Annotated in this window: 52 protein-coding genes (2 of these 52 running past the window's edge); 22 read left to right on the forward strand and 30 right to left on the reverse strand. The window is 57.2% G+C overall.

Going from position 1 to position 57,671, the window contains the following annotated elements; translation table 11 throughout:
* Positions 1-499, reverse strand: the 5' portion of a protein-coding gene (cbiB, locus tag N7578_RS22225) for an adenosylcobinamide-phosphate synthase CbiB (protein WP_311112380.1). It extends 467 nt beyond the left edge of the window; the window shows 499 of its 966 coding nt (coding positions 1-499); the start codon lies at positions 497-499; the stop codon falls past the left edge of the window.
* On the opposite strand from cbiB, the gene cobD reads away from it, so the two are divergent.
* Positions 498-1,544, forward strand: coding sequence for a threonine-phosphate decarboxylase CobD (gene cobD / locus N7578_RS22230; protein WP_311112381.1), 1,047 nt, complete (start codon positions 498-500; stop codon positions 1,542-1,544). The genes cbiB and cobD overlap by 2 nt on opposite strands.
* Here cobD and N7578_RS22235 read toward each other — a convergent pair.
* The 9 genes from N7578_RS22235 to N7578_RS22275 form a co-directional block, all read right to left on the reverse strand.
* Positions 1,526-2,803 (reverse strand): L-fuconate dehydratase, encoded by a 1,278-nt coding sequence (locus N7578_RS22235; protein ID WP_311112382.1) that lies wholly within the window; start codon positions 2,801-2,803, stop codon positions 1,526-1,528. The two genes, cobD and N7578_RS22235, sit on opposite strands and share 19 nt — an antisense overlap.
* A gap of 34 nt (positions 2,804-2,837) precedes the next feature.
* A complete protein-coding gene (locus tag N7578_RS22240; protein ID WP_311112383.1) occupies positions 2,838-3,167 on the reverse strand; it encodes an L-rhamnose mutarotase in 330 nt (109 codons plus the stop codon).
* A gap of 12 nt (positions 3,168-3,179) precedes the next feature.
* Positions 3,180-4,310, reverse strand: a complete 1,131-nt coding sequence (locus tag N7578_RS22245) for a mannitol dehydrogenase family protein (RefSeq protein WP_311112384.1) — start codon at positions 4,308-4,310, stop codon at positions 3,180-3,182.
* The gene (locus tag N7578_RS22250) at positions 4,307-5,317 is read right to left on the reverse strand and encodes a zinc-binding alcohol dehydrogenase family protein (protein WP_311112385.1); all 1,011 of its coding nucleotides are present in this window, start codon (positions 5,315-5,317) and stop codon (positions 4,307-4,309) included. Before N7578_RS22250 ends, N7578_RS22245 begins: the two co-directional genes overlap by 4 nt.
* A 3-nt stretch (positions 5,318-5,320) precedes the next feature.
* Positions 5,321-6,142, reverse strand: a complete 822-nt coding sequence (locus tag N7578_RS22255) for an amidohydrolase (protein WP_311112386.1) — start codon at positions 6,140-6,142, stop codon at positions 5,321-5,323.
* 4 nt (positions 6,143-6,146) lie between these two features.
* Positions 6,147-7,160, reverse strand: coding sequence for an aldo/keto reductase (locus N7578_RS22260; protein ID WP_311112387.1), 1,014 nt, complete (start codon positions 7,158-7,160; stop codon positions 6,147-6,149).
* An 81-nt stretch (positions 7,161-7,241) separates the two neighbouring features.
* Complete coding sequence (locus N7578_RS22265) at positions 7,242-8,183, reverse strand: ABC transporter substrate-binding protein (RefSeq protein ID WP_311112388.1); 942 nt, start codon at positions 8,181-8,183, stop codon at positions 7,242-7,244.
* A 77-nt stretch (positions 8,184-8,260) separates the two neighbouring features.
* Positions 8,261-9,283, reverse strand: coding sequence for an ABC transporter permease (locus tag N7578_RS22270; RefSeq protein WP_311112389.1), 1,023 nt, complete (start codon positions 9,281-9,283; stop codon positions 8,261-8,263).
* Positions 9,284-9,291: 8 nt separating this feature from the next.
* Entirely contained in the window at positions 9,292-10,857 is a 1,566-nt protein-coding gene (locus tag N7578_RS22275) for an ATP-binding cassette domain-containing protein (protein WP_311112390.1), read from the reverse strand.
* A gap of 255 nt (positions 10,858-11,112) precedes the next feature.
* Between N7578_RS22275 and N7578_RS22280 the strand changes: the two genes are divergently transcribed.
* Together N7578_RS22280 and N7578_RS22285 are read left to right on the forward strand one after the other, a co-directional pair.
* Positions 11,113-11,805 carry a FadR/GntR family transcriptional regulator gene (locus N7578_RS22280; protein WP_311112391.1) on the forward strand — a complete coding sequence of 231 codons (693 nt, stop codon included), beginning with the start codon at positions 11,113-11,115 and terminating at the stop codon, positions 11,803-11,805.
* Positions 11,806-11,851: 46 nt separating this feature from the next.
* Complete coding sequence (locus N7578_RS22285; RefSeq protein WP_311112392.1) at positions 11,852-13,384, forward strand: altronate dehydratase family protein; 1,533 nt, start codon at positions 11,852-11,854, stop codon at positions 13,382-13,384.
* Positions 13,385-13,467: 83 nt separating this feature from the next.
* Here N7578_RS22285 and purH read toward each other — a convergent pair whose 3' ends face one another.
* The 4 genes from purH to htpX all read right to left on the reverse strand — a co-directional run bounded on the left by purH (position 13,468) and on the right by htpX (position 19,320).
* Entirely contained in the window at positions 13,468-15,084 is a 1,617-nt protein-coding gene (purH, locus tag N7578_RS22290; protein WP_311112393.1) for a bifunctional phosphoribosylaminoimidazolecarboxamide formyltransferase/IMP cyclohydrolase, read from the reverse strand.
* Between the two features lie 96 nt (positions 15,085-15,180).
* Positions 15,181-16,818 (reverse strand): heparinase II/III domain-containing protein, encoded by a 1,638-nt coding sequence (locus tag N7578_RS22295; protein WP_311112587.1) that lies wholly within the window; start codon positions 16,816-16,818, stop codon positions 15,181-15,183.
* Between the two features lie 154 nt (positions 16,819-16,972).
* Positions 16,973-18,358 carry an RsmB/NOP family class I SAM-dependent RNA methyltransferase gene (locus N7578_RS22300; RefSeq protein WP_311112394.1) on the reverse strand — a complete coding sequence of 462 codons (1,386 nt, stop codon included), beginning with the start codon at positions 18,356-18,358 and terminating at the stop codon, positions 16,973-16,975.
* Complete coding sequence (gene htpX, locus N7578_RS22305) at positions 18,355-19,320, reverse strand: zinc metalloprotease HtpX (protein WP_311112395.1); 966 nt, start codon at positions 19,318-19,320, stop codon at positions 18,355-18,357. The genes N7578_RS22300 and htpX overlap by 4 nt, the downstream gene beginning before the upstream one ends.
* A gap of 119 nt (positions 19,321-19,439) precedes the next feature.
* Between htpX and N7578_RS22310 the strand changes: the two genes are divergently transcribed.
* Positions 19,440-19,640 (forward strand): DUF1674 domain-containing protein, encoded by a 201-nt coding sequence (locus N7578_RS22310; protein WP_311112396.1) that lies wholly within the window; start codon positions 19,440-19,442, stop codon positions 19,638-19,640.
* A gap of 69 nt (positions 19,641-19,709) precedes the next feature.
* Here the strand turns inward: N7578_RS22310 and N7578_RS22315 are convergent, their stop codons facing one another.
* The 8 genes from N7578_RS22315 to hemE form a co-directional block, all read right to left on the reverse strand.
* Complete coding sequence (locus N7578_RS22315) at positions 19,710-20,591, reverse strand: ParB/RepB/Spo0J family partition protein (protein WP_311112397.1); 882 nt, start codon at positions 20,589-20,591, stop codon at positions 19,710-19,712.
* Between the two features lie 31 nt (positions 20,592-20,622).
* Complete coding sequence (locus tag N7578_RS22320) at positions 20,623-21,417, reverse strand: ParA family protein (RefSeq protein ID WP_311112398.1); 795 nt, start codon at positions 21,415-21,417, stop codon at positions 20,623-20,625.
* 19 nt (positions 21,418-21,436) lie between these two features.
* Positions 21,437-22,054: a 16S rRNA (guanine(527)-N(7))-methyltransferase RsmG gene (gene rsmG, locus N7578_RS22325; RefSeq protein ID WP_311112399.1), complete on the reverse strand. Its 618-nt coding sequence runs from the start codon at positions 22,052-22,054 to the stop codon at positions 21,437-21,439.
* A gap of 11 nt (positions 22,055-22,065) precedes the next feature.
* Positions 22,066-23,949, reverse strand: a complete 1,884-nt coding sequence (mnmG, locus tag N7578_RS22330; protein WP_311112400.1) for a tRNA uridine-5-carboxymethylaminomethyl(34) synthesis enzyme MnmG — start codon at positions 23,947-23,949, stop codon at positions 22,066-22,068.
* Positions 23,950-24,010: 61 nt separating this feature from the next.
* Positions 24,011-25,339 carry a tRNA uridine-5-carboxymethylaminomethyl(34) synthesis GTPase MnmE gene (gene mnmE, locus N7578_RS22335; protein ID WP_311112401.1) on the reverse strand — a complete coding sequence of 443 codons (1,329 nt, stop codon included), beginning with the start codon at positions 25,337-25,339 and terminating at the stop codon, positions 24,011-24,013.
* 84 nt (positions 25,340-25,423) lie between these two features.
* On the reverse strand, positions 25,424-26,689 hold the full coding sequence (gene rho, locus N7578_RS22340; RefSeq protein ID WP_004444236.1) for a transcription termination factor Rho: 1,266 nt from the start codon (positions 26,687-26,689) through the stop codon (positions 25,424-25,426).
* Between the two features lie 186 nt (positions 26,690-26,875).
* A complete protein-coding gene (gene hemJ, locus N7578_RS22345; protein ID WP_311112402.1) occupies positions 26,876-27,421 on the reverse strand; it encodes a protoporphyrinogen oxidase HemJ in 546 nt (181 codons plus the stop codon).
* Entirely contained in the window at positions 27,421-28,452 is a 1,032-nt protein-coding gene (gene hemE / locus N7578_RS22350; RefSeq protein WP_311112403.1) for a uroporphyrinogen decarboxylase, read from the reverse strand. The genes hemJ and hemE overlap by 1 nt, the downstream gene beginning before the upstream one ends.
* A gap of 409 nt (positions 28,453-28,861) precedes the next feature.
* Here hemE and N7578_RS22355 point away from each other — a divergent pair, with 409 nt between their 5' ends.
* The 5 genes from N7578_RS22355 to dnaQ are packed head-to-tail and all read left to right on the forward strand — an operon-like array spanning position 28,862 to position 32,466.
* On the forward strand, positions 28,862-29,683 hold the full coding sequence (locus N7578_RS22355; protein WP_311112404.1) for a pyruvate, water dikinase regulatory protein: 822 nt from the start codon (positions 28,862-28,864) through the stop codon (positions 29,681-29,683).
* A 31-nt stretch (positions 29,684-29,714) separates the two neighbouring features.
* Positions 29,715-30,314 carry a Maf-like protein gene (locus N7578_RS22360; protein WP_311112405.1) on the forward strand — a complete coding sequence of 200 codons (600 nt, stop codon included), beginning with the start codon at positions 29,715-29,717 and terminating at the stop codon, positions 30,312-30,314.
* Positions 30,307-31,167 (forward strand): shikimate dehydrogenase, encoded by an 861-nt coding sequence (locus tag N7578_RS22365; protein WP_311112406.1) that lies wholly within the window; start codon positions 30,307-30,309, stop codon positions 31,165-31,167. The genes N7578_RS22360 and N7578_RS22365 overlap by 8 nt, the downstream gene beginning before the upstream one ends.
* The gene (gene coaE / locus N7578_RS22370) at positions 31,167-31,775 is read left to right on the forward strand and encodes a dephospho-CoA kinase (protein ID WP_311112407.1); all 609 of its coding nucleotides are present in this window, start codon (positions 31,167-31,169) and stop codon (positions 31,773-31,775) included. Before N7578_RS22365 ends, coaE begins: the two co-directional genes overlap by 1 nt.
* The gene (gene dnaQ, locus N7578_RS22375; protein WP_311112408.1) at positions 31,768-32,466 is read left to right on the forward strand and encodes a DNA polymerase III subunit epsilon; all 699 of its coding nucleotides are present in this window, start codon (positions 31,768-31,770) and stop codon (positions 32,464-32,466) included. The genes coaE and dnaQ overlap by 8 nt, the downstream gene beginning before the upstream one ends.
* Positions 32,467-32,554: 88 nt before the next feature.
* Here the strand turns inward: dnaQ and secB are convergent, their stop codons facing one another.
* Together secB and N7578_RS22385 are read right to left on the reverse strand one after the other, a co-directional pair.
* A complete protein-coding gene (gene secB / locus N7578_RS22380; RefSeq protein ID WP_311112409.1) occupies positions 32,555-33,037 on the reverse strand; it encodes a protein-export chaperone SecB in 483 nt (160 codons plus the stop codon).
* Between the two features lie 84 nt (positions 33,038-33,121).
* Entirely contained in the window at positions 33,122-33,658 is a 537-nt protein-coding gene (locus N7578_RS22385; RefSeq protein WP_311112410.1) for an FxsA family protein, read from the reverse strand.
* A 140-nt stretch (positions 33,659-33,798) separates the two neighbouring features.
* Between N7578_RS22385 and N7578_RS22390 the strand changes: the two genes are divergently transcribed.
* From N7578_RS22390 to gyrB, 5 genes are all read left to right on the forward strand, one after another.
* The gene (locus tag N7578_RS22390) at positions 33,799-34,497 is read left to right on the forward strand and encodes a Tim44/TimA family putative adaptor protein (protein WP_311112411.1); all 699 of its coding nucleotides are present in this window, start codon (positions 33,799-33,801) and stop codon (positions 34,495-34,497) included.
* Positions 34,497-35,615, forward strand: coding sequence for a murein transglycosylase A (locus N7578_RS22395; protein WP_311112588.1), 1,119 nt, complete (start codon positions 34,497-34,499; stop codon positions 35,613-35,615). Before N7578_RS22390 ends, N7578_RS22395 begins: the two co-directional genes overlap by 1 nt.
* A complete protein-coding gene (locus tag N7578_RS22400) occupies positions 35,612-36,181 on the forward strand; it encodes a Smr/MutS family protein (protein WP_311112412.1) in 570 nt (189 codons plus the stop codon). The genes N7578_RS22395 and N7578_RS22400 overlap by 4 nt, the downstream gene beginning before the upstream one ends.
* Complete coding sequence (locus tag N7578_RS22405) at positions 36,178-36,543, forward strand: helix-turn-helix domain-containing protein (protein ID WP_311112413.1); 366 nt, start codon at positions 36,178-36,180, stop codon at positions 36,541-36,543. Before N7578_RS22400 ends, N7578_RS22405 begins: the two co-directional genes overlap by 4 nt.
* A 154-nt stretch (positions 36,544-36,697) precedes the next feature.
* Positions 36,698-39,133 (forward strand): DNA topoisomerase (ATP-hydrolyzing) subunit B, encoded by a 2,436-nt coding sequence (gene gyrB, locus N7578_RS22410; protein WP_311112414.1) that lies wholly within the window; start codon positions 36,698-36,700, stop codon positions 39,131-39,133.
* A 92-nt stretch (positions 39,134-39,225) separates the two neighbouring features.
* Here the strand turns inward: gyrB and N7578_RS22415 are convergent, their stop codons facing one another.
* Positions 39,226-39,828, reverse strand: a complete 603-nt coding sequence (locus N7578_RS22415) for a nitroreductase family protein (protein WP_311112415.1) — start codon at positions 39,826-39,828, stop codon at positions 39,226-39,228.
* Positions 39,829-39,955: 127 nt separating this feature from the next.
* On the opposite strand from N7578_RS22415, the gene N7578_RS22420 reads away from it, so the two are divergent.
* The 8 genes from N7578_RS22420 (at position 39,956) to N7578_RS22455 (ending at position 48,263) form a co-directional block, all read left to right on the forward strand.
* Positions 39,956-40,798 carry a fumarylacetoacetate hydrolase family protein gene (locus N7578_RS22420; protein WP_311112416.1) on the forward strand — a complete coding sequence of 281 codons (843 nt, stop codon included), beginning with the start codon at positions 39,956-39,958 and terminating at the stop codon, positions 40,796-40,798.
* 124 nt (positions 40,799-40,922) lie between these two features.
* The gene (locus N7578_RS22425) at positions 40,923-42,155 is read left to right on the forward strand and encodes a polyhydroxyalkanoate depolymerase (protein ID WP_311112417.1); all 1,233 of its coding nucleotides are present in this window, start codon (positions 40,923-40,925) and stop codon (positions 42,153-42,155) included.
* A 55-nt stretch (positions 42,156-42,210) separates the two neighbouring features.
* A complete protein-coding gene (locus tag N7578_RS22430; protein WP_311112418.1) occupies positions 42,211-42,978 on the forward strand; it encodes a M48 family metallopeptidase in 768 nt (255 codons plus the stop codon).
* A gap of 146 nt (positions 42,979-43,124) precedes the next feature.
* Positions 43,125-43,787 carry a phosphoribosylanthranilate isomerase gene (locus tag N7578_RS22435; RefSeq protein ID WP_311112419.1) on the forward strand — a complete coding sequence of 221 codons (663 nt, stop codon included), beginning with the start codon at positions 43,125-43,127 and terminating at the stop codon, positions 43,785-43,787.
* 1 nt (position 43,788) lies between these two features.
* Positions 43,789-45,009, forward strand: coding sequence for a tryptophan synthase subunit beta (gene trpB, locus N7578_RS22440; protein ID WP_311112420.1), 1,221 nt, complete (start codon positions 43,789-43,791; stop codon positions 45,007-45,009).
* Between the two features lie 4 nt (positions 45,010-45,013).
* Complete coding sequence (trpA, locus tag N7578_RS22445) at positions 45,014-45,853, forward strand: tryptophan synthase subunit alpha (protein ID WP_311112421.1); 840 nt, start codon at positions 45,014-45,016, stop codon at positions 45,851-45,853.
* A 40-nt stretch (positions 45,854-45,893) separates the two neighbouring features.
* Positions 45,894-46,793: an acetyl-CoA carboxylase, carboxyltransferase subunit beta gene (gene accD, locus N7578_RS22450; protein WP_311112422.1), complete on the forward strand. Its 900-nt coding sequence runs from the start codon at positions 45,894-45,896 to the stop codon at positions 46,791-46,793.
* Between the two features lie 90 nt (positions 46,794-46,883).
* Positions 46,884-48,263 carry a bifunctional folylpolyglutamate synthase/dihydrofolate synthase gene (locus tag N7578_RS22455; protein ID WP_422646720.1) on the forward strand — a complete coding sequence of 460 codons (1,380 nt, stop codon included), beginning with the start codon at positions 46,884-46,886 and terminating at the stop codon, positions 48,261-48,263.
* 49 nt (positions 48,264-48,312) lie between these two features.
* On the opposite strand, the gene trxA is transcribed toward N7578_RS22455, so the two are convergent.
* The 5 genes from trxA to tsaE all read right to left on the reverse strand — a co-directional run.
* Positions 48,313-48,633 (reverse strand): thioredoxin, encoded by a 321-nt coding sequence (trxA, locus tag N7578_RS22460; RefSeq protein ID WP_003505361.1) that lies wholly within the window; start codon positions 48,631-48,633, stop codon positions 48,313-48,315.
* A gap of 78 nt (positions 48,634-48,711) precedes the next feature.
* Positions 48,712-52,278, reverse strand: coding sequence for a double-strand break repair helicase AddA (addA, locus tag N7578_RS22465; protein ID WP_311112424.1), 3,567 nt, complete (start codon positions 52,276-52,278; stop codon positions 48,712-48,714).
* Entirely contained in the window at positions 52,268-55,441 is a 3,174-nt protein-coding gene (gene addB, locus N7578_RS22470; protein WP_311112425.1) for a double-strand break repair protein AddB, read from the reverse strand. The genes addA and addB overlap by 11 nt, the downstream gene beginning before the upstream one ends.
* Before the next feature lie 9 nt (positions 55,442-55,450).
* Positions 55,451-56,182 carry a nucleotidyltransferase family protein gene (locus N7578_RS22475; protein WP_311112426.1) on the reverse strand — a complete coding sequence of 244 codons (732 nt, stop codon included), beginning with the start codon at positions 56,180-56,182 and terminating at the stop codon, positions 55,451-55,453.
* 13 nt (positions 56,183-56,195) lie between these two features.
* Positions 56,196-57,671: the 3' portion of a tRNA (adenosine(37)-N6)-threonylcarbamoyltransferase complex ATPase subunit type 1 TsaE gene (gene tsaE / locus N7578_RS22480; protein ID WP_311112427.1), read on the reverse strand. It continues 39 nt past the right edge of the window; the window shows 1,476 of its 1,515 coding nt (coding positions 40-1,515); the start codon falls outside the window, past its right edge — the gene reads right to left on this strand; its stop codon occupies positions 56,196-56,198.

Here is a 57,671-nt window from a genome sequence, read left to right on the forward strand (position 1 = left end):
ACCCGAGCCAGACGGCGGGAGCCACGACGCCATCGGAGAAGTTCTCTGCCAGACTTTCGATGGCAGCACGGCACACGGCCGCTTCATCCAGCTTGTCAGGATCGCGCCCGACGATCATCGAAACCGATTTGCGACCACCATCCAGGCCCTCACGCTCAAGTGCTGTCGCCACCGCAGCGACGTGCTGCTCCAGGCTCTTCTGCGCCGGAAGCGAAGCTCCCACCAGCGCAGCAAGCAGAAGTCCGACAGGCAGCAAAAGCAGGACGGACTGGACAAACCATGAGAGAAAAACCGTAGCGCCCAGAAAAACAGCAAGCGCAGCGACGCCCATCGCCTTGCGCCGCGAAAATGAATCATCCTCCCGGTTCCATTTTCTGTCGAGCAGCGCGATAAGCGAACCGATCCACGTCACCGGATGGCCGATCCGCTTGAAAAGCCAGTCCGGGTAACCGATCAGACGTTCGATGACGAGCGACAAAAAAGCGAGAGCGAAGAACATGGGCGACAACGTACCAGAAAAGGCGCAACCTGCGATCCGTCATGGCGGCAATCTCGGTCGCGCACGCCGGATGTTTCCGCGGGCGCCAGAACCTTGGATCGACCTGTCGACAGGGATCAATCCGCACTCCTATCCGCATTCGCCCATTCCCGCCAGCGCATTTGCCCGTCTTCCGGAGCCGGACACGCTCCATGAACTGAAACGGCGGGCAGCGGCAAGTTTCGCCGCGCCGTCTGCCGATCATATCGCGGCATCACCCGGCACACAGATGCTGATGCCGCTTCTGGCGCAACTGGCGCTGGATCGCGGAGCAAGAAGAGGAGGCGTTCTTGCCCCCGCCTATGCCGAACATGCCCGCACTGCCCGGATGGCTGGCCTGCCCGTGACGGAAGTTGAGAACATCGACGACCTCTTTGCCTGTGATTACGCAATCGTCGTCAACCCCAACAACCCGGACGGGCGGGTCATGGATCGCGCAATGCTTCTGGCTCTGGCAACCTCGATGAAGGAAAAGGGCGGTTTGCTTGTTGTCGACGAGGCTTTCATTGAAACCGGATGCGCCGAAAGCCTGGCCAGTTCCGCCGGGCATGACGCACTCATCGTACTACGCTCTTTCGGCAAATTTTACGGCATGGCCGGCGTGAGGCTCGGTTTTGCAGTGAGCAGTCCAGAGATAGCGGCCGATCTTGAAGCAAGACTCGGCCCATGGGCCATTTCCGGCCCTGCCTTGCATATCGCAAGGGAAGCACTGGCAGACCGGAGCTGGCAGGACGTAATGAGACTCCGGCTAAGAGATGACGCTGGGCGCATCAATATGCTCTTGCAACGCGCCGGACTGCAAGTTGTTGGCGGAACGACGCTGTTCAGGCTGGTCAGGGACAGCAGGGCAGCTCGGCTGTTCGAACATCTTGGGCGGCACGGAATACTGGTGCGTATCTTTGACGAAAGGCCGAACGATGCACGTTTCGGCCTTCCCGGAAGCGAAGAGGAGTGGCGGCGCCTCGAAGAAGCGCTGTCCACATTCGATCAGCCTTCGAACGTGTAGGTCTCGATCGATTCCGGCTTCATTTCGATGGAGAAGCCCGGCAGCTTCGGCGGCATGTAGGCCGCATTGCGAATATCGCACGGCTCGATGAAGTGTTCGTGCAGATGATCGACATATTCGATCACGCGGCCTTCCTTCGTTCCCGAAACGACGAGATAATCGATCATCGACAGATGCTGCACATATTCGCAAAGACCGACACCACCGGCATGCGGCCAAACCGGAAGGTTATACTTCGCGGCAATCAGCAGCACGGCCAGAACCTCGTTCAGCCCACCCATGCGGCAGCTATCGATCTGCACGACATTGATCGCGCCTTCGGCGATGAACTGCTTGAACATGATGCGGTTCTGGCACATCTCTCCCGTTGCCACCTTCACCGGTCCGATGGCCTCACGTATCTTGCGGTGACCCGCAATATCATCGGGGCTGGTCGGTTCTTCGATGAAGAACGGCTTGGCGAAGGCGAGTTTCTTCACCCAGTCGATCGCCTGATCCACTTCCCATACCTGATTGGCGTCGATCATCAGATAGCGATCCGGGCCGATAACTTCGCGGGCGATGGTCAGACGGCGGATATCGTCTTCGAGATCGCGCCCGACCTTCATCTTGACGTGATTGAAGCCGGCATCGATAGCCTCCTGGCAAAGACGGCGCAGTTTCGCGTCGTCATAACCGAGCCAGCCGGCGGAGGTCGTGTAGCAGGCGTAGCCTTCCTTCTTCAGCGTCTCGATACGGTCCTTTTTGCCGCTTTCGGCTTTTTTCAGGATCGCCAGCGCCTCGTCGCGCGTCAGCACATCCGTCAGATACCGATAGTCAACGATATCGGCGATCTCTTCGGCGCTCATATCCGCCACAAGCTGCCAGACCGGCTTACCTGCCTTCTTGGCAAGCAGATCCCAGACGGCATTGACGACGGCACCGGTGGCAAGGTGCATGGCGCCCTTGTCCGGTCCGATCCAGCGCAGTTGACTGTCGCTGGTCAGATGACGCCAGTACTTGCCGGGATTTTCGAGAACCGTGGCAAGATCGGTGCCCACGACCAGATGCTCCATCGCCTCGATGGCCATGCAGCAGATATCGTTGCCGCGGCCGATGGTGAAGGTCAGCCCGTGACCTTTCAAACCCGGCTCATCCGTATCGAGGATGACGTAAGCCGCCGAATAATCCGGATCGGGGTTCATCGCATCGGAGCCATCAAGGCTTTGAGACGTGGGAAAGCGCAAATCGAAAACGCGCAGATCAGTAATCTTGGTCATGGCCGTTCACTCGCGGTCAGGGGTCACTCATGGGTTAGTCGTGATGGAAAACGTTTTCCATCATTGCCCACCACTCGCCATCCTTCCGGCTTTCGAGCGGCTGCTGGCAGGGAATGGTGAAAGACCACCACTCCCGGTTCTTTTCGCTGGCAGCCATCTTGGCCATATCGGCATCGAAATCCGTGCCGTGATAGTCCCAGGTGCCGAACAGCAGATTTTCCGGCTCACGCAGGAAAATCGTGTAGTTGCGGATGTTGCAGTCGCTGATCAGCGCCAATACCTCCGGCCAGACTGCAGCATGTAGCCGCTTGTATTCCGCTATCATCTCCGGCTTCACGCCAATGACCATTCCCATGCGTTGCATTGCTTTGTCCCGTTACCTGATGGTCGCCAGCCCTGCGTGAAGCTTCGGCTGCGGCAGATTAAGCTGCAGACGCTCCGCCCAGGCGATGACCGGGGCGAAACGTCGGCGTTTCTTTTCGTCGTGATTGACGGCGATATCGGCAAGCCGGTGTGCCAGAAACGGATTCAGGATACGCTCGCGCACGGCATCGACGTACGTTTTTGCTTCTTTCCCGAGTCCCTCGGCAGCGAAGATAGGCAAAACCTCATCGCGCCACACGGTTTCAAGATCGGCAGCCAGAACCGCGTCCTGCATCGCCTCACGCACTGTTTCATCCGGTGAGCGGCCGTCCTGCTGCCACCGCTCCGCGAGGTAGGAATGCCCGAGATTGAGCAGGAACAGCTTCAGCGTCTCATAACGATCGAGATCATCCGTCAGCACGATCGAGGGATGGGTGCAGGGAAGGGTGAGGCCATCCTGCTTTTCGATTGCCCAAAGCGCGTAGGGTTCCGCCACCGCCCCGACGGGATCGATGGGCTCGGAGACGATACGGTCGACAAGACTGTTTGCAAAACGGCACTTCTCCGTGAGGTAGAAGGCAAAACCGGCTGGTAAGCTCCAATCGTCGGCCAGATCCCGAACAATGGCTTTCAACCTGTCGCCGTTGCGGGGAACGAGCTCGCACGGGAATATGGACACCGGCGCTTCCGGCGCACCTTGAAAACGTTCGAGCAGCAGCATGCACAGCTTTGCCGGAAAACTCTTAGGCACGGAGTCGAAATCTGCAGCCAGATGAGGTCCATCGGAAGGATCAAGCTCGTAGCCGCGATCGCCCGTATTCGAGACGATGACGTCCGCTTTCAAGGCGATCTGCCGAACCTCGGCCCAATCGCTTGCGGCGGTCAATGCCCTCGCAACGGCACGGCCCGCACATTCCTCATCGATAACCTGCCCGTTATGCAGTCCGCGGATCCGGACGGGATAACCGTTTTCCCCGCCCAGCGCCTTGACGCGCTTGGCGCTTTCAGCACTACCGGTCGTCTGAACGACCGTAACACGGCCAAGGGCTTGCCCCTTCGCCAGCGCTTCGGAAATGAAAAAATCCACATGCGCCAGCAGAAAACGGCTGGTGCCGAACTGCAGGATGGGCGTTTCGACCATCATGCGACCTCCACCATACCCTTGATGACACCGGCTTTCGGATCGGTGAGACCGGAAAACTTCAACGGGACCTCGGACAGCGCCATTCGATGCGTGATGAGCGCTTCGGGCACCTTGCCAGAACGCAGTGCTCCAAACACCTGCTCGAAATCTTCCGGCGTCGCATTGCGGCTACCCAGCAGAGTGGTTTCACGTTTGTGAAACTCCGGATCGTGGAAGCTTATATCGCTGGCCACGATGGAAACCAGCACATAGGCACCACCATGGCCGACGAACGAAAAGCCCCGTTCCATTGCCTTGGGATTGCCGGTGGCATCGAAAACCACATCGAAGAAATCGCCTCCGGTAAGCTCTGACAGGGCTTCACTGTCGCCTTCGCCGAGCGAAACGGTATGCGGCACGCCGAGATGTTCCTTGCAGAACGCCAACCGGTCCGCCCGGCTGTCGATCATCGTCACCACGCCGCCGTTCAGCACGGCAAAAACGGCAACCGCCATTCCGATCGGTCCGGCCCCGACGATCAGAACATGCTGGCCCGCCTCGACTGCACCACGGCGCACCGCATGCGCACCGATGGCCAGGAATTCGCTCATCGCCGCCTGATCGAGCGTCAGGCCTTCGGCCTTCAGCACGAATTGCTGCGGCACGCTTAGATATTCCACCATGCCCCCGTCACGATGCACGCCGAGCACACCGATATTGCGGCAGCAATTGCTTTTACCCTTGAGGCAGGCGCTGCAGTGGCCGCAGGAAATGTAAGGAATGATCGTTACGACATCGCCCTGTGACAGGCCACTGCCGTCCGGAGCTTCCTCGACCGTACCGGACAGCTCATGCCCCATCACCCGGGGATAGGAAAGGTAGGGCTGGTTGCCGGTGAAGATATGCAGGTCCGTACCGCAGACACCGACTCGACGGATACGCACCAGAACCTCTCCCTCGCCGCGCGACGGTTTCGGCAGTTCACGGGCAGTCAGTTGGCCAGGGGTATCGCAGAAAATTGCCAGCATGTTTCACCTGTCGGAAAGTCTGTAAAAACGGGCGGCATTGCCGCCGAATATGGCTGCGTGATTGCTGGCCGGCACGATCTCGCGGCAGAAATCGAGCCATTGCTGATAGTCGCCAGCAAGCCGCAAAACCGGCCAGTCACTGCCGAAAATCACCCGATCAGGACCGAAAAGCTCGAGGATCGTTTCGGCATAGGGCCGAACCGCCTCCGGCTTCTGCTCACCCCGTTCGGTCAGCAGCCCCGAGAGCTTGCAATGGACATTGGGCAATGCCGCCAACGCCGCCATATCCTTGCGCCAGCCACTGTATTGGCCACTTGCAATCAGCGGCTTCGCGCCGTGATCAATAACGATTGGAAGATCGGGATACCGACCGGCGAAAGCGAGAAGATGTGGTAGATGCGGCGGCAAAACCAGTGCATCGAACACCAGTCCATGGTCGACAAGCGCCTTGATCGCAGGGTCCAGCGCGGCGTCGTCGATCCAGGTGACATCCTCCATGTCTTGCAGCATCGGGCGAACGCCCTTGAAGGACGGATGAGCGGCACGGGCAGCAATCACCGTAGGCGCATCAGCTGCCTTCATGTCCAGCCAGCCGACCACACCCTTAATGAAGTCGTTCTTTTCCGCCAACGCCAGCATGAAATCGGTATCGGCGGCAGTCTCCATCGTCTGCACAAGGATCGTGCCGGAAACACCCGCCTGACGCATCAACGGCAGAAGATCGTCAGGAAGGAAATCGCGGTAGATGGCTTCAAGAGACGGCGGCGGCCACTGGCCTGCCCGGTCCTTCAGCAGCCAGAAATGCTGGTGCGCATCGATAACCATCGCATTACACCTTTACGCCCGGAATCGACGCACCATCGGCGATCAGACCGCGACGGTGCAGCTCAGACCAGAATTCCTGCGGGATGTCCTGTTCGAACCAGCCGATATTAGCGGAAAGCTGATCGGCATTGCGCGCACCGGAGACAACCGTGACGCTGGCCGGATGCGCAAGCGGAAACTGCAGCGCCGCAGCCTGCAATGAAACACCCAGTTCCTCGCAGACATCGTGAAGTGCGTCGACACGGGACAATATCTCCGCAGGGGCATCGGCGTAGTTGAACTTGCGGTTACCCGCCAGAATGCCGGAATTGAACGCGCCGGCCACGACGATGCCGACGCCCTTTTCAGCGCAAGCGTCCATGAACGTCAGGCTCTGCTGTTCCAGAAGCGTGTAACGGCCAGCCAGCATAGCCACGTCGATATCGAAGACCTCCATGGCATCACGGACGATCTCCCATTCGTTGACGCCGAGGCCGATCGCACCAGTCGATCCCTCTTCGCGCAACTTGCCAAGCGCCTTGAAGCCGCCGCCTGATGTAAGTTGCTCCCAATAATGCTGGTGCTTGTCACCATGCGTGTAGGAACCGATATCGTGGACGTAGAGAATATCCGGTTTCAGGATACCAAGCCGCTGCTGGCTGGCCTCGAACGAGCGCAGGATGCCGTCGTAGGAATAGTCGTAAACCGGACGGAACGGCAGCGGCGCCACATAGGCATCTTCTTCCGGCCCAACGGTTTCGTCCGGCACCATGACCCGGCCGACCTTGGTACTCAGCGTATAATCCTTGCGGTCATATTCGGTCACCATCGTACCGAGACGACGTTCGGAACGGGTGTAGCCATAAAACGGCGCGGTATCGAAATATCGCATGCCGCTTTCCCATGCCTTGTCGAAAGCACCCTTCGATTCCTCATATGGCGTGACCCTATAGAGGTTACCCATCTGGGCGCAGCCAAGACCCATCAGGGTCACTTCGACGCTGCGGCGGGGCAGCTTGCGTTTGTCGGAGACTTTCATTGCGGGCACTTTCGAAAATTCACGGGGGGCGCGTCGGCAGATGAGCGCCGCACTGGCGGCACCCATCCCTTTTTCAGACGATCAGTAGAGAACGTTCTTCGCTTCCGGCTTGTCGATATTGTCCTTGGTCACAACGACCACACCCGTATCGACAAACTTCTCAGCCTTTTCCTTGCCGATGAGCTTGGCAACGGTTTCGACGCCCTTTTCGCCCATCTGGTAGGAACCCTGAACCACGATGCCGGAGAGGGTGCCATCCTTGACGAAGGACTGCAGATCCTGGTTGCCGTCGAAGCCGATGGCAACGACCTTGCCCGCCTTGCCGGACTGCGCCAGCGCACGACCGACACCGATCGCTGTCGGCTCGTTCGCACCGAAGATGCCTTTGAGGTCAGCATTAGCGGCCAGAACGTCGGTCGTCTGGTTCAACGCTGTGGCCATCTGCGACTGCGAGTAGAACGGGCCGACGATTTCAAGCTTGGAATTGGCCTTGATGTAATCCGTAAAGCCACCGACGCGGCCGATTTCGGAACCGGCGCCTGCTACATACGACATCACGGCGATCTTGCCTTCCTTGCCAACCTTTTCGATCAGCGCCTGGGCGGCGAGTTCACCAGCCTTCTTGTTATCGGTGGCGAGGAAGGACTGGTAATACTGCTCCGCACCCTTTGCGAGCTGGGAGTCCACGATCACCACCGGAATGCGGGCTTCCCATGCCTTTTTGACGGCGGGAACGAGCGCATCCGGATCGGAAGGAGCAAGAACGATGCCCGCGACCTTACGGTTGACGGCGTTCTCGACCATGTTGACCTGATCGGCGATGGCTGATTCCGATGCCGGACCCTGGAAAGTCATGGTGTGACCGGAAGCGTTCTTGATCGCTGCATCCGCACCCTTCTGGACGTTTTGCCAGAAGGTTGAGTTGACGGTCTTGACGATGACGGCGATTTCGCCGGCCTGCACGGTGGAAACGCTCCACAGGGCGATTGCAGATGTCAGAAGGGCAGTTGCGATTTTTTTCATTTTTTCCTCCAAAATGTCGGCACACCGGGCCTCCCCCATGCCGATCCTGTTTGCGGAAAGGGTCCGCAGCCCTTTCATCAGCGACGGTTGCGCAGCTGGTCGATCCACACGGTGACCAGAATGACGAGGCCGATGATAATCTGTTGGGTGAAGGCGGAGACGCCGTTCATGTTAAGACCGTTGCGCAGGATGCCGATGACGAAGGCACCGATGGCCGTGCCTGATATCGTGCCGACACCACCGATCAGCGACGTGCCGCCGATCACGGCGCTGGCGATGGCGTCCAGCTCGTACATAACGCCCTCGTTCGGCTGGGCGGTGACGAGGCGCGACATCAGCACGCAGCCCGTCAGACCCGCCAGCGTACCTGACAGGACGTAGGTAAAATTGGTGACGCGGGCGACATTCACACCGGAAAGGCGGGCAGCTTCGGCGTTGGAACCGACGGCATAGATGTGGCGTCCGAGAATGGAGCGGTTGAGCATGAACGAAACCGCAAACGCAATCACCACCATCAAAATGACCGGGTAGGGGATGCCGGGAAAGACGACGTTCGGAAAACCGTCATCGCCGATCGTGACGATACGGAAGAGGGCGCCGTTGCCGAGTTCGCCAAAAGATTCGCCGAGGCCGGACACCGCCCGCGCGCCAGTAATCTGCAAGGCGACACCACGGGCAATCAGCATCATGCCAAGCGTCGCAATGAACGGCGGCAGTTTGAACCGCGTGACCAGAACACCGTTGATGAAACCGCACAGCGATCCTGTCAGGATACCGAGAAACATGCCGACCGGCACCGGCATGCCAAGTTCCTTGACCGCAAGCGCGGCGACGACACCGGCAAGCGCCAGAACCGAACCGACGGAAAGATCGATACCGCCGGTAATGATGACGCAGGTCGCGCCGATGCCGAGAAGCGCAATGGATGTGACCTGAAGCGCGATCGTCATGGCGTTGTTGACGCTGAAAAACGCGCTGCTGGTGGCGGAAAAGACCAATGTAAGGGCCACAAGACTGCCGAGCGCCGCAAACTTCTGGATGATATCCTTCTGCCGGTCGCTGAATGTGAAGCTCTTCTGGGGTTCTGCAATATTCGACATGTGTTCCCTCACTGCACCGGCCGGCTATAGCCGGACGCATAGCGCATGATTTCTTCCTGATTGGTCCTGGCTGTCTCGAGAACGCCGGTAATCCTGCCTTCGTGGAAAACCGCGATGCGGTCCGTCAGCCCAAGAACCTCCGGCAGTTCGGAACTGATGAGAATGACGCCGATGCCCTGCGCGGCAAGCTCATCCATGATCTTGTAGATCGCGAATTTCGCGCCGACGTCGATCCCGCGGGTCGGCTCGTCGAAGAACAGTATCTTCGATTCGCGGAACAGCCATTTTCCGATGATGATCTTCTGCTGGTTACCGCCCGAAAGAAGCCGGACGGTCTGTCCGATAGACGGCGTGCGAACATTGAGGAGGTCGACGTATTTTTTCGCGACCGTATCGTGCTTCTTGAAGTCGATAAGCCCGAAACGGTTCGAAACCTCTTTCATGTTGGCAAGCGTCGTGTTGGCCGCAACCGACATCTTGATTGCCAGCCCATCGCTTTTGCGGTCTTCGGACAGATAGGCGATACCTTCCCGGATCGCATCCTGCGGAGATGAAATCGAAAGCTCGCGCTGCTCGAAGACGATTTTGCCTGCGTCGAGAGGGTCAGCACCAAAAATTGCACGGGCAACTTCCGTGCGCCCGGCGCCCATCAGACCGGCGAAACCGAGAATTTCTCCCCTGCGCAACGAAAAGCTGACATCTTGAAAAACGCCCGCCCGGGTAAGCCCCTCAACGGAGAAGATGATGTCGTCCGACGGTATCGATGTGCGCTCCGGAAACTTCTCCTCCAATGAGCGACCGACCATACGTGTCACAATATCGTCTACCGTGATCGCGTGAAAATCGTCGGTGGAAATGTAGCGCCCGTCACGCAGCACCGTCACGCGGTCAACGATCTCGGCCATTTCATCAAGGCGATGCGAAATGTAGACGATACCGACACCGGACGCCTTCAGGTCGCGGATGACCTGAAACAGCAGACGCGTTTCCTGCTCGGTCAGCGAAGAGGTCGGCTCGTCCATGATCAGCACTTCCGCATCAAGCGAAAGTGCCTTGGCAATTTCCACCATCTGACACTGGGCAACCGAAAGACCACGCACGAGATGATCGGGATCGATATCGACACCGAGGCGATCGAGACAACGCTTGGCGTCTTTTCTCAGTTTTTTCCGGTCGACAAGAAAGCCTCGGCGAGGCTCACGCGCCAGATAGATATTTTCAGCGACGCTGAGATGCGGAACCAGATTGAGTTCCTGATGAATGATGGCAATGCCGGCTGCTTCGGATTCCAGCGGCGAGGCGTACTGCACCTTTTCGCCCTTGTAGAAGATGGCGCCGGATGTCGGCTGGTAAACGCCGCTGATGATCTTCATCAGCGTCGATTTTCCAGCGCCATTTTCTCCGCACACAGCGTGGACTTCACCGGAACGCAGATCGAAATGCACATCCGACAAGGCTTTGACGCCCGGAAATTCCTTGCTGATGTTGTTGAGACGCAGAAGGATGGCACCTTTTTCAGATGCAGTCCCTCCAGGCAAAAACTCGCCTTGAATTGTCGATGCGCCCTGCGGCATCATGATCCTCCCAATCGCGCGCCCGCTCCATCGGGAGACAGCGAATTGGCGGAATGGTTAGGCCGGTTTACAAATATGGTCAAGCCAATTTATTCAAATCCTCGACAACTCCCGTGCCAAAAACAGCCAAAGCCGCAAGAGACGTATCTAAAAATACATTTAATTCAGTTATATAAGTAATTTCTTGCCTATTGAAGCTGTTCCCGGTACGGTAAGGCCAAATACTTTGTTAGAAAAGGTTTCGGCAAAACGCGCATGAATGGTCAGGCCAAAATACTGGAGCCGCGCAGGCTCTACCAACAGATTGCAGACCAAATCCGGGAATTGATCGATGCGGGCGAATTTCAGCCCGGTGCGCGCCTTCCCGCCGAGCGGGAACTTGCCCAGAAACTTGGGGTTTCGCGCCCGTCTCTGCGGGAAGCGCTGATTGCGCTCGAAATCGACAACACGGTCGAAATCCGTATGGGTTCCGGCGTCTACGTGTCCGCAGAACCTTTGCAGCCGCGACATCAGACCAAATCATTGGGCGACAGCCCGTCGGAACTGATGCAGGCACGCGCAGCGGTGGAAGGTGCCGCGATCATTCTCGCTGCGAGCCGCATGACGGAAGAGACACTGGACAATCTGCGGCGGATTCTCGCCGCCATGCGCAAGGAGATCGAAACAGGCCGCAAGCCGCTCGATCAGGACCGCCTGTTTCATGTCACGATTGCGGAGCAATCCGGAAACAGCGTTCTTGCGCGTCTGGTCGCAAACCTCTTCGATGAACGGCATAGCCCCATTTCCGCGCAGCTGCGTGTGAAATTCGAAGATCGGGACACCTGGGCGCATGCGCTGCAGGAGCATGAAGCCATTCTCGCGGCGCTGGAGGCGAGGGATCCGCTGCTGGCGCAAGCCGCCATTCACGTTCACCTGGAAAGCTCCAAGCGGCGCTGGGTGGACGACTGACAAAACATAACATTGCAGGCATTGCATATCGGGAGGAGGAAAACCCGTGAGTAAAAGTTCCGAAGCGACAATCTTGCTCAACGCCGGCGACAACGTTGCCGTGGCCCGCCGGTCCATTCCGGCTGGCGGCGCGACAGGCAGGGGCGATCTCAACGCCCTCGACCTGATCGGGCGGGGACACAAGGTTGCGCTCAAATTCATCCGCTCAGGCGAGGACGTCCTGAAATACGGTCAGGTCATCGGCATCGCCACACAGGATATAGAGCCAGGCCGTCATGTGCACCTGCACAACCTTGCCATGGTTCCGTCCGAACATGCCCACCAGTTCAGCGTGGATATCGAAGAAAAGGGTATGTTACCCGAAGCCGGACGCCGCACCTTCAAGGGGTACGATCGTGGCTTTGGTGGCGTCGGTACACGAAACTACATCGGCGTCATAGCTTCGGTGAACTGTTCCGCCACCGTCTCTCGCTACATTGCCGATTACTTCAACAAGCAGGGCGGGTTAGACGGTTTCGATAATGTCGATGGTGTCGTCGCGCTGACCCATGGTGGGGGCTGCGCGCTCAATACTAAGTCGGAAGGCTATCGTCTGCTGATCCGTACCATACAGGGATACGCCCGCCATCCGAATTTCGGCGGCATTTTGCTGATCGGCCTCGGTTGCGAAACCAACCAGATCGCTCCGATCCTCGAACACTACAAGATGGAAGAGGGCGAGCGACTGCGGACGATGACGATCCAGCAGCATGGCGGTACGCGCAAGACCATCGATGCGGCGATTGCCGAGATCAAGGCGATGCTGCCGCTCGTCAATGCTGCGAGACGAACAGAGCAGCCGCTCTCGAAGCTCAAGGTCGCCCTGGAATGCGGCGGTTCCGACGGCTACTCCGGAATTTCCGCCAATCCAGCCCTCGGATACGCCTCGGACCTGATTGTTCGCAACGGCGGTACCACCGTTCTGTCAGAAACACCGGAGATCTATGGCGCCGAACATCTGTTGACGCGACGCGCCGTAACCCCTGCCGTTGCCGAGAAGCTGTTGCAGCGTATCGACTGGTGGCGCGATTATACCGCCCGTAACGGTGACGAACTCAACAACAATCCGTCCCACGGCAACAAGTTGGGCGGCCTGACCACCATTCTCGAAAAATCACTGGGGGCTGTGGCGAAGGGCGGCTCCATGCCGCTGAAAGCCGTCTATGAATTTGCCGAAACCGTCACCGAACAGGGTTTCGTCTTCATGGATACGCCCGGCTACGATCCCGTGGCGGTGACGGGACAGGTTGCAGGCGGGTGCAACGTCATCTGTTTCACCACCGGTCGCGGCTCGGTTTCCGGCTTCAAGCCCGCTCCGTGCATCAAGATCGCCACCAACACGGAAATGTTCCAGCACATGCAGGAGGACATGGACCTCAACTGCGGCGAGATCGTTACAGGCAATGAAACGATCGAAGAATCCGGCGAACGAATTTTCGAACACATCATCGCCGTGGCGTCCGGCAAAAAGACCGTCAGCGAAATCTACGACTATGGCGACAATGAATTCGTACCATGGCAGGTCGGCGCGGTGACATGATGTACCGTTTCATGTGAAACCGAATAAAAAAAGCGGCCCGGAGATTTTTCTTCGGGCCGCTTTTTGCTGTTCAACCTTCTCGCTTAGTGGCGGAAGTGGCGCATGCCGGTAAACACCATCGCGATATTATGTTCGTTCGCGGCGTCGATGACTTCCTGGTCGCGCATGGAGCCACCGGGCTGGATCACCGCCGTAGCGCCAGCAGCGATGGACGCAAGCAGACCATCCGCAAACGGATAGAACGCTTCCGAGGCAACGGCAGAGCCCTTCGTCAACGGCTCGGTAAGACCCATGGCTTTTGCCGCGTCTTCCGCCTTCTGGGCGGCGATACGGGCGGAATCGACACGGCTCATTTGGCCAGCACCGATACCGGCCGTCTGACCGTCCTTGGCATAGATCACCGCATTCGACTTCACATGCTTGGCGATCTTGAAGGCAAACTTCATGTCTTCCAGTTCCTGCGGCGTCGGCGCGCGCTTGGTGACAACCTTGAGATCAAGATCTTCAACCATGCCATTGTCGCGGCTCTGTACGAGAAGACCGCCGGATACGGTTTTCGCCGTGACGCCTGGAGCTCGGGCATCCGGCAGACCACCAGCCGACAGCAGGCGCAGGTTCGGCTTGCGTGCAACGATGGCCTTTGCCTCTTCCGTAACGTCCGGAGCAATGATGACTTCCGTGAAGAGCTGGATAATCTCTTCCGCGGTTTCAGCATCAAGCGTGCGGTTAAGCGCAATCACGCCGCCAAAAGCGGAGACGGGATCACAGGCCAGCGCGCGCTTGTAAGCTTCGAGCAGCGTTGGACCGGTCGCAACACCGCAAGGATTGGCATGCTTGATGATAGCAACGGCAGGCGCTGTTTCCGGCAGGAATTCTGCAACGAGCTCGTAGGCCGCATCGGTGTCGTTAATGTTATTATAGGAAAGCTGCTTGCCCTGAAGAAGCGTTGCGGTGGCAACGCCGGGACGCTTTTCGCCGGTCAGATAGAAACCGGCGCTTTGATGCGGGTTTTCACCGTAGCGCATCTTTTCCTTCAGCACGCCGCCGATCGCGCGATAGTGCGGCGTTTCGATGGAGAGAGCCTCGGCGAACCAATTGGAAATAACCGCATCGTAAGCAGCGGTACGTGCATAGGCCTTCGCCGCAAACTTCTGGCGCAGCGCATAACAGGTCTGGCCATCATCCGCCTGCAAGGCTTCCAGCAGCTCCGGGTAATCGCTGGGGTCGGTTACAACCGTGACATAAGCGTGGTTCTTGGCCGAAGCACGGATCATCGCCGGGCCACCGATATCGATGTTTTCCACCGTCGTCGGATAATCGCCACCCTTGGCGCGAACTTCTTCGAAAGGATAGAGATTGATGACGGAAAGATCGATGCCTTCGATGCCATGGGCACGCATGGCTTCCACATGCTCGGCATCGTCACGGATAGCGAGAAGACCGCCATGAACGTTCGGATGCAGCGTCTTGACGCGGCCGTCCATGATCTCCGGGAACTTGGTGATATCCGACACGTCGGTCACCGGCAGGCCGGCATCGGCGATGGCCTTCGATGTACCGCCCGTCGACAGCAGCTTCACACCGAGTTTGACGAGCGCGCCCGCCAGCTCGATGATGTCCGTCTTGTCGGAGACGGAAAGAAGCGCGGTGCGGATTTTCACCTTGTCTGGGGCAGGGATTTTCTTGGATGCGACGGCCATCTGGGCTTACTCCGTGATGGGTGGAGGACAGGCCGGAGGGCGATCATCCGGCGGTTGCCGCCGCGTTAACACAGCTTGCCGGATTAATAAACCGTCCTAAGCTTTTCGTTCGATGATCCAGCGGATTTCACGCGTCTTGGCGAGGTTGAAAGCGATCTCGATCTGCTGCGAAGGGCGAATACCGGATGCATCCGCCATGAACACATCGTCAGCCACGAAAATTTCGATACCGGGTGCCGAGAACAGCCAGGTGGTCCCATCGGCCGCCTGCATGTAAACGGATTCCTCGTCATTCTGATGCAGCTGGATGTGCGGATGGATATGGAACCGTGACACCGCCGAGATCGACTGTACGCCGTCACCCGGCGCGCCCTCGTTGGAGCGCAGCGTGTCCCGACCTTTTATCTTCGTACCCGCAGCATTGATTTCGATCTCGCGTTCATGGAGAAAACCGAACGTCTTCAGATATCCATCGTGTGATGCGCGCAGCACGTCATTGCCATTTGCCTGCGAACGTTGGGTTTCCACGTGGCTGACGCCCGCCACCATGATCGGCCCGAGCAGGCGCGAACGTGACAGCCGGCATGAGGAGGTATCGGCCAGCGTCACCGTCGAGTGCGCCGCCGTGGAGCGGCTTGCTTTCTGAAACTCCGGATCAGCATTCTTGGGAAAGCCGGAATTGACGATGAAGCGGTTTCTGCCACACGACATCTCGAATGAAAGGCAACCGGCATGTGCATTGCGCGACAATTCCTGCGAACCGGGATAACCGGTATCGACGATAACCACCGTCTCATCCCCGGACAGACGATGATAGTTCACGTCCGGCAAAAGCTTCGATGGCTTACCCGCCGTCTCGTCGTAACGAAGGACGGAAACAAGTTCATTCGCGAGCGTCGCGGTTGCGCCGTTGAACAGCGCCAGATCGCCCCCCTGATGCCGGAAAAAGCGAAGTGCCGGAAACATACGGTCAATCGCCGGAACCAGACCAGAGGGCAGATCGTGACCGAGATTGATGTAGCTCTGGCGAAGCGGCAAGAGGTCCAGCAGCAACTCCAGCATCACCCGTGGATTGCGAGATACGTGTCCACCATCGGGCAGAATCTGGCGCTCAAGTTCCTGAGCCAGCTTCCTTCCGCTTCGTGCAATTTTCGAAGCCCGCACCGGCATGGTGATAGAGGCCATGGCCAGAGCTATCCTGATCCGCAGCCTTACCTCGCCATCCGGCACGTGTTTGGCTATGCGGTCCAGATAGCGGACATGGAACGCGATGCTTTTCAGGAACCGTCGATAAAAACCGGCGTCAGCCTCGTTCAGAACGACTGGAGAATGCGATAGCCAGGCAATCAGCCGCTGCGATGCGATGTCGGGCGACCACGCTACACCGCCAATGCGCTTTCCACTGAAAGCAATCCAGTCTGAAACAATCCGACGTGCTCTTGCACATGCTTCGCTGGATTTGCTGGCTCTGACATGACGCAACCAGCTGAATGCGTTCAGCCTCTCTTCGAAAACAATCGAAGGGCATTCCATCTGGAAAGGGGAAAGGCCTCCGGTTTCCAGCATGCGACCGGCCAGCGCGATGCGCCCCCGCACCAGTTCCTCGGCAAAATAGGGATCGATGGCACGCAGATCCGTCGGCGCCGCGACAAGACCATCAGGAACCCGGCTTGCAAGACGCGACGCATAAATATGCAACGGTGCAAACCCGATGCACAGACGGCGATACGCCATGCGCGAAACGAAACCGGCGGCGTTAACGCCGCCTGCAAAAGACCCTAACAAGCTGTGTTTCCCGTTTCACATGTCGTATTTTTTGTCAGTGAACCGTGACGACCGGAACGCTATCTACAAATATCAGATGATTCGCCAAAAGCTTGGCGTGTTTCTACTTTTTACGCAAGACGCTGCTAAAGAACCCGTCCACTCCGCCGAACATGTCCGGCGTTGTACGAAGATCGCCGTCAGCCGTGATGGCAGCTTCCATTCCAGGCCATTGCTCCTTGCGAACAGGCACGCGCTCTATCTCGGGGTTTTCTGCGAGAACCGCCGCCACCATCTCCTCGCCCTCTGAGGGATCGAGCGAGCAGTTGGAGAATACGACAATACCTCCGGGCTTCACCAGTCCCAGTGCGTAACGCAGCATCTGACCCTGTAAAGCCGCCAGCTTGGCGATATCGCCCGCATCCTTCGTCCAGCATACATCCGGGTGCTTACGCAGGGTGCCGGTGGAAGAGCAGGGGGCGTCAAGCAACACCGCATCGAAGCGATCCTCGGGATCGAACTTCAACATGTTGACTTCGACAGTTTCCGCGCTGAGGCCCAGTCGCGCCAGATTTTCCTTCAGACGCCGCAGGCGGTTACCCGATTGATCAAGTGCGGTTACCTTAGCCCCGGCTAGAGCCAGCTGCGCCGTCTTGCCGCCAGGCGCGGCGCAAAGATCGGCGACACGTTTACCAGACACGTCACCCATCAGTTTGACAGGCATGCTCGCCGCAAGGTCCTGCACCCACCATTGCCCCTCGGAAAAGCCTTCCAGCGAGGGAATCTGCCCCTCGAACTCGCCGAGACGGACACTGCCATTCGGCAGGACGGTTCCACCCAGTTTTTCAGCCCAGAGGGCGGGATTGCTTTTGACCGTCAGATCGATTGAGGAAGGCGTCAGCTGCGCTTCGGATATGCGTGCAGCGACCTCTTCGCCATAGGCCGCGACAAGCCGCTCATAGAACCACTCCGGCAGAACAGGTATCTTGGCAATCGCCTGAGCTATGTCAGCCTTTTCCCTGCCAATCCGCCTCAACACCGCATTTACAAGCTTTACGAAGCGTTTGTTGCGGGGATCGCGATGTGCCTGCTCGACAGCCAGATCAACCGCGGAATGATCGGGCACATCGAGATAGATCATCTGGGCTGCACCAACCAGAAGAACGTGATGCAACGAACGAGCACCCTGCGGAAGGGGGCCATCCAGCAACATGGACAGGGTAGCCTCAAGACGGGGCAGGTGCCGCAATGCACTGTTGACGATTGCCCGCACCAGCGCCCGATCGGCGATGGAAAGAGATCGGTAGACCGGATTGCCATTTTCCGCATCCAGCATGCCATCCAGCGATGTCTTCTTTTCAAGAACGGCTGCAAGAATACGGGTGGCGGCGATACGCGCCGAAAGGCCTGGCTTGTCCTGGAATGACGAAGGGCCGTCATCACGGCCCTTTGCACCCGCCGGTTTCGGTCTTTTATGCCGCGCCGGCATTTTTTCTACGTCAGATGTCAAGACCACGGTCCCTTGCGCTCGTTTTCATTGCCCCGCCCCCAGCCGGTGGCGGGTACGGAACGCGATTTGCGCAACGGCTTATCACCGGATGCCGGTGCCGTCGATGCTTGAGTGCCAAACTCCTGTGCCATTGCATGCAGCGCAGCAACACGGTTTTCCGTATTCGGATGAGTGGAAAATAGATTATCCATTCTTTCGCCGGATAACGGATTGATGATGAACATATGCGCCGTTGCCGGATTGCGCTCGGCGTCATCGTTGTGAATCTGCTGCGCCATACCCGAAATCTTCTGTAAGGCGGATGCCAGCCAGATTGGATTTCCGCAGATTTCAGCCCCCCGCCGGTCGGCAGAATATTCACGCGTACGGCTGATGGCCATCTGCACAAGCATCGCCGCCAGAGGAGCCACGATCATGGCGACAATAACGCCAATAAAACCGAGTGGATTGTTGTTGTTCTCACGATTTCCGCCGAACAGGAAAGCAAAATTTCCCAGCATCGAGATCGCACCGGCGAGTGTGGCCGTGATCGTCATCGTCAACGTGTCACGGTTCTGAACGTGCGCCAGTTCATGCGCCATAACGCCCGCGACTTCTTCGGGTGTCAACCGCTCCAGCAATCCGGTTGATGCCGCAACCGCTGCATTTTCCGGGTTTCGGCCGGTCGCAAAGGCGTTGGGCTGCGGGCTTTCATAAATGTAAACCTTCGGCATAGGGAGGCCGGCATTGTGCGACAGATCGCGGATCATATGAAAGAACTCAGGCGCGTTCCGTTCATCGACCTCCTGGGCGCGATAAGCAGAAAGAACCATCTTGTCCGAGTTCCAGTAGGAGAACAGGTTCATGCCTGCAGCGATAACAAACGCGATCATCATACCGCCCTTGCCGCCGATCAGAAAACCGACGCCCATGAACAACGCAGTCATGAACGCCAGAAGCATTGCTGTGCGCATCATGTTCATCCGTCAAATTCTCCTTCAAGATTCGGTAAAGACGCATCGGGGTTTATCAAACACGTTTCGTTATATAATCTGGTGCGCGACGAACGCATTTCAATATCCCGTCATAGGGAAGGAAATCCATGCAGAACGCTGATAACGATAATAGCACGAATGTAGGCAAGAAGCTTTCACCTGCAGCAGAGCGGGCTTTGCAGGAAGCCGAAGAAAGGCGCAAAACGCAGGCCGATCTGGAATTGCCGCCGGAAACAGGCGGGCGCGGTGGCGCTGAGCCTGTCCGCTTTGGCGACTATGAGATCAACGGCCGCGCCATCGATTTTTGAGAAATAAGCAGGGCAGAGAAAAAAATCCCGCCATTGGGCGGGATTTATCTTTAAAATCAAATATTTAAATTACTTCTGCTCGAGAAGACGGCACACGGCCTCGAGTTGCTCGAGCGTTCGATAGCTGATCCGGATCTGACCGGCGCCACCCTTGTGGTTTATCTTCACATCGAGACCAAGGGCATCAGACAGGCTACGCTCCAGAGCGATCGTGTCGGAATCCTTTTCGACCGAAGCGCGTTTTTCCTGCGGTTCGCCTTGAGATTTGATGTCGTTCTGCGCCAGCCGTTCGGCATCCCGAACAGAAAGTCCCTTCGCCACAATTGTCCGCGCCAGTGCAGAAGGGTCCGAAGTGGACACCAGAGCACGGGCATGACCGGCCGACAGGGATCCATCCGAAAGCATATCCCGAACCGGATCGGGCAGCTTCAACAGACGCAGACTATTCGCAACGTGACTTCTGCTTTTGCCGATAATTTCACCCAGATCGTTCTGAGTATAGCCATGTTCTGCGATCAACTGCTCATACCCCATCGCCTCCTCAAGCGGATTGAGGTCGGAACGCTGAACGTTCTCAACGATGGCGAGTTCGAGCGCCGTACGATCATCAACATCGCGAATGATGACAGGAACTTCGGTGAAACCCGCCAGCTGAGCAGCGCGCCAGCGACGTTCGCCTGCGATGATCTCATAACGGTCCACCGAAATCGTACGAACGACGACAGGCTGAACAATGCCGTGCTGGCGAATGGAGGAAGCCAGATCCTGCAGTTCGTTTTCATCGAAGTAGCGACGGGGATTTCTCTGGCTGCGGGCAATGAACTCGATCGGGATCATGCGATCCGCGCTGACCGCCTTCTGGGGCTCCCCTACGGGCACCGGCTGATCCATTTCACCGATCAAAGCCGCAAGTCCGCGTCCGAGACGACGCTTGGAAAGATCATCACTCATAAAAGATTACTCCATACATTCCGTCAAAAGCTTACGCAGCTTTGCGTAGACGCTCTCTCTGAATCACTTCCGAAGCGAGCTGAAGATATGCCTGGCTGCCTGCACATTTCAGGTCATAGAGAATCGCCGGCTTGCCATAGGACGGCGCTTCAGAGACCCGAACATTGCGCGGAATGAGCGTGTGGTAGACTTTCTCCCCGAGATGTGTGCGCACATCACTGACCACCTGCTGAGCGAGATTGTTTCGGGCATCAAACATTGTCAAAACAATACCCTGAATATCCAGGCCCGGATTGACGGTGCTGCGAATCTGGCTGACCGTATCCAGCAGCTGGCTGAGCCCCTCGAGCGCGAAGAATTCACACTGCAGCGGCACCAGAACAGAGTGTGCTGCCGACATGGCATTCATCGTCAGGAGATTGAAGGAGGGCGGGCAATCAAGGAGAATATAAGAATAGCTTTTGGCTTCCTGCGTCTGCAAAGCGGAGCGCAAAAGAAAGACACGGTTAGGTGCATTGGCAACCTGCATCTCGAAACCGAGCAGATCCATCGTCGACGGAATAATATCAAGATTGGGAACCGCCGTCGGTACCGCGACCTCAGCAACGGAATTATCGCCAACAAGAAGATCGTAGGACGAGAGCTTGCGCTCTTTGCGATCAATGCCAAGACCCGTGCTGGCATTACCCTGCGGATCAAGATCAACGATCAGAACACGCTCGCCGATCGCTGCCAGCGCCGTCGCCAGATTGATAGCCGTCGTTGTTTTTCCAACGCCACCTTTCTGGTTCGCAACTGCAATAATCCGGTTTTTATCCAAAGTCATACCGCACCTGCCTTGGTTATCAGCCCTTCAGTGCGAGGTTGCTGATTTCAAGAACAACAGAATCCGCCTCAATGGCACTACGGTGTTTTACCAGATCAAATTGCCAGCGACTATGCGCTTTCTGTACTTCTGAATCATAATCCCGGCCTTTATTGAGGTAAGCGCGCAGATTTTGATTTTTAACCGCCCAAGGGTGGATGTAGTCGAACAACAGATCGAGATCAGCCAGGGCGCGGGCCGATATAGCATCTGCATGCTCAATAAGGTCTGGAGCTTTCTCGATCCGGACCGGATGAACCTGGCCGCGTGCACCGGTTTCTTTGAGCGCGATACGCAAAAAAGCGGCTTTCTTGTTGTTGCTCTCAACCAGATCAACCCAACCTTCGTTATGCTCGGCAAGGAAGATTGCCGTGATAACACCCGGAAATCCGCCGCCACTACCAAGATCAACCCACTTCTTTGGGTTCGGAGATAATTGGAAAATCTGCGCACTATCGGCGACATGACGGCTCCAGAGCTCGTTCAAAGTGGACGGCGCCACCAGATTGGTGGTGTTGTTCCACTTCCTGAAAAGCTCTACGAAAAGCTCAAGCCGCTCCTGTGTTTCACGTGAAACACTTTGGCCGTTTATCTCCATTATCAGACTCGCTATTGGTGCAACCGCAACTTCTGGCTTTGCGTGGCCGAAGACTTCCGCAAGAGCGCGAGCAACAGCGATATCGCAGCCGGCGTCATTCCGTCAACTCGAGCCGCTTGGGCAATGTTCTCGGGTCGGGCTTTTTCCAGCTTTTGTTTCAACTCATTGGAAAGCCCCGACAAAGACTGGAAATCAAAGTCAGCCGGTATTTTACGCTCTTCATCGCGCTTCACATCGATGATGTCGGCGCTTTGCCGCTGCATGTAAACGGCGTAACTCGCCTCGATCTCAAGGATTTCTGCAACTTTCGCGGAAACCTGACTGAGTTCCGGCCAATGCTGCTTCAATGCATCCAAGCTGATATCGGGATAAGCAAGCAATTCATAAACCGACCGTCGCTGGCCATCCTGATTGAGTTTCAATCCCTGTTTCGCGGCCTGCGACGGGCTAATGGTGAGCTCCTTCATCAAGGCACGGCCTTGATCGATATCCTCCACAAACCGCGCATAACGATCGGCACGCTCTTTACCAACAATGCCTGATGTTAACCCGAGCGGCGTCAGCCGCAGATCTGCGTTGTCGACGCGAAGCGAGAGGCGGTATTCAGCTCGAGACGTGAACATACGATAGGGTTCGCTGACACCCTTCGATGTCAGGTCGTCGATCATGACGCCAATATAGGACTCGGTCCGGCTGAAGTAGACAGCATCCGAGCCACTGGCGAGACGCGAGGCGTTCAGGCCGGCAACAAGCCCTTGTGCCGCCGCTTCCTCATAGCCAGTGGTGCCATTGATCTGACCGGCGAGAAACAGGCCTGGGATTTTTCGGCATTCCAGGGACGGCTTCAGCTCCCGCGGATCGACATAATCATATTCGATCGCGTAACCCGGCTGGAGAATAACGACCTTCTCCAGACCCGGTATCGTACGAATAAACTGCTCCTGAACGGAAGCGGGCAGGGATGTGGAGATACCATTCGGGTAGATTGTATGATCGTCAAGCCCCTCCGGCTCCAGAAATATCTGGTGGCCATCCCGCTCGCCGAAACGGGTTATCTTGTCTTCAATGGAAGGGCAATATCGCGGTCCAACACCCTCAATCTGTCCGGAATACATCGCCGAAAGATGGATATTATCCTGAATAATCTTATGGCCTGCAGGAGTCGTGCGTGTCACACCGCATTCGATCTGCGGATTGACGATGCTGTCCGTCAGGAAGGAAAAAGGCACGGGATCTTCATCCGCACCTTGCCGCTCGACAGAATCCCAATCAATGGTCCGCCCATCAAGCCGGGCAGGGGTACCGGTCTTGAGCCTGCCCATAGTGAGGCCAAGACGGCCAAGCGTCTCCGATAGACCGACGGAGGGCTTTTCGCCAACGCGACCGGCTGGAATCTTTTCGGAGCCGATATGAATAAGGCCGCGTAGGAATGTGCCGCTCGTCAACACAACGGCACCGCATGGAATCCGGCTACCGTTTGCCATGATAACGGCTGAGACAACACCGTCTTTCATATCGATGTCGAAAGCATCGCCTTCGATGACGGTAAGATTGTCGATGGAAGCGACCTCGCGCTGCATCGCTTCTCTGTAAAGGCGGCGATCTGCCTGCGTTCTCGGACCCCGGACCGCGGGACCCTTTTTGCGATTGAGCATCCGGAACTGGATGCCACCTGCATCAGCGACACGGCCCATCAAACCGTCGAGCGCATCGACCTCGCGGACCAGGTGGCCTTTTCCCAATCCGCCAATCGCCGGATTGCAGGACATAACACCGATCGTTTCGCGCTTGTGAGTAACCAGCCCGGTTCTGGCGCCATGACGCGCAGCCGCAGCCGCAGCTTCGCTCCCTGCGTGACCGCCGCCGATTACGATGACATCAAATGACTGGTTCATGTTTCAGGCCTCATATCGATCCATCGACCAACGCACCCGTAAGGCCGATGTTTCACGTGAATCATTTACCGATGCAGAATTCCGAAAAAATTACGCCAAGCAGGTCTTCAACATCCACGCGACCGGTAATTCGCCCTAGTGATGTTGCGGCCAATCTCAGATATTCGGACCGGATTGCCAGGTCCTGAGCTTCGGATTTGAGCGCATCACTAACATAGTTCAGCGTCTCTTCAAGTCGTTTTTTGTGCCGCGCCCGTGCTGGTGCCAGCGTGTGCGTCGATCCGGTGCGCTTCTCGATCTCCATCTTGATCCGCGATCGTAATTCACCAAGGCCAAGATCTTTTTTTGCAGAAATGAATAAATCAAACTCTCCGTCTCCGTTGGAAGACACGAGGTCGAGTTTGGTACGAACATTTAGAGCGGGAACATCGTTAAAGGCATCCGTCAGTTGTTTCGAAACCGAATCGTTATCGTGGAGCACAAGAACAAGGTCGGCATTCGCCGCAGCGGCAACCGCCCGCCTGACACCTTCCTGCTCCACGACATCGTTCGTATCGCGCAGGCCCGCCGTATCGAACATCTTTACGAGGTAGCCATCGATGTTCATATCCACCGTGAGGACATCGCGTGTTGTTCCCGCGATGTCGGTAACGATCGCGACGTCGCGGCCGCTCAACGCATTCAACAACGTGGATTTTCCAGCATTGGGTTCGCCCACCAGCGCAATTCTGAACCCGTCACGAATAATCTCGCTGCCATGACCGTGTTCCAGGTGACTGGAAATCTCTTGCCTGAGCTGCGCCACAGTTTCCCAGACCTGTGCAGCGACGGAATCTGGAACGTCGTCCTCATCCGCAAAATCCAGCTCGGCTTCGATGAGGGCACGCCCCCGTGTCAAGCGATGCGCCCAACCATCATAAAGGGCGGAAAGACGGCCGGTGCTTTGTTCCACGGCAAGACGACGCTGCATCTCTGTTTCCGCCTGAAGAAGGTCTGCAAGTCCCTCCACCTCAACGAGGTCCATTTTGCCATTTTCAAAGGCACGCCGGGAGAACTCGCCAGCTTCAGCCGGACGAAGCCCCTCAAGACGTTGCAGTTCCTCGAAGATCGACGTGACAACGGCGCGGCTGCCATGCGAATGGATTTCTACACAGTCGTCGCCCGTAAAGGAGTGGGGTCCGCGGAATGCCAGCACCAAAACCTGGTCGATGATCTCATTGTTCCGGTTGCGAATCGAACGAAGCAGAGCAGTCCGTGAGGGTGGTTCCCTCTCGCCCGTGAGCATTTCAAGTGCTGCAAACGCCGCTGGACCGCTGATCCTCAGAACCGCCACACCGGCAGGTAGTGAACCACTGGAAAGCGCGAAGATCGTGTCTGTGGAATATGTCATTCCGCACCTGTCATCCAAAAAGGGAAGCCGCCCCCGTTAAGAACGGACGCGGCTTTATAACGCTAACATGAATCCGGATAATGATCAGGTGTTCATGGACTCGAAGAAATCCGAATTGTTTTTCGTCTGCTTGAGCTTGTCGATAAGGAATTCGATGGCGTCCATCGTTCCCATTGGTGCGAGGATACGGCGAAGAACAAAAATCTTCTGCAGATCCTGACGGGGAACCAGAAGGTCTTCCTTACGGGTGCCGGATTTAAGAATGTCCAGCGCCGGGAAGATACGCTTGTCCGCAACCTTGCGATCAAGAACGATTTCGGAGTTACCCGTACCCTTGAATTCTTCGAAGATCACCTCATCCATACGGCTGCCGGTATCGATCAGCGCGGTAGCTATGATCGTCAGGGAGCCGCCTTCTTCGATGTTACGCGCGGCGCCGAAGAAACGCTTCGGACGCTGCAGAGCATTGGCATCCACACCACCCGTCAGAACCTTGCCGGAGGAAGGAACAACCGTGTTATAAGCGCGGCCGAGGCGCGTGATGGAATCGAGGAGAATGACGACGTCTCGTCCATGTTCGACCAGACGCTTCGCTTTTTCGATGACCATTTCGGCAACCTGGACGTGGCGAACGGCAGGCTCGTCAAAGGTCGAAGAAACGACTTCGCCCTTTACCGAACGCTGCATGTCCGTCACTTCTTCCGGACGTTCATCGATGAGTAGAACGATGAGATAACATTCCGGATGGTTCGCCGTGATCGAATGGGCGATGTTCTGCAAGAGCACGGTTTTACCGGTGCGCGGCGGCGCCACGATCAATCCGCGCTGGCCTTTGCCGAGCGGCGCAACAAGATCGATAACGCGCGAAGACAGATCCTTCGAGGTTGGAACGTCTAGCTCCATCTTGAAACGCTCGTTCGGGTAGAGCGGCGTCAGGTTATCGAAATGAACCTTGTGACGGATCTTTTCAGGATCGTCGAAATTGATGGTGTTCACCTTGAGAAGGGCGAAATAGCGCTCACCTTCCTTGGGTCCGCGGATCGGGCCTTCAACAGTGTCACCGGTCTTCAGTGAAAAACGGCGGATCTGCGAGGGAGAGATATAGATATCATCCGGACCCGGCAGATAGTTGGCGTTGGCAGAACGCAGGAAGCCGAAACCGTCCTGTAGAACCTCAACAACGCCTTCACCGATGATTTCGATGTCCTGACTAGCGAGAACCTTGAGGATCGCGAACATGAGTTCCTGCTTGCGCATGGTGCTCGCGTTTTCAACTTCCAGGGATTCGGCAAAAGTCAGCAAGTCGGTAGGCGATTTGCTCTTGAGTTCCTGAAGCTTCATTTCAGCCATGAAGAGAAGACCGTTTGGTAATGTTATGTCGGGGGAGGGCGTGTTCGCGAATCAGATAGTGCGGTGGATACCGCAGGTGACTGAAAAATTCACATGCCACGGAGATGAGTGGTGGGAAAATAGCGACTGAACCTCGACACCGCAAGAGGGAAGCACGAATTCCGCGAAATTTATCCCGATCCCTCCCTACACGAAGGGTTTCACAACCACAAGTATGACAATCGCAATCATTAACACCGTCGGAACTTCGTTCATCAACCGCCAGTGACGAGCCGAACGGGTATTCTCATCTCGCAGGAAACGCTTTGCGCTTTGCGTGAAATAGACATGGGTGACCGTCAGGATGACCACGAGGGCGATTTTCGCGTGCAGCCAGCCACCGGAAAATCCGTAAACGGACCAGGCGAGATAAAGCCCCAGCCCCCACGAAATCATCATGGCAGGGTTCATGATGATCCTGATGAGCCGCTGCTCCATGATCTTGAAGATTTCCGACTGCTGCGAACCGGCGGGAGCATCCGTATGGTAGATGAACAACCGCGGCAGATAGAAGATCGCCGCCATCCACGAGATGACAGCGATGATATGAAGCGCCTTGATCCAGAGATAGAGATCGGCCGGGTCAGCCAGGAAAATCACCGCGGCAAAGCCGCCAAACAGACAGAGCGCTGCGCCTGCTCGAAAAGCCGCCCTGCTGCCTGCACGAACGGAGGTCTGCTTCTCGCCACGCATCAGGCCGCCCCGTAGCTGTGAACGCGCTTCACGAGCCTTGCAACGTTCTCCGGATCTGCCTGCGGCGTAATCCCATGGCCAAGATTGAAGATCAACGGTCCCTGACCCAGAGCCTCCAGCACCGTATCGATGCCGTTCTGCAAAGCCTTGCCACCGGCAACCATAAGCATGGGATCAAGATTGCCTTGCACCGGGCCATCCTTCTGCAGCTCCTGTGCAAAGCTCAATGGCACCGACCAATCAAGGCCAATCGCATCGGCACCCGTTTTCTGACGGTAGTCCTTGAGCAGATAACCAGCGCCTTTCGCAAAGGCGATGATCTTCGCCGATGGCCGGCGGGCACGGACGGACGCGATGATACGCGCGACAGGCTTTACCGCATATGCCTCGAATTCTTTTTCGCCCAGAACACCGGCCCATGAATCGAATATCTGAACGGCGTCAGCGCCGGCATCGATCTGCGCCACCAGATAATCGGCGGAGATTTCTGCCAGAAAGGCCAGCAGCTTTTCCATCGCAGCCGGTTCCTGATAACCAAACAGCCGGGCGGGAGCCTGATCCGGCGTTCCATGCCCGGCAATCATGTAGGTCGCCACGGTCCATGGAGCGCCACAGAACCCGAGAAGCGTCGTTTCGGACGGAAGCTCTTCGCGGAGACGGGAAACAGTTTCGAACACGGACGTCAGATGTGAGAGAACCTTCCCCGCATCGAGCTTGCTGATACCAGCGGCATCAATCGGGTCCATTGCCGGACCCTTGCCTTCGCTGAAGCTGACGTTTCGCTGTAGGGCATCGGGTATCACCAGAATATCGGAAAACAGGATCGCCGCATCGAGACCAAAGCGACGAATGGGCTGAAGTGTTACCTCCGTCGCCAGCTCCGGATTATAACAGAGGTCGAGGAAACTTCCTGCCTGCTTTCGTGTTTCCCGATATTCGGGGAGATAACGACCGGCTTGTCGCATCAGCCAAACGGGCGGTGGTGTGACTGTCTCTCCGTTCAACACCTTCATCACCTTACGCTCTGTCATGGCTTCCCGCTTTTCAAAATATAAAATCAAAGAGATTTAAAAGATTTTCTATTTCTTAGAGTCGGTGGGTATCAAGGATTAAAATCTTTCCAGTCGAAATGCCGCATCCGGGAGTTCTTGAAAACCTAAGTGAATAAATGCGCCCCGTGGATCTGGCGCTCTTCGGAAAACTCATATTTATCTATTTTTATCAATTACTTGGTTTAAAAAATGCGGAGCCTACAGCTGTGGATAGGATGGGGATAAATTTCTGCTTCGGAAAAGTTGTTCAGGAAATTCACAGGTTCCGGTTTTTGAAACAAGGCCACTTGCGGATTGTGGAAAAAGTGCACTTTATTCCCAGCGCCGGTCCCGTCAGGGATCATTCCCCGAGTTTATCCAGCCTTATCAACAACGGGAGAAAAACAACGTGGAGAACAAAAAAAGTTTCTTCCATTTGCACCTGATTTCGGACTCAACGGGAGAGACTCTCATGTCGGCCGGGCGCGCCGTCTCCGCGCAGTTTCATGCCTCGATGCCTGTCGAGCATGTCTATCCGATGATCAGGAACCAGAAGCAGCTGTCGAAGGTTCTGGACCTGATCGATCAGGAACCAGGCATTGTTCTCTACACCATCGTCGATCAGCAGCTTGCCGAGTTTCTCGATCTCCGCTGTCATGCGATCGGTGTACCCAGCGTCAATGTGCTGGAGCCGATCATCGGAATTTTCCAGACTTATCTCGGAGCGCCTTCAAGGCGCCGGGTCGGGGCGCAGCATGCCTTGAACGCGGATTACTTTGCACGCATCGAGGCGCTGAATTTCGCCATGGATCATGATGACGGCCAGATGCCGGAAACATACGACGATGCGGATATCGTCATCATCGGCATCAGCCGCACGTCCAAAACACCGACAAGCATCTATCTCGCTAACAGGGGTATAAAGACGGCAAATATTCCCGTGGTCCCGAATGTGCCTTTACCGGAAAGTCTGTACAGGGCGACGCGTCCGCTGATCGTGGGATTGGTAGCGACCTCGGACCGCATATCACAGGTGCGCGAGAACCGTGAGCTCGGCGCGACCGGTGGTTTTGACAGTGGGCGTTACACCGACCGGGCGACGATCATGGAAGAGCTGAAATATGCGCGTGCACTCTGTGCCCGCAACAATTGGCCCCTAATAGATGTGACGCGCCGTTCGATCGAGGAAACGGCCGCTGCCATTCTTGCCCTTCGTCCCCGGACGCGATAATCCGGTTTTCGATATTCGGAGCATACAATAGATGAAACACGAGCTGATCCTTGCCTCGTCCAGCGCGTCGCGGCAGATGTTGATGCGCAATGCCGGGCTCGTATTTTCGGCCATTCCAGCCGATATTGATGAGCGGGCGATTGACGAGAGGCTGGAAAAAGATAGCGCCTCTCCCCTGGAGGTCGCACTTCAGCTTGCGCAGGCAAAAGCGCTCGCAGTCAGCGAGGCGCACCCGTCCGCCATCGTACTCGGCTGTGACCAGACCATGTCGCTCGCTGGCAGGGTATATCACAAGCCGAAGGATTTGGAGGAGGCGCACGCCCATCTGATGTCGCTCTCCGGGAAAACGCATCGCCTGAACAGTGCAGCGGTGCTGGTGAAGGGCGGCGAAATGATATGGCAGACCGTCACCAACGCCGATCTCACGGTTCGTGAACTTACGGCGGAATTCGTCACCCGGCATTTGCAAAGTGTCGGAAAAAAAGCGCTGACCAGCGTTGGCGCATATCAGTTGGAAGGTGAGGGAATCCAGCTATTCACTTCCATCGAAGGGGATTATTTTACGATTCTCGGACTTCCGCTTCTGCCACTGCTGGAAAAGTTAAGGGAGCTAGGGGTCATTGATGGCTGATTCACGTGAAACATTAACCAAGAATGCATTCGTTGCCGGCTATCCGATCAAGCATTCCCGCTCGCCGATCATTCATTCCTATTGGTTGAAGCACTTCGGCATCAACGGTAGCTACCGCGCTGTCGAGGTTTCTCCGGAGGCATTTCCTGAATTTGTCTCGGTGCTGAAAGAGCAGCGCCCGAATGGCTTTGTCGGCGGCAACGTGACCATTCCGCATAAGGAAACGGCCTTCAAGTTGGCTGACAAACCGGACCTGCTGGCGGAGGAACTCGGTGCGGCAAATACGATATGGGTGGAGGATGGCAAACTCTGCGCGACCAACACGGACGGTTACGGCTTCGTCTCCAATCTCGATGATCGCCATCCCGGTTGGGACAAGGCACGAAGTGCAGTGGTTCTCGGAGCAGGTGGCGGAAGCCGGGCAATCATCCAGTCACTGAGAAACCGGGGGATTGCTGAAATCCACGTGCTGAACCGGACCGAGGAGCGGGCAAGAGAACTGGCCGATCGTTTCGGGAAGCAGGTGTTTGCCCATTCCATGCAGGCATTGCCCGAGGTGATGCAGGGTGCCGGTCTTTTTGTGAATACGACGTCGCTTGGCATGGACGGTACAGCGGCCCCTGATTTTGACTTTTCGCCGATGGCGAATGGAGCGGTGGTGACTGACATTGTTTACGTGCCGTTGAAAACACCCATCCTGCGCATGGCGGAGGAACAGGGCATCGCAACCGTTGACGGACTTGGAATGTTGCTTCAGCAGGCGAAACCAGGTTTCGAGCAGTGGTTCGGGAAAAAACCTGAAGTGGATGAAACGCTTCGCTCCATTATCATAAAGGACATGGAGACACACTGATGCTGGTCATCGGCCTCACCGGTTCGATTGGTATGGGAAAGACGACCACCGCAAATCTTTTCCGGGATGAGGGGGTGGCCGTCCTCGATTCCGACAAGGTGGTGCATGACCTCTACAAGGAAGAGGCTGCTCCTCTGATCGAAACAGCTTTTCCCGGAACTGTAGGATCGAACGGTGTTGACCGTGTAAGACTGGCGGAAATCCTCAAGGTGAATCCGGCTAATTTTAAAGTGCTGGAGAACATCGTCCATCCGCTGGTGCAGAGCAGGCAGCGTGAATTCCTTCAGGCATCGGAAAACGAGGGCAGGCAGTTTGCTCTTCTCGATATTCCCCTGTTATTTGAAACGGGCGCGGAAAATCGGGTAAACACCGTTGTAGTGGTAACCTGCGATCCGGAAATACAACGCGAACGCGTCCTGTCGAGGCCGAGTATGACACCGGAAAAATTCGAAATGATCTTGGCCCGTCAGATGCCTGACGACGAAAAACGTCGTCGTGCCGATTTCGTCATCGACACCGGCCATGGTATCGAAGCTGCCCGCGACAGGGTAAGAGAGATCCTGAAAGATCTGGCACGGGATAGAGATACGGGAGAAAAAGATGCGTGAGATCATTTTCGATACCGAAACCACGGGGCTGGAATCGAAGTCCGACCGTGTGATCGAAATCGGCGGCATCGAGCTCATCAATCACTTCCCTACGGGAAGAACGTTGCACCTTTATATCAATCCGGAAAACCGCAAGGTTCACCCGGATGCATTGGCGGTACACGGCATCACCGATGAGTTTCTGCAGGACAAGCCGAAGTTTGCGGACGTCGTGGACCAGATCCGCGATTTCTTCGACGGCGCTCGCTGGGTTGCACACAACGCCACGTTCGATATGGGCTTCATCAACGCCGAATTCGCTCGTCTGGATATTGCGCCGGTCGCGCCTGATCTGGTGACGGACACGCTGTCGCTGGCGCGACGGAAACATCCGATGGGGCCGAATTCGCTCGACGCGCTTTGCCGGCGTTATGGTATCGACAACTCACATCGAACCAAGCACGGCGCGCTTCTCGACTCCGAACTTCTGGCTGAAGTCTATATCGAAATGATCGGCGGTCGTCAGACCGCTCTCGGCTTCGGCTCTGGCGCTCAGCAAGACGCGGTTGTGGCGGAGGATGAAGGGCCGGTCGAAGCATTGCAGCGGCTTCGACCCTTACCGGACAGGCTGGATGCAGATGCCGCCGCAGCTCATGGAAAGCTGGTTCTGGCAATGGGCGACAAGGCAATCTGGAACCGTTATCAGGACTAGTCTGGGATCGATCGATGGTTCTCAGAAAACAGGGCAATAAAAAACCGGGTTCGATGACCCGGTTTTTTTATTGCGATTTTTGCTCCGATCAGTTCGGAACGGCCTGAACCTTGGCCCTTGCCTGCTCTTCGGCAACGCGCTGCGCGAACATCTGCGCAAAATCGATCGGATCGATCATCAGCGGCGGGAAGCCGCCGTTGCGCGTCACGTCTGCAATAATCTGGCGGGCAAACGGGAACAGAAGACGGGGGCACTCGATGAAGAGGACCGGCAGCATATGCTCCTGCGGGAAACCGGCGATACGGAAAACGCCGCCGTAAACCAGCTCGGCTGCGAACAGTACCTTGTCGCCGTCCTTTGCTTCTGCGTTCAGCGTCAGCACGACGTCAAAATCAGAGCCGGAAATCGGGTTCGCGTTGACGTTCACATTTATGTTGATCGAAGGCGCGTTATCGCGGGCCTGAAGCGAACGAGGAGCGCCCGGATTTTCGAACGAAAGATCCTTGATGTACTGGGCAAGAATATTGAGAGAAGGGCTTGCTGCGCCCTGTGCACCATTTTCAGCGGTCATGCTATTTCCTCGCGGCATGAATTTGTGGGAGGGGGTCTACCATTTCGACCGAAGCCTTACAACCCTTGGCGACTGCCGCACTTTTCAGGACTTGGGAAGATTGCGGTCATCCGGTCCGTTTGACCAGGGGGAATTGCCCGGACCTTCCCGATGGAAGTCCCCTTCATCCAGGTCGACAACCCTGGAGTTGCCGCTGCCTTGCGGGTCATTGCGGAAACCGGACTGCGATCCTGCTCCGAAACCCGATTGGCGGAAAGAACTGGCGACAACGACGCGTGGGCCGAAGGTTTTCCAGAAGAACCGGCGTACAGCGGGAGACAGGAGGAGCAGGCCGATGATGTCAGTGATGAAGCCCGGTATGAACAGCAATACGCCGGCGACAACCCGCATCGCGCCATTCACCAGCTCGTCGGCCGGTTGCGCACCGGTTCGTCCGGCGTCCTGAAGGTTCCTCACCATGCTGAGGCCGCCGAGGCGCAGGATGAGCAGACCAAGAAACGAGGTAAAGACGATGAGCGCCAGTGTCAGCCACAGGCCGATCGCTTTGCCGACAACGATAAAACCGGCGATTTCTAGGATCGGCATCAGAAGGATGACGATGGGGAGAAAGGAAAAACGCATATTCTAGCCTTGCGTGTGCGCTTCTGGCAGATTGTGTGCCTTCACGACACCGATGATTGAATCTGCATGTTTGAATGATGATAAGATGCAGACTATATGATGTTCAAGATTTCAGATTTAAATGGCGGTCACGGTAAAAGATGGGCTTTAGCGACTTTATCACATTGTTTTTCCTCGTGGCGGCGGTGCTGATCTTCCTTCAGCTGCGCAGCGTTCTCGGTCGCCGCACAGGCAATGAAAAGCCGCCATTCGATCCTTACAGCCCCCGTGACGTGGCAAAGAGCCCTGTTTCGGACGATAACAAGGTCGTGACCTTGCCCAAGCGGGGTGAAGTTGACGAGGAAACCCGCTTTGCCGAAGTGGACGCGATGGCGCCGGAAGGCTCTGCGCTGAACACATCACTGCGGGAGCTGATGGAGAAGGATCCCTCCTTCCGTCCGAAGGAATTCCTCAACGGTGCACGCATGGCTTATGAGATGATCGTCATGGCCTTTGCCGATGGTGACCGCAAGACACTGAAGAACCTTCTGTCCAAGGAGGTTTTCGAGGGCTTCGATGCGGCAATTTCCGAGCGTGAGGCTCGCGGTGAGGTGGTCAAATCCACGTTCGTGGGTATCGAGAAAGCCGACCTGACGCAGGCCGTCGTTCGTGATTCTGAAGCGCAGATCACCCTTCGCATCGTCAGTCAGCTTATTTCCGCAACATACGACAAGAACGGCAATCTGACGGATGGCGATCCGGAAGCGGTTGCCGAGGTTGACGATATCTGGACATTCTCGCGCGACACGCGCTCGCGTGATCCGAACTGGAAGCTTATCGCGACCGAATCCGAACAATGATAACGACACCGGCTGAATTTTCCGTCGAGGAGGTTTCGTTCGAAGACCTGCCGTTCTGGCAGAATGACGATCCACGAAACCTTTTTCCAGCGATGCGCAGGATGCTCACGCATCTGCAAAATGCCAAGCCTTACAGGACGGGTGAACTTGGTCTTTCGGCAGGTGATCTCATTCCGCTTCTCGAGTTGGCGGACAATGCCGCTCCGGCAGACGCGGATAAGGCGCGGCGGTTCTTCGAGGAAAACTGTCGCCCCTTCCGCATTTCGCAGGCAAACGGAAAACGTGGCTTCGTCACGGCTTTCTATGAACCGGAACTGGAAGTTTCCGATGTTTGCGACGATGTCTGGAAATATCCTGTTTACCGCAGACCCGCGGATCTGATCGACATCGACGACAAAAATCGCCCCGAAGGTTTCGATGCATCCTATGCATTCGCACATCAGACTGGCGATGATATTTCGTATTTCCCCGACCGTCGTGCGATCGATCAGGGATATCTGGAAGGCAGGGACCTTGAGATTGCCTGGGCAAAATCGAAGGTCGATCTGTTTTTCGTCCATGTCCAGGGTGCCGCGCGTCTCGTCTTCCCGGACGGTCGGGTAAAGCGTGTGACCTACGCGGCCAAGGCCGGACACCCCTTTTCACCGATTGGACGGCTTCTCCTTGATCGCGGAGAGCTCGATCCCAGGACAATTTCGATGCAGTCGATCCGCAAGTGGCTCGGCGCTCATCCGGATCAGGTAGACGATGTGCTGTGGCATAACCGCTCCTACATCTTCTTCCGGGAAGCCGATGTTACGGATTTCGACCTCGGTCCGATTGCAGCTGCCAAGGTTCCGCTCGTTGCCAGCAGATCGCTTGCAGTCGACCGGCTGCTGCACACATTCGGATTTCCATTTTTTATCCATGCGCCGACACTGAAGCATCTTGATGATGGAAAACCTTTCTCGCGGTTGATGCTGGCATTGGATACGGGGTCCGCAATAGTCGGCCCGGCGCGTGGGGATATTTTCACCGGTTCGGGTTTCGAGGCGGGAGAGCTGGCTGGCACGGTGCGCAACGATGCCGATTTTTATATACTGATTCCGCGCATGGCTGCGGAAAGGTATCGGCGATGAAGGGCAGTCGAAAACTCGGCAAGGATGAACGCATTCTCTGGGGCAGGGTGGCGAAGACCACGCGGCCGATCTCGGGGAAGCTGGAGGATTTGCTGGATTTCGATGAAATCGAGGAAGAGGTGGTCGAGCCTGGCGTTGTGGAGAAGAGCAAGGCTGGTTTTCCACGCATGCTGGTGGAAGTTCCGGACGTGCAGCCCGGCATGCCGTCGCTCAAGCAGAGGGTTCACCAGCCGCTCGAAAAGCCTGTCAAGCGCAAGCTGACCCGCGGCCGGCTGCCGCTGGAAGGGCGCATCGATCTGCATGGAATGGTTCAGAGCGAGGCACATGCCGTCCTGCTCGATTTCCTTTTGCAGGCGCATGAGCGTGGACTGCGGCATGTTCTGGTCATTACCGGAAAGGGGCGATCCATGGGAAGCGAGGGTGCCTTGAAGCGCGCCGTGCCCATGTGGTTCTCCAAGCCGGAATACCGTTATTTGATTTCCTCATATGAGGATGCCTCGATTAATCACGGTGGTGAGGGTGCGCTCTATGTGAGGCTGGCAAGACGAAGGGTTGAGAAATCATGACGCCTTTTGCCGAAGCCGTTCGGACGTTGCGGGAACGAAAAGGCGTAACGCAAAAGGAGATGGCCGCAGCCATCGGCGTTTCGCCCGCTTACCTTTCGGCACTCGAGCATGGCAGGCGCGGGCGGCCGAGTTTCGATCTTCTCCAGCGCATTGCCGGATACTTCAATATCATCTGGGACGAGGCGGAAGAGCTGTTTTTTCTGGCCGGGTCGTCCCACCCTCGCATCGTCATCGATACAGCCGGATTGCCGCCGCAATATACCGCTTTGGCCAATGGCCTGGCGCGTGATATACGCAAGCTGTCGCCGAGTGTGATAGAGGAACTGACGGCGGTGCTGCAAAAAAGCCGTTCTTGCGATTGAAAGCCTTATATCCCCTGATTTATGCAGCGGATGGGACATGCGGCCTTTGGATATTTGCTGGGAATTTCTATAGTCCCATGTCGGAATTTGAGTGATTCGCTGGCTGCAAGCCTCTCACGAAAACTTGGCCGGGAAAACTTTGGAAAGAGTACTTATGACCGAAAGATCGTCAAGCGAAGTCGGCACGAACACGGAATATGGAGCCGATTCGATCAAGGTCCTCAAGGGTCTTGATGCCGTGCGCAAGCGGCCCGGCATGTATATCGGCGATACCGATGACGGTTCCGGCCTGCATCACATGGTTTACGAGGTGGTGGACAACGCCATCGATGAGGCGCTGGCCGGTCATGCCGACCTGGTAACGGTGACTTTGAATGCCGATGGCTCCGTCACGGTAACCGACAACGGACGTGGTATTCCGACTGACATTCACCCGTCCGAGGGTGTCTCGGCGGCGGAAGTCATCATGACGCAGCTGCACGCCGGCGGAAAGTTCGATCAGAACTCCTACAAGGTTTCCGGCGGTCTGCACGGCGTTGGTGTTTCGGTTGTCAACGCGCTTTCTGTCTGGCTGAAGCTTCGAATTCGCCGAAATGGGAAAGTGCACGAAATCGGCTTTACGAACGGTGTTGCCGATGCGCCGCTGGCCGTTGTTGGTGAATACGAAGGCCGTAACGGCACGGAAGTCACCTTCCTGGCAAGCCCCGAAACCTTCACCATGACGGAATACGATTATAAGACGCTTGAACACCGTCTGCGGGAACTGGCCTTCCTAAATTCCGGTGTTCGCATCCTGCTGACCGACAAACGTCACTCCGACGTCAAGCAGGAGGAACTTCTTTACGATGGCGGTCTTGAAGCCTTCGTGCGTTATCTGGATCGCGCCAAGAAGCCTCTCGTTGACAAGCCGGTGGCCATCCGCGGTGAAAAGGATGGCATTACCGTTGAAGTCGCGATGTGGTGGAACGATAGCTACCATGAGAACGTGCTCTGCTTTACCAACAACATTCCGCAGCGCGATGGCGGCACCCATATGGCCGGTTTCCGTGGCGCGCTGACGCGTCAGGTCACGTCCTATGCGGATAGCTCGGGTATCACCAAGAAGGAAAAGGTCAGTCTTCAGGGTGAAGACTGCCGTGAAGGTCTGACGGCCGTTCTTTCTGTGAAGGTTCCCGATCCGAAGTTCTCGTCGCAGACCAAGGACAAGCTCGTTTCGTCCGAAGTTCGGCCGGTTGTTGAGAACCTGGTCAACGAGGCACTGAGCACCTGGTTCGAGGAACATCCGACGGAAGCAAAAATTCTCGTCGGTAAGGTCGTGGAAGCCGCGGTCGCCCGTGAGGCGGCGCGAAAGGCACGTGAACTCACCCGCCGCAAGGGTGCTCTCGATATTGCGTCGCTGCCCGGCAAGCTTGCCGATTGCTCCGAACGCGATCCGGCAAAGTCGGAACTTTTCCTCGTCGAGGGTGACTCCGCAGGCGGTTCCGCCAAGCAGGGCCGTTCGCGTGAAACGCAGGCCATTCTGCCCCTGCGCGGCAAGATCCTGAACGTCGAGCGCGCCCGTTTCGACAAGATGCTGTCCAGCCAGGAAATCGGCACGCTGATTACCGCGCTCGGCACGTCGATCGGTAAGGACGAGTTCAACGCCGACAAGCTGCGTTACCACAAGATCATCATCATGACGGATGCTGACGTCGACGGCGCCCACATCCGCACGCTGCTCCTGACGTTCTTCTTTCGTCAGATGCCTGCATTGATCGAGCGTGGACATCTCTATATCGCTCAGCCGCCGCTGTATAAGGTCACACGCGGCAAGTCGATCCAGTACCTCAAGGATGAAAAGGCTCTCGAAGAGTACCTTATTTCAATGGGTATCGAAGAAGCCTCGCTGACGCTGGGCTCCGGTGAAGTCCGTACCGGTGAAGATCTGCGCGAGGTTATTCTGGACGCAGTGCGCATGCGTTCGATGATCGATGGTCTTCATTCCCGTTACAATCGCTCTGTCGTGGAACAGGCGGCGATTGCCGGTGCGCTCAATCCCGAGCTTTCCGCGAATGCATCGCGTGCCTCGGAAACCGTGGCAGAAGTTGCGCGCCGTCTGGACATGATCGCGGAAGAAACCGAGCGTGGCTGGACAGGAACCGTTCTGGAAGATGGTGGCCTGCGTTTTGAACGTATGGTCCGTGGCGTCAAGGAAGTCTCGACGCTCGATATGGGGCTTCTGGGATCCGCGGACGCCCGTCATATCGACCAGCTCGCTGTTCGTACCCGCGATGTCTATGCGACGCCGCCGACCCTGCAGCGCAAGGAAGGCACGCTTGAGCTTGCCGGTCCGCGCGCATTGCTCGACGCGATCTTCGCCGCCGGACGCAAGGGTCTGTCCATGCAGCGCTACAAGGGTCTTGGCGAAATGAATGCCGAGCAGCTTTGGGAAACGACGCTGGACGCCAATGTGCGGTCGCTGCTTCAGGTGAAGATCAGCGACGCGACCGATGCCGATGGCCTGTTTGCTCGCCTGATGGGTGATGAGGTTGAGCCCCGCCGTGATTTCATCCAGGAAAACGCACTGAGCGTCGCAAACCTCGATATCTGATTTGTGGATTAGGCTGCGTCACGATTCACGTGAAACAGAAAATTAACAATAGGCCCGGTGGATCATTCCATCGGGCCTTTTTCATGTCAGATCTAGTCAGCCTTGCCGATGAACTTTCCCTCGAAAGCAACCTCTGCAAGCGGGAGGCGCTTGCTCGGCACTTCACGCTCTGCCAGATCGTCGGGCAGTGTGCTTTTGTCGGTCAGGGTGCCGATGGCGACGGCCGCATTCACCACATAGCCTTCGGGAACCTCCAGTTTCTCAACAATCTGGTCCTTAAAGATCCCCGCCATGCCGTGCGCGTGATATCCGAGCAGATGAGCCTGCATTGCTAGCGAGAACCAGGATGCTCCGGCATCGAAGGAATGTGTTGCCGACGGCTTCTTCTCTCCCTCGCGTGAAACGTTGTAGCTCCGCGAAATGACGAAGAGCAGCGCGGAGGCATTTTTCGCCCAGCGCTGATTTCCCTCCATCAGAAGCTCTAGGAAAAGCGGCCAGTCCTTGCTGTCGCGCTGCGCATAGACAAAGCGCCAGGGCTGATTGTTGGAGGCAGACGGCGCCCAGTGTGCAGCATCGAGGATTGTCAGAAGATCTTCCTGCGGCATGGGTTTTCCATCGAAAGCGCGTGGCGACCAGCGATCCAGAAATAGCGGATCGACGGGAAATTCGGATTGCCTGGTATTGCTGTTCGTCACGGTCGGTTCCTTTCGATTGACGGAATGGAAAAGGTATTTTTCAAAAGTTGAGGTGGTCAAGGGGTGACAAGTATAAATGCATCGTTCATATATGCATCACCTTGTCTGACAACTGGGAGTGAGTTCCATGAAACTGATGCGCGTCGGTAAGCCCGGCCAGGAAAAACCCGCAATCCTCGACGCCGAGGGTAAAATCCGCGATCTGTCCGCCCACGTGAAGGACATTGGCGGTGAAGCCATTTCGCCCGAGGGCCTGAAGAAGATCGCTGCAATCGATCTCGCTTCGCTTCCGGTCCTCAACGAAGATCGCATCGGTGCCTGCGTTGCCGGAACCGGCAAGTTCATCTGCATCGGCCTCAACTTCTCGGATCACGCAGCTGAAACCGGCGCGACTGTACCGCCGGAACCCGTCATCTTCATGAAGGCGACGTCGGCGATCGTTGGCCCGAACGACAATGTCATCATTCCTCGCGGCTCCGAAAAGACCGACTGGGAAGTGGAACTTGGCGTGGTTATCGGCAAGACGGCGAAGTACGTCTCTGAAGCTGACGCCCTGGACTATGTTGCCGGTTACTGCGTTTCGCATGACGTTTCCGAACGTGCGTTCCAGACTGAACGTGCTGGTCAGTGGACTAAGGGCAAGTCCTGCGACACCTTTGGCCCGATTGGCCCGTGGCTGGTGACAAAGGACGAAATCGCTGACCCGCAGAACCTCGGCATGTGGCTCAAGGTCAACGGCCAGACCATGCAGGACGGATCCAGCAAAACGATGGTTTACGGTGTGGCTCACGTCGTTTCCTATCTCAGCCAGTTCATGTCGCTGCAGCCCGGCGACGTTATCTCCACCGGCACGCCGCCCGGTGTTGGCATGGGGCTGAAGCCGCCGCGTTACCTAAAGGCAGGTGATGTCGTGGAACTCGGCATCGAAGGTCTGGGTTCCCAGAAGCAGACGTTCGTCGCTGATATCTGATCGGCTTTTTTCACTTTGATTTTGGGCGCTGGTGGGAAACTGCCTGCGCCTTCAAAATTTGTGCAGCTGCGAAAAACTGCTATGGTGAGAAAAAAGAGCGTGATTTGCGAGGGAGGCGTAATCAGTGTTCTATCATCTCTATGAAATGAACCATGCGGCGATGGCGCCGCTCAGGGCAGGCGCTGATATGATGCGTCAGGCTTGCAACAATCCCTTAAATCCGCTTTCAAGCACCGCCCTAGGCCGAAGCCTGGACGCAGGTTTCGAGGTTTTCGAACGCCTGACACGACGTTATTGCAAACCGGAATTCGGTCTTGCAGAAACAGTCGTTGACGACAAGCCCGTTGCGGTCACCGAAGAAATTGTCTGGTCGCGTCCGTTCTGCAATCTCGTCCATTTCAATCGGTCGCTGGATGCTCGCCATCAACCCGATCCGAAAGTGCTGCTTGTGGCGCCGATGTCCGGCCACTATGCGACACTGCTTCGTGGAACGGTGGAGGCTCTGTTGCCGTCAGCCGATATCTACATCACCGACTGGATTGACGCCCGTATGGTGCCGGTAACGGACGGCACCTTCGATCTGGACGATTACATCACCTACGTCATCGAGATGCTGCATCACCTCGGGGAGGGGGCGCATGTCGTGGCCGTCTGTCAGCCTTCTGTCCCGGTTCTTGCCGCCGTCTCGCTGATGGAGGCAGAGAGTGACCGTTTCGCTCCGGCGTCCATGACACTGATGGGTGGGCCGATTGATACGCGCATCAATCCCACAGCCGTCAATGGACTTGCCAAGGCAAAGCCGATCGAATGGTTTCGGGACAATGTCATCATGGACGTCCCGTGGCCCCAGCCAGCCTTCGGCCGGTCGGTCTATCCGGGTTTCCTGCAACTGTCCGGCTTCATGTCGATGAACCTCGACAGGCACATGACGGCGCATAAGGATTTCTACCTGAACCTCGTCAAGAACGACGGGGACTCGGCGGAAAAGCATCGCGATTTCTACGACGAATATCTGGCTGTCATGGATCTGACGGCGGAGTTTTATCTACAGACCGTTGAAACCGTCTTCATCGAACATGCGCTACCAAGAGGCAAAATGTTGCATCACGGCCGCGCAGTCGATCCTTCCGCCATTCGCAACGTTGCGCTTTTCACCGTGGAAGGTGAAAATGACGATATTTCCGGCGTTGGCCAGACGAAGGCAGCCCATGATCTCTGCCTCAATATCCCGCAGGATAAACGTGCGCACTATATGCAGCCCGATGTTGGCCATTACGGAGTTTTCAACGGTTCACGTTTCCGCAAGGAAATCGTCCCGCGCATGCTGGAGTTCATGCGGCAAAACCAAAAGGCATAGGTAATGCCACGCATTTTCATGGTCAATTCGGACTCGAATCGGCTATGAATGCGGCATGTTTTCGCTTCTGAGAAAATCCGTGAAGTCAACGGCGCCGAAAAAGGCCGTACAGAGCCAGCGCACCGTCGAGGTCGCGGGCAGAAGCGTGCCGATCGCTGTAAAGGAAAATCCGCGCGCAACGCGTATCACGCTACGCATTGAACCGGGCGGCAGAGCCTTGAAGCTGACCGTACCTCTGGGTCTGCATCACAGACAGGTTGACGATTTTCTCGAGCGGCATCACGGCTGGCTTGAGGGCAAGCTCGGCAAGCTGGGATCGGACGACAGCCTAAGCCCCGGCGCAACGATCGAGATCCGCGGTCTGCCCCACCGTATCGAGCATAGCGGCAGTGTCCGCGGTGTAACACGGATCTCCGAGGGCGAGGACGGTGCCGCGATCCTATCGGTCAGCGGTCTTCCAGAGCATCTTGGCCGGCGTATAGCCACCTTTCTGAAAAAAGAGGCCAAGGCCGATCTGGAAAGACTGGTGGCGTTTCACGCGAAAAGAGTGGGGCGGCCGGTACGTTCGATTACCATGAAGGACACGCGCAGCCGATGGGGCTCCTGTTCGCACGAAGGAAATCTGAGCTTTTCCTGGCGGATCGTCATGGCGCCGGAAAAGGTCATCGATTATCTCGCGGCGCACGAAGTTGCCCATCTCGCCGAAATGAACCACGGGCCAAAATTCTGGGCGCTTTGCGAAAAGCTTTGCCCGCACACGGAAGAAGCGAAAGCCTGGCTGAAGCGTCATGGCTCCCGGCTTCACGCTGTCGACTTCGATTGAACTCTGTTCGACGAGTGATTATTTCTGGATTCACGTGAAACATCGAAGAATAGAGCGGCAACGCAACCCGAACGCGGAAGCGGATATGAGGGGTGGCGACGCGCTTTATACTCGACTCTTTCAACATTTCGTGTCAGGTCGCAGGTATGAAACCGGATATCAAGATTTGCGGATTGAAGACGCCGGAAGCGGTGGAGCGTGCTGTCAGACGCGGTGCGTCGCACATCGGCTTTATCTTCTTTGAAAAAAGCCCGCGCAACATCGAACCCGATATCGCCGGAAAGCTGGCGGATGCCGTTCGTGGCAGCGTCAAGGTCGTGGCAGTAACCGTCAATGCCGACAATGACGAGCTGGATGAGATTGTTGATCTCCTCAAACCGGATATCCTGCAGCTGCATGGAAGCGAAACGCCCGAGCGTGTCCTGAACGTCAAGGCGATTTACGGTCTGCCGGTTATGAAGGCGATTTCTATTCGCGACGACGCTGATCTTGCCAAAATCGATCCTTATGTTGGTATCGTTGATCGTTTCCTGCTCGACGCAAAACCACCGGCAGGTTCGGATTTGCCCGGCGGTAACGGCGTATCCTTCGATTGGACGCTCCTTCGCTCTCTTGACGGCGGCATTGATTACATGCTTTCCGGTGGGCTGAACAAGGATAACGTCGCCGAGGCTCTGGCAGAGACCGGGGCGAGGGGGATAGACATATCGTCCGGTGTGGAAAGCGCGCCGGGAGTAAAAGATCCGGCCATGATCGACGCGTTTTTTGATGCGGTGAACAATCGATTGACTGGCCCAGAGGGAGCTTGAAGTGAACGACACGCCAAAACCCAATTCCTTCCGTTCAGGACCCGATGAGGACGGCCGCTTCGGAATCTACGGAGGCCGCTTCGTTGCCGAGACGCTGATGCCGCTTATCCTGGATCTGCAGGCGGAATGGGACAAGGCGAAGACCGATCCGGAGTTTCAGGCGGAACTGAAGTACCTCGGCGCTCATTATACCGGCCGCCCCAGCCCGCTATATTTCGCGGAACGCCTGACGGCGGAACTCGGTGGCGCGAAGATCTATTTCAAGCGTGAAGAGCTGAACCATACGGGTTCGCACAAGATCAACAACTGCCTTGGCCAAATCCTTCTCGCCAAGCGCATGGGCAAGACGCGTATCATCGCTGAGACTGGCGCTGGCCAGCATGGCGTTGCGTCCGCAACGGTCGCAGCGCGTTTCGGTCTGCCTTGTGTCGTCTACATGGGTGCGACGGATGTTGCACGCCAGGCGCCGAACGTTTTCCGCATGAAGCTCCTCGGTGCGGAGGTAAAGCCGGTGACGGCTGGCCATGGCACCTTGAAGGACGCAATGAATGAAGCGCTGCGCGACTGGGTAACCAACGTCGACGACACCTATTACCTGATCGGCACGGCGGCCGGTCCTCATCCCTATCCGGAAATGGTGCGCGATTTCCAGGCCGTCATCGGTCAGGAAGCCAAGGCGCAGATGCTGGAAGCTGAAGGCCGCCTGCCGGATGTCGTCATCGCGGCGGTCGGCGGCGGATCTAACGCCATCGGTATCTTCCATCCGTTCCTTGATGACGAAAACGTCAAGATTGTCGGCGTCGAGGCAGGTGGCAAGGGACTGTCCGGCGACGAACATTGCGCCTCTATCACTGCCGGTTCGCCGGGCGTTCTGCACGGCAACCGTACGTACCTGCTTCAGGACGAAGACGGTCAGATCAAGGAAGGTCACTCGATCTCCGCCGGTCTGGATTATCCCGGAATCGGGCCCGAGCATTCCTGGCTGAACGATATCGGCCGCGTCGAATATGTGCCGATCATGGACCACGAGGCGCTCGACGCCTTTCAGATGCTGACGCGCCTTGAAGGCATTATCCCGGCGCTCGAGCCGAGCCATGCGCTTGCCGAAGTCATCAAGCGCGCTCCGAAGATGGGCAAGGATGAAATCATCCTGATGAACCTCTCCGGCCGTGGCGACAAGGATGTCCACACCGTCAGCAAGTTCCTTGGAATGGATGTATAAGATCATGACCGCACGTATGGACAAACGTTTCGCCGATCTGCGCGCTGAGAACCGTCCTGCTCTGATTACCTATTTCATGGGCGGTGATCCGGATTTCGAAACATCGCTTGGAATCATGAAGGCTCTGCCGGAAGCAGGCGCTGACGTGATCGAGCTCGGCATGCCGTTTTCCGATCCAATGGCCGATGGCCCGGCGATTCAGATGGCTGGCCAGCGCGCTTTGAAGGGCGGCCAGACGCTGAAGACCACGATCGATCTCGCCCGTGAGTTCCGCAAGTGCGACGACAGGACCCCGATCGTCCTGATGGGGTATTACAACCCGATCTACATCTATGGCGTAGAAAAGTTCCTGGTCGATGCGCTGAATGCTGGCATCGATGGCCTCATCGTGGTCGACCTGCCGCCGGAGATGGACGATGAACTCTGCGTGCCTGCCCTCAAGCACGGCATCAATTTCATTCGTCTTGCAACGCCGACGACAGATGACAAGCGTTTGCCGACCGTTCTTAAAAACACCTCTGGTTTCGTTTATTACGTGTCGATGAACGGTATTACCGGGTCTGCATTGCCCGATCCTTCGTTGATTTCGGGTGCGGTTGGCCGTATCAAGACGCACACCGAATTGCCGGTTTGCGTCGGCTTTGGCGTCAAGACGGCCGATCATGCGAAAGCGATCGGTGCAGTTGCGGATGGCGTGGTCGTCGGTTCGGCCATCGTCAACCAGATCGCTGGCAGCCTGACGGCCGACGGCAAGGCGACAGCCGATACCGTTCCGTCCGTCACGACGCTGGTAAAGGGACTTTCAACGGGCGTGCGTGCATCGCGCCTTGCTGCTGCCGAATAATTTTGTTCGGTAAAGCGCAGTCAGTCACAGGAGTATTCAAGTGAACTGGATTACCAACTATGTCCGGCCGCGGATCAATTCCATGCTTGGCCGCCGCAACGATGTTCCGGAAAATCTCTGGATCAAGTGCCCGGAAACAGGCGAAATGGTCTTCCACAAGGATCTCGAAGAGAACCAGTGGGTCATTCCGGCCTCCGGCTATCATATGAAGATGCCTGCAAAGGCGCGTCTTGCGAACCTATTCGATGACGGCGTTTTCGAAGCACTGCCGCAGCCTAAGGTCGCTCAGGATCCGCTGAAGTTCCGCGACTCGAAGAAATACACCGATCGCCTGCGTGACAGCCGCGTCAAGACCGATCAGGAAGACACGATCCTGGCGGGTGTCGGCAACCTCAAGGGGCTGAAGATCGTTGCGGTCGTGCACGAATTCCAGTTCATGGGCGGTTCGCTTGGCATCGCCGCCGGCGAGGCCATCGTCAAGGCATTCGAACGCGCCATTTCGGAGCGTTGCCCGCTGGTCATGTTCCCGGCCTCCGGTGGCGCCCGCATGCAGGAAGGTATCCTGTCTCTAATGCAGCTGCCGCGCACCACCGTTGCGGTCAACATGCTGAAAGAAGCAGGCATGCCCTACATCGTGGTTCTGACGAACCCCACAACGGGCGGTGTTACGGCGTCCTATGCGATGCTCGGCGATGTTCACATCGCTGAACCGGGCGCTGAAATCTGCTTTGCCGGCAAGCGCGTGATCGAGCAGACCATCCGCGAAAAACTCCCGGAAGGTTTCCAGACGTCTGAGTACCTGCTGGAGCACGGCATGGTCGACATGGTGGTCGATCGCCATGCTATTCCCGATACGCTGGCAAGCCTGCTGAAGATCATGACGAAAACTCCGGTTGAAGAAGTGCCGCACGGCACCGTCGCTCTCGCCGCTTCGGCCTGAAAACACAACATGTCGCCCGAAGTCGGTCATCGGCTTCGGGGCGACCTTATAAAAGGCGCGTGACGGATTAGCTCTGCATGTGCCCGACAGATGATCGGACCAGCGCCTGAAAGGCGGTTAGAACAGATGACGAAGCCCGCAATAAGCGAGGCCGAGCAGATCATCGAAGAGCTGATGCAGCTGCATCCAAAAGGCTTCGATCTCTCGCTCGACAGAATTTCCCGCCTTCTTGAAAAGCTCGGTAATCCGCAGAAGCGCTTGCCGCCCGTAATCCACGTGGCGGGTACCAATGGAAAAGGCTCCGTCACGGCTTTCTGCCGTGCACTTCTGGAAGCGGCCGGTCTTGGTGTGCATGTGCATACCTCGCCGCATCTGGTCAACTGGCATGAGCGTTATCGCATCGGTGTTGCTGGCGAGAAAGGTCGTTACGTCGAAGATGCTCTTTTTGCCGACGCGCTACGCCGGGTGGCGGATGCCAATGACGGTCAGAAAATCACGGTTTTCGAGATTTTGACGGCCGTCATGTTCCTCCTGTTTTCCGAGCAGCCAGCCGATGTGGCGATTGTCGAAGTCGGGCTTGGCGGGCGTTTTGATGCGACCAACGTCATCAATAACCCGGCTGTTTCGGTTATCATGCCCATATCGCTCGATCACCAGGCTTATCTCGGTGACAGGGTGGAACTGATCGCGGCAGAGAAAGCCGGTATCATGAAGAGTGGCTTTCCGGTGGTCATCGGCCATCAGGAGTATGATGCTGCCCGTGATGTTCTGGTAGCAACGGCCGAGCGTTTGAGCTGTCCTGTGACCGTCTATGGACAGGACTTTGCCGCGCACGAAGAATTCGGCCGCACGGTCTATCAGGATGAGTTCGGCCTGATGGACGCCCCGCTGCCAAGACTTCCAGGCCGTCACCAGCTTGCCAATGCCGCCGCTGCCATCCGCGCGGTCAAGGCGGCTGGCTTCGAGGTGACCGAGCGAATGGTAGAAAAAGCCATGACATCGGTGGAATGGCCGGGCCGGCTGCAGCGCATCCAGAATGGCAGGATTGCCGAGATGGCGCCGGATGGCGCGGAAATCTGGGTCGACGGCGGACATAATCCGGGCGCGGGTGAAGTGATTGCCGAAGCCATGGCCGGTTTCGAGGAACAGAGGCCGCGCCCGCTGTTCATCATCGCCGGCATGATCAACACCAAGGATCCCGTTGGTTACTTCAAGGCTTTCGCGGATATCGCCGAATATGTCTTTACCGTTCCGATCAGCGGTACGGAAGCGGCGATTGACCCCGTGGTTCTTGCGCATGCGGCCTTCGATGCCGGGCTGGTGGCTGCGCCGACGTCATCCATTCCGGAAGCGCTGGAAGAGTTGGCCCGTCATCTCGATCCTGACGCACCGCCGCCGCGCATCCTGATTGGCGGCTCCCTCTATCTTGCCGGCAACGCGCTGGCGCTGAACGGAACGATACCTCAATAAAAAAAGCCCCGGTGGAACCGGGGCTTTTTAATTTCAGCAATCAGCCGTCTCAGGCAGCGCCGGAAATCCAGGCGGAAAGCGCAGTCTTGGGAGCTGCACCAACCTTGATGTCTGCCACTTCGCCACCCTTGAACATGGCAAGGGTCGGGATCGAGCGAACGCCGAACTGGGCGGCCAGCTCAGGGTTTTCGTCGATGTTAAGCTTTGCAACCTTGACCTTGCCGGCCAGCTCCGAGGAGATTTCCTCAAGGCTCGGGGCGATCATTTTGCAAGGACCGCACCACTCGGCCCAGAAGTCTACGACAACGGGTTCCGCGGACTCGAGAACTTCGGACTGGAAGTTGGCGGCATCGACTTTTACGGTAGCCATATCTGGCTCTCCTTTCAGTGAATCTTTTTCCGCTATCGATGTGATGCGGGCAGGGGCGAATTTCAATGCCCCGGTATCTCACTTTGTTTTTATTGCGGCAAGTGCCTGCGCCATCGCATCGTTTCCGACCGTCATCAAAGATGCATTTTCCGTGTAGACCAGTGCACTGACGAACGTCTTGTCCGGATAGAGGGGTGTGAGAATCTCACGGTAGATGGCAAGCTGTGCGACATGGGAGAATGGAATCTCGTCCGCATTTCGCGGTGGAACACGGTTGGTCTTGTAATCGACCAGGATGACGCGATCCCCATCAACCGCCAGCCTGTCGATCCGGCCGGACACCGCATAATCCTGCCTGCCAAGCGTCAATGTGCCCATGATCGAGACTTCCGCCCGGCTGTTGGGTGAAAAGGCGCACTGAATGGCTGGTTCCGAAATCACACGCAATACATTGATGATCAACTTTTCACGCTCAGCCGTTGGCCAAAACCGCGTGGCGCGCTCCGCATAACGCCGGGCTGCCGCTTCGCGTTCGCCGTCTGGAAAATCCGGCAAGGTTTGCAACATGCGGTGCACCAGCCTGCCGCGTTGAAGGGCAAGAGTCGATGCCGCTGTTTTTTGCCCGAAAAGGGGAGACGAGACGATAAGATCATCCGCTCCATCATCGATGATCGTTCCCGCACCCGATGGGCTGAGCGGTCTTGGAAGCGATGGAAGCGGCGGTAATGGCGTCATAAGACCGACAGGCAGATGCGTTTCGCCGTGATCTGCAGTTTTTGCGGTTTCATGTGGCCGGTCAGTGAAACGGGCATCCGAGGAACGCCAGAGTACGCCGTCCCATTCTTCGCCGCCCGCGAAGAAGGTTTGCGGCTTCGAGCGTTCAGGGTGATCGAAAAGGGCGCGCCTGACGATGGCATGCCAGCAGTCGGGATTTTCCGTGGGGCCGCGATAACCACAGACGATCAGATGGTCGGCGGCGCGGGTCATCGCCACATAAAGCAGACGACGATATTCCTCCTCGGCGGCATCCTTCAGCCTGTCCTTGTCTGCTTCCACGAGGCTGTTGGAGAAACTGCTGCCGGGCAACCACACCGGAAAGGCATCATCGGTATTTTCGATAAAACGCAGGCTCGGCAGATGGCTGTGGTTGAAGGCTTTCGAACCACCATCGACGACGAAGACGACAGGCGCCTCAAGCCCCTTGGAGGCATGCACCGTCATGATGCGCACCTCGCCGCGATCCTTGTCCTGTTCGCGTTTGACCTCCGGGGAATCGGTCTCGAGAACCGAAAGGAAAGCCTGAAGGCCGGGCATGCCAGCCTTTTCATGGTCGAGCGCGAACGACAGAAACTCGTCGAGAACGTCGCTGGCCTCATTGCCCAGCCGCCCCAGAAATTGTTTTCGGCCGTCATGAAGAGTCAGAACGGCGGCGAAAAAATCATGCACTGTCGCGACCTTTGACAGTGCGATGAAGCCAGAGAGCTTTTCGCGGACAGAGGCGAGGCAGCTATCGTCGCGGGAAAGCTCGATCAGGCGCTGCCAGACGCTGACGGCATCGGTGCGATTAGCGCAGACCTTGAAGACATCGTCTTCATTAAGGTTGAACAGCGGACTTTTCAGGAGCGCTGCGAGAGACAGATCGTCCTGTGGCAACACCACGAACCGGCCAAGCGCCAGCAGGTCCTGAACCGCAATGTGATCGGTCAGGCGAAGACGGTCGGCACCGGCGACAGGAATATTCTTGCGCTGTTTGAGTTCGCGGGTCAGCGCATTGACGAAGGCATGACGTTTGCGCACCAGGACAAGAATGTCGCCCGGTTCTATCGTTCGTTCCGCGCCTTTTTCAACGATCGTTTCCTTGCCAATCATCTCCGCAATGCGGGCCGCGATACGGCGGGCAACGATGGCGGGCGGAGCGCTTTCCCGCAACGCGTCGAAAGGAGCAGTCCAGTCGTCCTCGTCTTCGGCGGTTTCCGGTACCACCATGTCCCACACTTCGACGGTGCCGGGTTGCCCTGCGCGGTTGGACCGGTGTTCGACAGGTTCCTTGTCTGCACTGAGGCCGCTGGCATTCTCAGGGTTGGAAAAGACCTGATCGACGGCGGCCAGCACGTCTTCGGTGGAGCGGAAGGAGAGCGGCAGCCGGATACGGTGGAACTGCTGCTCCACGGCATCTACGCGTCTCTTCGTCTCGTCGCGTTCCTGCGAAAACCGCTCCGGCCTTGCTCCCTGAAACGAATAGATCGACTGCTTTTCGTCCCCCACGGCAAACAGCGTGCGCTGGCCGCTGCGGGCGCTTTCCCCGGTAAAGAAGTCTGCTGCCAGCGACTGGATGATCGACCACTGTACCGGGCTGGTGTCCTGCGCCTCGTCCACGAGGATGTGGTCGATGCCCTGATCCAGCTTGTAGTGAACCCATGCGCCCGCCGTATCCCGGTTCAGAAGGTTGGCGGCACGTTCGATCAGATCTTCGAAATCGAGCTGGCTGCGCTGCTTTTTCAGATCCTCGAAATCACCGATCAACCGTTCTGCGAGAGTGAGTGCCGCCTGCGTCGCTTCCAGCATGCGCACCAGCCGATAACGCTCGCGGCAGGTGGCCACATGCTCGCGGGCCAGGATAAGCGCTTCCAGAAGGCCGGGGGCCGCCTTCTGCATGGCTTTGTTGATGACGAAGGCATCCGACTTCTTTTCGCCTTTGGCCGTCAGAAGTGCTGCTTCGATGAACGCCATGCGCTCAAAAACACCCGTTTCCCGTCTGGCTTCCCGCAAGGCGTAGGCCACGTCAAACACGCGAGACCCGCCAATCTCGTCACCAAGCGTCAGATAGGTGTCGAGCGTCAGCCCCGAAAGCCCGGGAAGCGGCCAGTAGGCCGCCGCTGCCGTTTCTGGTGTTTCTCCGTCGCTGATCTGCATGGCCTGACGCAGGGAAGCTTCGACACCGCCCGACTGCTGCGCCTCATGCAGAAAACCTCGAAGTGCACTGCGGTTGGCAATGATGGCGCCAAGCAGCGATTCCAGTCCGCTTTCATCAGCAAGATCGAGTACGTAGGCGAGCGACTTGGCCAGTTCGGCATCGCCCTCCGTCGAAACGGCCGTCAGCAGGGAGCGGCGTGCTTCGGCAAGTAGTGTGGCTGCGGCTCGGTCGTCCAGAACCGAAAAATGCCCGGCAACATTGGCCTCCAGCGGAAACTGGTGGAGCAGGGCTTCACAGAACGCGTGAATGGTCTGGATTTTGAGGCCACCCGGTGTTTCCAGCGCCTTGGCGAACAGGCGTCTTGCCTGAGCGAGCTTGATGAGGTCTGGAACCTTGCCCTCGATGGACGCGATCCGGTCCTTCAGATCGGAATCCGGCAACGTGGCCCATTCCGCCAGCCTGTCGAACACGCGGCTCGACATTTCGGAGGCGGCAGCCTTGGTATAAGTCAGGCAGAGGATCGCCGAGGGACGGCAGCCCGCCAGCAACAGACGAATGACGCGCTGGGTCAACACATGCGTCTTGCCGGAACCCGCATTGGCGGAAACCCATGCAGAGCTGGCAGGATCCGACGCAAGCCTCTGGCGCGTCGTCGTCCAGTCGATCCAGCTTTCGGGATTATCGGCTAAAGGGCGAGTTTCCAGGTCGGAACCAAATGAATCAATCGCCATCGCCGTCTCCCGGTTCTGCTGTCGACCATTCCGAAACGCGGGCGAGATGATCGTATTCGCCGCCATAGGACTGCTGTTCTTCCGGTACGAGGCGGGAAGCAAAGCCGTTCTTGCCATCTCTCAGGGAGCCGACAAATTTGGCAAGCTGATCGATCGATTCCGTCGCCAGCTCTACAGCCGACTTTGGCGGCTTTTTGCTTCGGGTGGAGCCTTCGTTGTTGACCTGATCGGCAAAGAAACGGTCACCCGGACGCAATCGAACGTAGATAAGGTTTTCCGGTGTCGGCGACCCGGTATCCCTGAAAGCCCCGCGCATCAGTGCAGCGGCTTCCAGCGAAAGCTGCGGATCGAGAAGGGCGCGGGCCTGATTGACGGAGGGCGCTAGCCCTGTCTTGTAGTCGATGATGTCTGCAAGACCGCTTGTCTTGATGTCGATCCTGTCGGCAATGCCGGTCAGACGGATGCCTGCCTCCGGGATTTCATGGCCAGCGCGGGCTTCGAAAAAGCTGCGGCGGATGGAAGGGTGTCTTTCCTTCTCCCACTTGATGAAAGCATGCGCAACGGCTTCGAAACGCGGACGCCAGATGACATCGACATGCGAGGGAAGATTTTCCGCATCGAAGCATTCGTTGAGTATGCGGTCCATGGCTTCCAGCGAAGCGGGCGTTCCTGGAACATGGCCTTCACGCGAATAACGTTCGATGATCGCGTGATAAAGCGTACCGCGATCTGCCGCGCTCGGGTCGCGGTTGAACTCTCCCAGCGGATCGAGACGCAGGATGCGCCGTGCATAGATCGCGTAGGGATCGCGGCGCAGTTTTCCGACCTCGCTGAAGGAATAGCTTTTCGGTTGCAACTCTGCCGGAGGCTTGGGCGCCGGGCGTTTTGCGCCGTCCTGTTCTATACCGTCATCGAGCAGTGTTGCCCACTGGCGGAACGTCTCGCCGCGCTCTCGCAGACTGTCAGCGAAGCCTTCTCCGCCAAGCGCCAGCAGGCGCTGCAGCCAGCGAGAGGCAACAGCCGGCGTGGAGCCCTGCCGGAGGGCGCGGCTATAGACGATATGCCGTGTTCCGTTGGCCATTTCGAAATCGTGGGCCAATTGGCCGATGCGCCGCTCCGGCGGCTCCAGGCCAATTGCGGTTTTCATGGTCCGCGACAGGAACGGGTTGTTGGCGGTTTGTCCCGGCCACAAACCTTCGTTCAATCCGCCGATAATGATGGTATCCACGTTTTGCAGGCGTGCTTCCAGCGCACCGAAAATGAAGACCCGGGGATGGCTCATTGCGCGGGGCTTGATGGAATCACCCGCAACAAAGGCTGCAAAAATATCGATCCATTGCGGTCCGTCGGCGTCCAGAACGTCGCCGCTCTCCATCAACTCGGAGAAAAGCGAAGACAGCTTGTCCCCAGCTTCGCCGGACCACAAGGCGGCAAGATCACCGCTTTCATCGGCGCAGACTGCCTCGATCACGCGCCCCGTGCGCTCTGCCCATGCGGACAGCGGCAGCTTGTCCGTCAGCATCCGTCCTGAACGGCCACGATAAACAAATGCGGAGGAAAGCGGCTCTATGACGGTACGAATTCGCCCTGCCAGATCACGGGCGGCTTCGACGCTTCCATCCGGCAGGGCAACGCGCCAGGCAGGGGGATGACGATCATCTTTCTGGGCGTGAAGCTGCGCATCGAGAATGGCTTCGAGATCACCGATGTCGGTTTCCAGTCGTCCACCGCGAAGAGCGATCAGCTCCAGCGCAGTCGCAGCTGCTTCGAATGCATCTCCGGAAAGGCCGAACCGCGCCAGCGGATGTTTGAGAAGCGAGACGACGGAAACGGGATCTCCGGGGCGCAGCACGGCTTCGAGAACAAGCTGTACAAGCCCTGCCTGCGGTGTCGCGGAAAGCGGTGTACCGGCCGAATCGTCGGCAACAATTCCGAAACGTTTCAGTTCCGTTGCAACACGGCGCGCCAGTCCACGGTCCGGCGTGATCAGCGCTGCCTGCGAGGGGCGATCCTTTCCCGGTTTTTCGAGCGCCAGTTTGAGAGCGATTGCAACGGAGGTCGCTTCCTCGCGCTCATTGGCCGCTTCGATCAGTGTGGCGGAAGCGAAGGCGTTATCGAAAAACCCGTCCTGTCTGCCGTCGCGCCATCTGTTCCATTCGCTCGTGGACTTTACCGGCGCAAGCGCCATCGAGAATATGGACGCACGCCCCTGAAGATCATCGTCCAGACAGCCGATCTGCTCCACGTCTCGGCGAAGGACACCAAGTTTCTGCAGGAGCACGAAAAGTCCGTATTGGGAGTGCGTGCGGCTTGCGGGATCGTTCAGATCCTCGCCGATTGCCTGCCATTGGTCTTCCGGCATGGCGACATCAAGGCCCGGAAGTACAACGACGCCCTGTGGGATGGAGGCAACGGATACGATGAAATCGGCCGCTGCCGGAATGGAGCCGGTAGAGCCCGCAACGATGATCGGGCCACTGTCGGGCAATCTGGCAAGGCGTTCGGCTTCGGCGCGGAGGATGGCGTTACGGTGTCGACCGGCAGAAGAGCGGTTCAGCTCAGCAAGACGTGCAGGCCAGAAGATGCTTGCGATTTTCAGGAAATCTGCGGTGAGCTGCCACCACTGCGCATGATCCCCGGTATCAAGGTGCTCAAGCGCTTCCCATTCCTTCTCTTCCGTATCCATGGCGTCGATCACTTCGCCGAGTGCACGCGCCAGCCATACGGCGTCGGCGGGACTTGCCGGTGCGACAAGCGGAGAATCGGAGTGTACGGCGCGGATGGCGTCCGGCAGGCTGTTGCGCCATGCGAGGATAAGACGCGCCAGCTCGATCAGGCGGCCGGTGCCGGAAATCGGCGGTGCCATATCCATGAGCAGCGGATTTTCGATATCGAAGAAACCGCTGTCATCGTCGGTTTCGCCGAGCGGCCGGATCAGCGGCAGAATAGCTGAGCGCCCGCCCAGAAGGTCCACGAATTCCGACCGTAACACGCGTGCCGAACGGCGGGTCGGCACATAGATCGTCACCTTTGCCAGCGACAGCGGATCGGCCGGATCGTATCTATAGGACGGGGTAAGTGTTCCGTCGCACAGTGTTTCTGCGAGCGTTTTCAGGAACGGTGTTCCCGGCGCGATGGTCAGAATGCGTTTGGCATGCGCCAATGGCTTGTCTCACTGTCTAGTTGAATATGCGGTGATGGTTCTTTCCGCATCTTCTATAGCATCCGGTGTGCCGACAGTAATCCATTGACCGACAAGCGGGAGGCCGAAAAGCCGGTTCCCGGCGATGGCGCGGTCGAAATAGATGTTGAGGTTGAAGGCATCCGCAGGTGCGTCGTCCAGCAGCTGGCTATCCATGGCAATCGCACCGGCATAAACGACCGGATGCGGTTCGCCTTCATGATAGCGAGACAAGCGGCCATCCGCGGCGAGGTTGAAATCTTTTTTGCCGTTGTGCCCGGTGGTGCGATCCATGTCGACGCAGAGCATCGCCATGTCCATTCGCTCCGGGTCGAAGAATTCGGCAAGCTTCTGCAGGCTTGTCTTCTCGCCGGGTCGTTCTCCGATCCAGAACAGATCGGCGTTCATGACGAGTACCGGCCCGGGGGATAGAAGCTTCAGACCCTTGGCCAGACCGCCACCGGAATTCATCAGCTCGGCCCGCTCGTCCGAAATCAGGATCTCGGCATCCTTGCGGGTTTTTAGATGCGTAAGCATCTGGTCCGCATGGTGGTGAACATTGATGGCGATCGTTTCCACACCCGCGGCAACCAGAACGTCGAGCGCATAGTCGATCATCGGCTTTCCGGCGATCTTGACGAGTGGCTTCGGGATCGTATCGGTGATGGGGCGCATTCTTGTACCAAGACCCGCTGCCAGCACCATTGCCTGTCTGATCGTCATGTCGAAAGCTTTGCTATGAATTGAGGTCTACGCCAGCGCCTGAAAGCCAGCCGCGCAACGGCGCAAGATCGGGATGCGCCAACGCGGAGCGAAGATAGGCGAGGGTGCGAGGCATGTGTTTCATGTAACCCGGCTTGCCGTCTCGCTTCATCAGCCGCACCCATATGCCCACCAGCTTGCAGTTTCGCTGCGCGCTCATGATCGCGAAGGCTTTGAGGAATGCCGCTTCGTCAAAGACAGGATTCCTGCGGCGAATGTCGAGATAATGCTGCATCAGACGCGCTTGAAGGTCGGGTGAAATCGTCACCCGCGCATCCTGAACGATGGAGGCCAGATCATAGGCACTGGGCCCGATCATCGCGTCCTGAAAATCGATGAGGCCGACCTGACCGATTCCGGATTTATCGTTTTGCCAAAGGATGTTGGGCGAATGAAAATCGCGCAGCAGCAGGCCGGTTTCCGTACCGGAAAGCGCTTCGATCAACTGATCCCAGACAGCGAAATACGCCTGTTTTTCGCTTTCATCGATCTTATCGACGCCGCGAATATGTGGCAGATACCATTCCACCAGCAACGAGGTTTCGATTTTCATCGCATCCGGGTCAAAGGGCGGCACGTTATAACTCGTGCCATCGGTAAGCGCGATGGAACCAGGGGCGGGGGCTTCATGCAGGGCAGCGAGACACGCAACGCTTTGCAGATAGCGCTCCTCGATGGGGATGCCTTCATCATCCAGCACGCCATCGCGACCTATATCTTCGAGCAGTAGAATCCCGCTTTGGAAATCCTTGGCGACGATATCAGGTGCCGAAAAGCCGTTTGACGTCAGATAATGGCTGATCGCCACATAGGGCTTTACGTCGCGCGCAAGGTGCACGATCTCGGCATAGGTCTTGCCATCCTGAAGGATCGGCCCGCGGGGCGGCGGTTGCCAGTCCATCAGCACATATTGCGTGCTCCTGTCGCGTACCAGCTCATAGGTGCGGTAGGAGGCATCGCCGCTGAAATAGCGCCGCGAAGCGCCTTTTTTGCCGTTGGCTTCAAGGAAACTCCGGATCGCGAGGACGCGCTCCAGCCGTGCGTGCTGTTTGGGCGGCGCTTCGATGGTCGCAAGCCGACCATTGCCCTCATGCGTCAGACAAAGAGTAATCGTATTATCCTTCGGCAAATCGCGGGCGGCGATTTCCGGCCATTCTATCAGGCAGACGCCATCCGACAGCATCTCGTCGATGCCAAGCTCATCCAGCTCGGAGACATCCGAAAGGCGGTAGAGATCGAGATGCGCAACAGGAAAACGAAGCGCATAGGACTGGACGATTGTGAAGGTAGGGCTGGGAACTTCCAGCATCTCGTCGTCGGCAATGGCGCGGATGAGCGCACGGGCCAATGTCGATTTCCCCGCTCCCAGATCGCCAACCAGTGCGATGCAGTCGCCAGGCCTGACGGTCAAAGCCAGCTCCTCGCCAAGCCGGATCGTCTCGGCTTCATC

Origin of the sequence: Agrobacterium tumefaciens (assembly GCF_031801495.1) — a bacterium.
GTDB lineage: Bacteria > Pseudomonadota > Alphaproteobacteria > Rhizobiales > Rhizobiaceae > Agrobacterium > Agrobacterium tumefaciens_K.

Excerpts from the sequence above, each read along its gene's own strand:
- N7578_RS22250 (WP_311112385.1), bottom strand. The coding sequence starts at position 5,317 with ATGCTGGCAATTTTCTGCGATACCCCTGGCCAACTGACTGCCCGTGAA.
- trxA (WP_003505361.1), bottom strand. The coding sequence starts at position 48,633 with ATGGCTACCGTAAAAGTCGATGCCGCCAACTTCCAGTCCGAAGTTCTC.
- N7578_RS22360 (WP_311112405.1), top strand. The coding sequence starts at position 29,715 with ATGAAACACGAGCTGATCCTTGCCTCGTCCAGCGCGTCGCGGCAGATG.
- gyrB (WP_311112414.1), top strand. The coding sequence starts at position 36,698 with ATGACCGAAAGATCGTCAAGCGAAGTCGGCACGAACACGGAATATGGA.
- N7578_RS22295 (WP_311112587.1), bottom strand. The coding sequence starts at position 16,818 with ATGGCGTATCGCCGTCTGTGCATCGGGTTTGCACCGTTGCATATTTAT.
- secB (WP_311112409.1), bottom strand. The coding sequence starts at position 33,037 with ATGACCGCTGAAAATGGTGCACAGGGCGCAGCAAGCCCTTCTCTCAAT.
- N7578_RS22390 (WP_311112411.1), top strand. The coding sequence starts at position 33,799 with ATGGGCTTTAGCGACTTTATCACATTGTTTTTCCTCGTGGCGGCGGTG.
- N7578_RS22430 (WP_311112418.1), top strand. The coding sequence starts at position 42,211 with ATGTTTTCGCTTCTGAGAAAATCCGTGAAGTCAACGGCGCCGAAAAAG.
- N7578_RS22365 (WP_311112406.1), top strand. The coding sequence starts at position 30,307 with ATGGCTGATTCACGTGAAACATTAACCAAGAATGCATTCGTTGCCGGC.
- N7578_RS22265 (WP_311112388.1), bottom strand. The coding sequence starts at position 8,183 with ATGAAAAAAATCGCAACTGCCCTTCTGACATCTGCAATCGCCCTGTGG.
- hemE (WP_311112403.1), bottom strand. The coding sequence starts at position 28,452 with ATGACAGAGCGTAAGGTGATGAAGGTGTTGAACGGAGAGACAGTCACA.
- N7578_RS22240 (WP_311112383.1), bottom strand. The coding sequence starts at position 3,167 with ATGCAACGCATGGGAATGGTCATTGGCGTGAAGCCGGAGATGATAGCG.
- rho (WP_004444236.1), bottom strand. The coding sequence starts at position 26,689 with ATGGCTGAAATGAAGCTTCAGGAACTCAAGAGCAAATCGCCTACCGAC.
- N7578_RS22405 (WP_311112413.1), top strand. The coding sequence starts at position 36,178 with ATGACGCCTTTTGCCGAAGCCGTTCGGACGTTGCGGGAACGAAAAGGC.
- N7578_RS22315 (WP_311112397.1), bottom strand. The coding sequence starts at position 20,591 with ATGAGTGATGATCTTTCCAAGCGTCGTCTCGGACGCGGACTTGCGGCT.
- N7578_RS22320 (WP_311112398.1), bottom strand. The coding sequence starts at position 21,417 with ATGACTTTGGATAAAAACCGGATTATTGCAGTTGCGAACCAGAAAGGT.
- hemJ (WP_311112402.1), bottom strand. The coding sequence starts at position 27,421 with ATGCGTGGCGAGAAGCAGACCTCCGTTCGTGCAGGCAGCAGGGCGGCT.
- N7578_RS22280 (WP_311112391.1), top strand. The coding sequence starts at position 11,113 with ATGAATGGTCAGGCCAAAATACTGGAGCCGCGCAGGCTCTACCAACAG.
- N7578_RS22255 (WP_311112386.1), bottom strand. The coding sequence starts at position 6,142 with ATGGTTATCGATGCGCACCAGCATTTCTGGCTGCTGAAGGACCGGGCA.
- cobD (WP_311112381.1), top strand. The coding sequence starts at position 498 with ATGGGCGACAACGTACCAGAAAAGGCGCAACCTGCGATCCGTCATGGC.
- N7578_RS22455 (WP_422646720.1), top strand. The coding sequence starts at position 46,884 with ATGATCGGACCAGCGCCTGAAAGGCGGTTAGAACAGATGACGAAGCCC.
- N7578_RS22435 (WP_311112419.1), top strand. The coding sequence starts at position 43,125 with ATGAAACCGGATATCAAGATTTGCGGATTGAAGACGCCGGAAGCGGTG.
- N7578_RS22260 (WP_311112387.1), bottom strand. The coding sequence starts at position 7,160 with ATGAAAGTCTCCGACAAACGCAAGCTGCCCCGCCGCAGCGTCGAAGTG.
- addA (WP_311112424.1), bottom strand. The coding sequence starts at position 52,278 with ATGGCGATTGATTCATTTGGTTCCGACCTGGAAACTCGCCCTTTAGCC.
- N7578_RS22475 (WP_311112426.1), bottom strand. The coding sequence starts at position 56,182 with ATGACGATCAGACAGGCAATGGTGCTGGCAGCGGGTCTTGGTACAAGA.
- N7578_RS22420 (WP_311112416.1), top strand. The coding sequence starts at position 39,956 with ATGAAACTGATGCGCGTCGGTAAGCCCGGCCAGGAAAAACCCGCAATC.
- htpX (WP_311112395.1), bottom strand. The coding sequence starts at position 19,320 with ATGAACATGATGCGCACAGCAATGCTTCTGGCGTTCATGACTGCGTTG.
- N7578_RS22385 (WP_311112410.1), bottom strand. The coding sequence starts at position 33,658 with ATGCGTTTTTCCTTTCTCCCCATCGTCATCCTTCTGATGCCGATCCTA.
- purH (WP_311112393.1), bottom strand. The coding sequence starts at position 15,084 with ATGGCCGTCGCATCCAAGAAAATCCCTGCCCCAGACAAGGTGAAAATC.
- N7578_RS22270 (WP_311112389.1), bottom strand. The coding sequence starts at position 9,283 with ATGTCGAATATTGCAGAACCCCAGAAGAGCTTCACATTCAGCGACCGG.
- rsmG (WP_311112399.1), bottom strand. The coding sequence starts at position 22,054 with ATGGAGATAAACGGCCAAAGTGTTTCACGTGAAACACAGGAGCGGCTT.
- mnmE (WP_311112401.1), bottom strand. The coding sequence starts at position 25,339 with ATGACATATTCCACAGACACGATCTTCGCGCTTTCCAGTGGTTCACTA.
- N7578_RS22275 (WP_311112390.1), bottom strand. The coding sequence starts at position 10,857 with ATGCCGCAGGGCGCATCGACAATTCAAGGCGAGTTTTTGCCTGGAGGG.
- N7578_RS22310 (WP_311112396.1), top strand. The coding sequence starts at position 19,440 with ATGCAGAACGCTGATAACGATAATAGCACGAATGTAGGCAAGAAGCTT.
- coaE (WP_311112407.1), top strand. The coding sequence starts at position 31,167 with ATGCTGGTCATCGGCCTCACCGGTTCGATTGGTATGGGAAAGACGACC.
- N7578_RS22400 (WP_311112412.1), top strand. The coding sequence starts at position 35,612 with ATGAAGGGCAGTCGAAAACTCGGCAAGGATGAACGCATTCTCTGGGGC.
- N7578_RS22235 (WP_311112382.1), bottom strand. The coding sequence starts at position 2,803 with ATGACCAAGATTACTGATCTGCGCGTTTTCGATTTGCGCTTTCCCACG.
- dnaQ (WP_311112408.1), top strand. The coding sequence starts at position 31,768 with ATGCGTGAGATCATTTTCGATACCGAAACCACGGGGCTGGAATCGAAG.
- trpA (WP_311112421.1), top strand. The coding sequence starts at position 45,014 with ATGACCGCACGTATGGACAAACGTTTCGCCGATCTGCGCGCTGAGAAC.
- N7578_RS22245 (WP_311112384.1), bottom strand. The coding sequence starts at position 4,310 with ATGATGGTCGAAACGCCCATCCTGCAGTTCGGCACCAGCCGTTTTCTG.
- mnmG (WP_311112400.1), bottom strand. The coding sequence starts at position 23,949 with ATGAACCAGTCATTTGATGTCATCGTAATCGGCGGCGGTCACGCAGGG.